The 55,820-nt window shown below is 62.0% G+C and carries 53 protein-coding genes (1 of these 53 cut by a window edge); 21 read left to right on the forward strand and 32 right to left on the reverse strand.

Annotated elements, in window-relative coordinates:
- The first annotated feature begins 95 nt into the window (after window positions 1-95).
- The 3 genes from putP (at window position 96) to QMY55_RS23935 (ending at window position 2,758) form a co-directional block, all read left to right on the forward strand.
- Window positions 96-1,586 (forward strand): sodium/proline symporter PutP, encoded by a 1,491-nt coding sequence (putP, locus tag QMY55_RS23925; protein ID WP_283486569.1) that lies wholly within the window; start codon window positions 96-98, stop codon window positions 1,584-1,586.
- Window positions 1,587-1,795: 209 nt separating this feature from the next.
- Entirely contained in the window at window positions 1,796-2,215 is a 420-nt protein-coding gene (locus tag QMY55_RS23930) for a ribonuclease domain-containing protein (protein ID WP_283486570.1), read from the forward strand.
- Between the two features lie 117 nt (window positions 2,216-2,332).
- Window positions 2,333-2,758, forward strand: a complete 426-nt coding sequence (locus tag QMY55_RS23935) for a barstar family protein (protein WP_283486571.1) — start codon at window positions 2,333-2,335, stop codon at window positions 2,756-2,758.
- 53 nt (window positions 2,759-2,811) lie between these two features.
- On the opposite strand, the gene QMY55_RS23940 is transcribed toward QMY55_RS23935, so the two are convergent.
- Window positions 2,812-3,513, reverse strand: a complete 702-nt coding sequence (locus QMY55_RS23940) for a TerC family protein (RefSeq protein WP_283486572.1) — start codon at window positions 3,511-3,513, stop codon at window positions 2,812-2,814.
- A 279-nt stretch (window positions 3,514-3,792) separates the two neighbouring features.
- Between QMY55_RS23940 and QMY55_RS23945 the strand changes: the two genes are divergently transcribed.
- Genes QMY55_RS23945 through QMY55_RS23955 form a run of 3 tightly spaced genes read left to right on the forward strand, consistent with a single transcriptional unit; the run spans window position 3,793 to window position 7,599 of the window.
- Window positions 3,793-4,482, forward strand: coding sequence for a LuxR C-terminal-related transcriptional regulator (locus QMY55_RS23945; protein WP_283486573.1), 690 nt, complete (start codon window positions 3,793-3,795; stop codon window positions 4,480-4,482).
- Window positions 4,483-4,484: 2 nt separating this feature from the next.
- On the forward strand, window positions 4,485-6,422 hold the full coding sequence (locus tag QMY55_RS23950) for a sensor histidine kinase (protein ID WP_283486574.1): 1,938 nt from the start codon (window positions 4,485-4,487) through the stop codon (window positions 6,420-6,422).
- The gene (locus tag QMY55_RS23955) at window positions 6,406-7,599 is read left to right on the forward strand and encodes a leucine-rich repeat domain-containing protein (protein ID WP_283486575.1); all 1,194 of its coding nucleotides are present in this window, start codon (window positions 6,406-6,408) and stop codon (window positions 7,597-7,599) included. Before QMY55_RS23950 ends, QMY55_RS23955 begins: the two co-directional genes overlap by 17 nt.
- On the opposite strand, the gene mnmA is transcribed toward QMY55_RS23955, so the two are convergent.
- Window positions 7,593-8,723, reverse strand: coding sequence for a tRNA 2-thiouridine(34) synthase MnmA (gene mnmA, locus QMY55_RS23960; RefSeq protein ID WP_283486576.1), 1,131 nt, complete (start codon window positions 8,721-8,723; stop codon window positions 7,593-7,595). The two genes, QMY55_RS23955 and mnmA, sit on opposite strands and share 7 nt — an antisense overlap.
- Before the next feature lie 53 nt (window positions 8,724-8,776).
- Here mnmA and QMY55_RS23965 point away from each other — a divergent pair, with 53 nt between their 5' ends.
- Window positions 8,777-9,715 (forward strand): LysR family transcriptional regulator, encoded by a 939-nt coding sequence (locus QMY55_RS23965; protein WP_283486577.1) that lies wholly within the window; start codon window positions 8,777-8,779, stop codon window positions 9,713-9,715.
- On the opposite strand, the gene QMY55_RS23970 is transcribed toward QMY55_RS23965, so the two are convergent.
- Window positions 9,699-11,756 carry a DUF2075 domain-containing protein gene (locus QMY55_RS23970; protein ID WP_283486578.1) on the reverse strand — a complete coding sequence of 686 codons (2,058 nt, stop codon included), beginning with the start codon at window positions 11,754-11,756 and terminating at the stop codon, window positions 9,699-9,701. The genes QMY55_RS23965 and QMY55_RS23970 overlap by 17 nt on opposite strands.
- 222 nt (window positions 11,757-11,978) lie before the next feature.
- Between QMY55_RS23970 and tcuA the strand changes: the two genes are divergently transcribed.
- The 3 genes from tcuA to QMY55_RS23985 all read left to right on the forward strand — a co-directional run bounded on the left by tcuA (window position 11,979) and on the right by QMY55_RS23985 (window position 15,697).
- Window positions 11,979-13,430, forward strand: coding sequence for an FAD-dependent tricarballylate dehydrogenase TcuA (tcuA, locus tag QMY55_RS23975; RefSeq protein ID WP_283486579.1), 1,452 nt, complete (start codon window positions 11,979-11,981; stop codon window positions 13,428-13,430).
- Window positions 13,431-13,433: 3 nt separating this feature from the next.
- Window positions 13,434-14,642: a tricarballylate utilization 4Fe-4S protein TcuB gene (gene tcuB, locus QMY55_RS23980; protein ID WP_283486580.1), complete on the forward strand. Its 1,209-nt coding sequence runs from the start codon at window positions 13,434-13,436 to the stop codon at window positions 14,640-14,642.
- Between the two features lie 77 nt (window positions 14,643-14,719).
- The gene (locus QMY55_RS23985; protein ID WP_283486581.1) at window positions 14,720-15,697 is read left to right on the forward strand and encodes a Bug family tripartite tricarboxylate transporter substrate binding protein; all 978 of its coding nucleotides are present in this window, start codon (window positions 14,720-14,722) and stop codon (window positions 15,695-15,697) included.
- A gap of 17 nt (window positions 15,698-15,714) precedes the next feature.
- Here the strand turns inward: QMY55_RS23985 and QMY55_RS23990 are convergent, their stop codons facing one another.
- From QMY55_RS23990 to QMY55_RS24005, 4 genes are all read right to left on the reverse strand, one after another.
- Window positions 15,715-16,212: a carboxymuconolactone decarboxylase family protein gene (locus tag QMY55_RS23990; protein WP_283486582.1), complete on the reverse strand. Its 498-nt coding sequence runs from the start codon at window positions 16,210-16,212 to the stop codon at window positions 15,715-15,717.
- A 136-nt stretch (window positions 16,213-16,348) separates the two neighbouring features.
- Window positions 16,349-17,281, reverse strand: a complete 933-nt coding sequence (gene sigJ / locus QMY55_RS23995; RefSeq protein ID WP_283486584.1) for an RNA polymerase sigma factor SigJ — start codon at window positions 17,279-17,281, stop codon at window positions 16,349-16,351.
- Window positions 17,282-17,399: 118 nt separating this feature from the next.
- Window positions 17,400-19,001, reverse strand: coding sequence for a gamma-glutamyltransferase family protein (locus tag QMY55_RS24000; RefSeq protein WP_283486585.1), 1,602 nt, complete (start codon window positions 18,999-19,001; stop codon window positions 17,400-17,402).
- Between the two features lie 2 nt (window positions 19,002-19,003).
- Window positions 19,004-20,023 carry a Bug family tripartite tricarboxylate transporter substrate binding protein gene (locus QMY55_RS24005; protein ID WP_283486586.1) on the reverse strand — a complete coding sequence of 340 codons (1,020 nt, stop codon included), beginning with the start codon at window positions 20,021-20,023 and terminating at the stop codon, window positions 19,004-19,006.
- Window positions 20,024-20,194: 171 nt separating this feature from the next.
- Between QMY55_RS24005 and QMY55_RS24010 the strand changes: the two genes are divergently transcribed.
- Window positions 20,195-21,115 carry a LysR family transcriptional regulator gene (locus QMY55_RS24010; RefSeq protein ID WP_283486587.1) on the forward strand — a complete coding sequence of 307 codons (921 nt, stop codon included), beginning with the start codon at window positions 20,195-20,197 and terminating at the stop codon, window positions 21,113-21,115.
- A 22-nt stretch (window positions 21,116-21,137) separates the two neighbouring features.
- On the opposite strand, the gene QMY55_RS24015 is transcribed toward QMY55_RS24010, so the two are convergent.
- From QMY55_RS24015 to QMY55_RS24025, 3 genes are read right to left on the reverse strand one after another with little or no spacing between them, the layout of a single operon-like run.
- Window positions 21,138-22,034, reverse strand: a complete 897-nt coding sequence (locus QMY55_RS24015; RefSeq protein WP_283486588.1) for a DMT family transporter — start codon at window positions 22,032-22,034, stop codon at window positions 21,138-21,140.
- A 59-nt stretch (window positions 22,035-22,093) separates the two neighbouring features.
- Complete coding sequence (locus QMY55_RS24020; RefSeq protein ID WP_283486589.1) at window positions 22,094-22,651, reverse strand: NUDIX hydrolase; 558 nt, start codon at window positions 22,649-22,651, stop codon at window positions 22,094-22,096.
- A gap of 26 nt (window positions 22,652-22,677) precedes the next feature.
- Complete coding sequence (locus tag QMY55_RS24025) at window positions 22,678-23,190, reverse strand: GNAT family N-acetyltransferase (protein ID WP_283486590.1); 513 nt, start codon at window positions 23,188-23,190, stop codon at window positions 22,678-22,680.
- A gap of 198 nt (window positions 23,191-23,388) precedes the next feature.
- Here QMY55_RS24025 and QMY55_RS24030 point away from each other — a divergent pair, with 198 nt between their 5' ends.
- Together QMY55_RS24030 and QMY55_RS24035 are read left to right on the forward strand one after the other, a co-directional pair.
- Window positions 23,389-23,643 carry a DUF2061 domain-containing protein gene (locus QMY55_RS24030; protein WP_283486591.1) on the forward strand — a complete coding sequence of 85 codons (255 nt, stop codon included), beginning with the start codon at window positions 23,389-23,391 and terminating at the stop codon, window positions 23,641-23,643.
- A 297-nt stretch (window positions 23,644-23,940) separates the two neighbouring features.
- Entirely contained in the window at window positions 23,941-25,308 is a 1,368-nt protein-coding gene (locus QMY55_RS24035) for an aspartate aminotransferase family protein (protein WP_283486592.1), read from the forward strand.
- Window positions 25,309-25,371: 63 nt separating this feature from the next.
- On the opposite strand, the gene rsmA is transcribed toward QMY55_RS24035, so the two are convergent.
- The 3 genes from rsmA to QMY55_RS24050 form a co-directional block, all read right to left on the reverse strand.
- The gene (gene rsmA / locus QMY55_RS24040) at window positions 25,372-26,133 is read right to left on the reverse strand and encodes a 16S rRNA (adenine(1518)-N(6)/adenine(1519)-N(6))-dimethyltransferase RsmA (RefSeq protein WP_283486593.1); all 762 of its coding nucleotides are present in this window, start codon (window positions 26,131-26,133) and stop codon (window positions 25,372-25,374) included.
- 106 nt (window positions 26,134-26,239) lie between these two features.
- Window positions 26,240-27,664 (reverse strand): peptidylprolyl isomerase, encoded by a 1,425-nt coding sequence (locus QMY55_RS24045; protein ID WP_283486594.1) that lies wholly within the window; start codon window positions 27,662-27,664, stop codon window positions 26,240-26,242.
- A gap of 12 nt (window positions 27,665-27,676) precedes the next feature.
- Window positions 27,677-30,196 (reverse strand): LPS-assembly protein LptD, encoded by a 2,520-nt coding sequence (locus QMY55_RS24050; protein WP_407650575.1) that lies wholly within the window; start codon window positions 30,194-30,196, stop codon window positions 27,677-27,679.
- Between the two features lie 161 nt (window positions 30,197-30,357).
- Between QMY55_RS24050 and QMY55_RS24055 the strand changes: the two genes are divergently transcribed.
- From QMY55_RS24055 to QMY55_RS24065, 3 genes are all read left to right on the forward strand, one after another.
- Complete coding sequence (locus tag QMY55_RS24055) at window positions 30,358-31,464, forward strand: aminoglycoside phosphotransferase family protein (RefSeq protein ID WP_283486595.1); 1,107 nt, start codon at window positions 30,358-30,360, stop codon at window positions 31,462-31,464.
- Between the two features lie 150 nt (window positions 31,465-31,614).
- The gene (locus QMY55_RS24060) at window positions 31,615-32,355 is read left to right on the forward strand and encodes a 16S rRNA (uracil(1498)-N(3))-methyltransferase (RefSeq protein ID WP_283486596.1); all 741 of its coding nucleotides are present in this window, start codon (window positions 31,615-31,617) and stop codon (window positions 32,353-32,355) included.
- Between the two features lie 3 nt (window positions 32,356-32,358).
- Window positions 32,359-33,093: an SOS response-associated peptidase gene (locus QMY55_RS24065; RefSeq protein ID WP_283486597.1), complete on the forward strand. Its 735-nt coding sequence runs from the start codon at window positions 32,359-32,361 to the stop codon at window positions 33,091-33,093.
- Window positions 33,094-33,096: 3 nt separating this feature from the next.
- On the opposite strand, the gene QMY55_RS24070 is transcribed toward QMY55_RS24065, so the two are convergent.
- The 6 genes from QMY55_RS24070 to QMY55_RS24095 form a co-directional block, all read right to left on the reverse strand.
- The gene (locus QMY55_RS24070; protein WP_283486598.1) at window positions 33,097-33,978 is read right to left on the reverse strand and encodes an alpha/beta hydrolase; all 882 of its coding nucleotides are present in this window, start codon (window positions 33,976-33,978) and stop codon (window positions 33,097-33,099) included.
- A 230-nt stretch (window positions 33,979-34,208) separates the two neighbouring features.
- On the reverse strand, window positions 34,209-35,714 hold the full coding sequence (locus tag QMY55_RS24075; protein ID WP_283486599.1) for a M20 family metallopeptidase: 1,506 nt from the start codon (window positions 35,712-35,714) through the stop codon (window positions 34,209-34,211).
- Between the two features lie 91 nt (window positions 35,715-35,805).
- Window positions 35,806-36,828, reverse strand: a complete 1,023-nt coding sequence (locus QMY55_RS24080; RefSeq protein WP_283486600.1) for a GGDEF domain-containing protein — start codon at window positions 36,826-36,828, stop codon at window positions 35,806-35,808.
- 286 nt (window positions 36,829-37,114) lie between these two features.
- Window positions 37,115-37,699, reverse strand: coding sequence for a methionine biosynthesis protein MetW (gene metW, locus QMY55_RS24085; protein ID WP_283486601.1), 585 nt, complete (start codon window positions 37,697-37,699; stop codon window positions 37,115-37,117).
- Window positions 37,696-38,850: a homoserine O-succinyltransferase MetX gene (gene metX / locus QMY55_RS24090; protein ID WP_283486602.1), complete on the reverse strand. Its 1,155-nt coding sequence runs from the start codon at window positions 38,848-38,850 to the stop codon at window positions 37,696-37,698. Before metX ends, metW begins: the two co-directional genes overlap by 4 nt.
- Before the next feature lie 207 nt (window positions 38,851-39,057).
- Window positions 39,058-39,627 (reverse strand): TMEM165/GDT1 family protein, encoded by a 570-nt coding sequence (locus QMY55_RS24095; RefSeq protein ID WP_283489052.1) that lies wholly within the window; start codon window positions 39,625-39,627, stop codon window positions 39,058-39,060.
- Between the two features lie 495 nt (window positions 39,628-40,122).
- On the opposite strand from QMY55_RS24095, the gene QMY55_RS24100 reads away from it, so the two are divergent.
- Window positions 40,123-40,482, forward strand: a complete 360-nt coding sequence (locus tag QMY55_RS24100; protein WP_283486603.1) for an RNA recognition motif domain-containing protein — start codon at window positions 40,123-40,125, stop codon at window positions 40,480-40,482.
- Window positions 40,483-40,713: 231 nt separating this feature from the next.
- On the forward strand, window positions 40,714-41,208 hold the full coding sequence (locus QMY55_RS24105) for an RNA recognition motif domain-containing protein (RefSeq protein ID WP_283486604.1): 495 nt from the start codon (window positions 40,714-40,716) through the stop codon (window positions 41,206-41,208).
- A 56-nt stretch (window positions 41,209-41,264) separates the two neighbouring features.
- On the opposite strand, the gene QMY55_RS24110 is transcribed toward QMY55_RS24105, so the two are convergent.
- Genes QMY55_RS24110 through QMY55_RS24125 form a run of 4 tightly spaced genes read right to left on the reverse strand, consistent with a single transcriptional unit; the run spans window position 41,265 to window position 44,249 of the window.
- A complete protein-coding gene (locus QMY55_RS24110; RefSeq protein ID WP_283486605.1) occupies window positions 41,265-42,074 on the reverse strand; it encodes an SDR family oxidoreductase in 810 nt (269 codons plus the stop codon).
- Entirely contained in the window at window positions 42,071-42,691 is a 621-nt protein-coding gene (gene lptC / locus QMY55_RS24115) for an LPS export ABC transporter periplasmic protein LptC (RefSeq protein WP_283486606.1), read from the reverse strand. The genes QMY55_RS24110 and lptC overlap by 4 nt, the downstream gene beginning before the upstream one ends.
- A complete protein-coding gene (locus QMY55_RS24120; RefSeq protein ID WP_283486607.1) occupies window positions 42,688-43,248 on the reverse strand; it encodes a KdsC family phosphatase in 561 nt (186 codons plus the stop codon). Before QMY55_RS24120 ends, lptC begins: the two co-directional genes overlap by 4 nt.
- Window positions 43,248-44,249: a KpsF/GutQ family sugar-phosphate isomerase gene (locus tag QMY55_RS24125; protein ID WP_283486608.1), complete on the reverse strand. Its 1,002-nt coding sequence runs from the start codon at window positions 44,247-44,249 to the stop codon at window positions 43,248-43,250. Before QMY55_RS24125 ends, QMY55_RS24120 begins: the two co-directional genes overlap by 1 nt.
- Before the next feature lie 102 nt (window positions 44,250-44,351).
- Between QMY55_RS24125 and QMY55_RS24130 the strand changes: the two genes are divergently transcribed.
- Window positions 44,352-44,909 (forward strand): adenine phosphoribosyltransferase, encoded by a 558-nt coding sequence (locus QMY55_RS24130; protein ID WP_283486609.1) that lies wholly within the window; start codon window positions 44,352-44,354, stop codon window positions 44,907-44,909.
- A 17-nt stretch (window positions 44,910-44,926) separates the two neighbouring features.
- Here the strand turns inward: QMY55_RS24130 and QMY55_RS24135 are convergent, their stop codons facing one another.
- The 8 genes from QMY55_RS24135 to def form a co-directional block, all read right to left on the reverse strand.
- A complete protein-coding gene (locus QMY55_RS24135; protein WP_283486610.1) occupies window positions 44,927-45,595 on the reverse strand; it encodes a hypothetical protein in 669 nt (222 codons plus the stop codon).
- Between the two features lie 159 nt (window positions 45,596-45,754).
- Window positions 45,755-46,234, reverse strand: a complete 480-nt coding sequence (locus QMY55_RS24140) for a Crp/Fnr family transcriptional regulator (RefSeq protein WP_283486611.1) — start codon at window positions 46,232-46,234, stop codon at window positions 45,755-45,757.
- 240 nt (window positions 46,235-46,474) lie between these two features.
- A complete protein-coding gene (locus QMY55_RS24145; RefSeq protein WP_283486612.1) occupies window positions 46,475-47,668 on the reverse strand; it encodes a phosphoglycerate kinase in 1,194 nt (397 codons plus the stop codon).
- A gap of 221 nt (window positions 47,669-47,889) precedes the next feature.
- Window positions 47,890-48,222, reverse strand: a complete 333-nt coding sequence (locus QMY55_RS24150; protein ID WP_283486613.1) for an AzlD domain-containing protein — start codon at window positions 48,220-48,222, stop codon at window positions 47,890-47,892.
- Window positions 48,219-48,989: an AzlC family ABC transporter permease gene (locus QMY55_RS24155; RefSeq protein WP_283486614.1), complete on the reverse strand. Its 771-nt coding sequence runs from the start codon at window positions 48,987-48,989 to the stop codon at window positions 48,219-48,221. Before QMY55_RS24155 ends, QMY55_RS24150 begins: the two co-directional genes overlap by 4 nt.
- Complete coding sequence (gene fmt / locus QMY55_RS24160) at window positions 48,986-49,945, reverse strand: methionyl-tRNA formyltransferase (RefSeq protein WP_283486615.1); 960 nt, start codon at window positions 49,943-49,945, stop codon at window positions 48,986-48,988. Before fmt ends, QMY55_RS24155 begins: the two co-directional genes overlap by 4 nt.
- Window positions 49,946-49,987: 42 nt before the next feature.
- Complete coding sequence (locus QMY55_RS24165) at window positions 49,988-50,482, reverse strand: hypothetical protein (protein ID WP_283486616.1); 495 nt, start codon at window positions 50,480-50,482, stop codon at window positions 49,988-49,990.
- Window positions 50,483-50,501: 19 nt separating this feature from the next.
- A complete protein-coding gene (gene def / locus QMY55_RS24170; RefSeq protein ID WP_283486617.1) occupies window positions 50,502-51,014 on the reverse strand; it encodes a peptide deformylase in 513 nt (170 codons plus the stop codon).
- A 203-nt stretch (window positions 51,015-51,217) separates the two neighbouring features.
- Here def and QMY55_RS24175 point away from each other — a divergent pair, with 203 nt between their 5' ends.
- On the forward strand, window positions 51,218-52,408 hold the full coding sequence (locus QMY55_RS24175) for a LysM peptidoglycan-binding domain-containing protein (RefSeq protein ID WP_283486618.1): 1,191 nt from the start codon (window positions 51,218-51,220) through the stop codon (window positions 52,406-52,408).
- Window positions 52,409-52,435: 27 nt separating this feature from the next.
- Window positions 52,436-53,623 carry a DNA-processing protein DprA gene (gene dprA / locus QMY55_RS24180; RefSeq protein ID WP_283486619.1) on the forward strand — a complete coding sequence of 396 codons (1,188 nt, stop codon included), beginning with the start codon at window positions 52,436-52,438 and terminating at the stop codon, window positions 53,621-53,623.
- Window positions 53,624-53,746: 123 nt separating this feature from the next.
- Here the strand turns inward: dprA and QMY55_RS24185 are convergent, their stop codons facing one another.
- Window positions 53,747-55,820, reverse strand: partial view of a DUF1631 domain-containing protein gene (locus QMY55_RS24185; protein WP_283486620.1) — the 3' portion only. Its footprint extends 332 nt past the window's final position; the window shows 2,074 of its 2,406 coding nt (coding positions 333-2,406); the start codon falls outside the window, past its right edge; its stop codon occupies window positions 53,747-53,749.

Raw genomic sequence — 55,820 nt, forward strand, 5'->3', positions numbered from 1 at the left:
CAGCAGGCCTCCCAACAGGAGACCGCTGGCGGCTTTGTTTTCGCTCAGCATGAAACCCACATGCTGATAGCGCGCTGCGCCGACCCGGAGCCGACATGACCGCCAATACGCCAACCATAGTCACCTTTGCCATCTATCTGCTGGGCATGTTTCTCATCGGCTGGATGGGCTACAGGGCCACATCCAGCCTGTCCGATTACATTCTGGGCGGCCGCAGTCTTGGCCCGGTCGTGACTGCCCTGTCTGCAGGTGCTTCGGACATGAGCGGCTGGCTGCTCATGGGCCTGCCCGGCGAGGTGTTCAGCAAGGGGCTGTCGGCCTCATGGATTGCGATCGGCCTGTGCCTGGGCGCCTGGTGCAACTGGCGCTTCGTGGCGGCGCGACTGCGCGTCTACACCGAGAAGGTGGGCAATGCGCTGACGCTTCCCGACTACTTCACCAACCGCTTCGAAGACCGCAGCAATCTGCTGCGCATCGTCACGGCGCTGGTGATTCTGGTGTTCTTCACCGTGTACTGCGCCTCGGGCGTGGTCGCGGGCGCCCGCCTGTTCGAGTCCATGTTCGGCATGGACTACCAGACTGCCCTGTGGGTGGGCGCCGTGGCCACCATGGCCTATGTGTTCATCGGCGGTTTTCTGGCCGTGAGCTGGACCGACACCATCCAGGCTTCGCTGATGATTACCGCACTGATTCTGGCGCCGCTGATGGTCATCTACGCCGACGGCGGCATCGGCGCCAGCACCGCCATCATCGAAAGCGCACGCAGCGGCGCCTTCGACATGTTCCAGGGCCAGACCATCGTTGCCATCATCTCCCTGCTGGCCTGGGGCCTGGGCTACTTCGGCCAGCCGCATATTCTGGTGCGCTTCATGGCCGCCGAATCGGTTGCAACCATCCCTAACGCCCGCCGCATCGGCATGAGCTGGATGGCCCTATGCCTGGGCGGCGCCGTGGCCGTGGGCTTTTTCGGCATTGCCTTTTTCGGCAGTCGCCCCGATCTGGCCGCAGGCGTGAATGCCAACTCTGAAAACGTGTTCCTGGAAGTCGCCAAGCTGCTGTTTAACCCCTGGATCAGCGGCGTGCTGCTGGCCGCCGTGCTGGCGGCCGTGATGAGTACCCTGTCCTGCCAGTTGCTGGTGTGCTCCAGCGCACTGACCCAGGATATCTACAAGGCCTTTCTGAACAAGAACGCCTCGCAGAAGCAGCTGGTCTGGTTTGGCCGCGCCATGGTGTTTGCCATTGCCGTCATCGCCATCATCATCGCCCAGGACCCCAAGGCCAAGGTGCTGGGCATGGTCAGCAATGCCTGGGCCGGCTTTGGCGCCGCTTTCGGCCCCCTGGTCCTGCTGTCGCTGCTCTGGGGCCGCATGACCCGCAACGGCGCGCTGGCCGGCATGGTCGTGGGCGCCCTGACCGTGCTGGTCTGGCAATATTTCCAGTGGCTGGCGATCTATGAAATCATTCCCGGCTTTGTGCTCTCCACACTCGCCATCGTCGTGGTGAGCCTGCTGGACAAACAGCCTTCCTCGTCCATGCAGGACATTCATCGGCAGGTGAATGTCGAAATCGCGACACACGGCGAATAAATCGTCAACACCGACCCACAGCCCCATCCGCTTGGAAAGCAGGTGGGGCTTTTTCCTGCCTGGAGCAGACCATGGCGGCCTGTCCGCGCCAGTAAACAGCCACTCTTGAGCGGTACAAACGCAAGGCGTCCTTGCAATTTCGGGGCCTATCCGTCACACTCACGGGTCGAAATTTCAGGGATTCCCTGAGATTCTGAAAGGTTTAGTGAATGCTCAAGGCCACTGCAGCCAAGGTGTACCGGACGGGCTTGACGCTTGTACTGGGTGCCGCTTTCTCGCTGGCATCATCATCGGCTTTGGCGCGCAAAGCGCCCGAAGCCGGTATGGCTGTCCCCGGCTTCGAAACGATTGCTCTGGCCGACCTGCCGCGTGACGGCCGCAGCACCTACGCCCGCATACTGCAAGGTGGCCCGTTCACCAACGACAAGGACGGCTCTGTTTTCGGCAATCGCGAGCGCATCCTGCCCCGGCAGGCCCGTGGCTATTACCGGGAGTACACCGTACGCACTCCCGGAGCCCGCAACCGGGGCGCCAGGCGCATCGTCTGCGGCGGCCTGCAGCCACAAACCCCGGATGCCTGCTTCTATACCGGCGATCACTACAACAGCTTCCAACAGATCGTCGAATAGAGATATGGGCTGTACAGCTTCCTTCATCCGGGCAGCGACGGATCGCGCCAATGACCTACAGCGTCGTCAGCGGCGCATCTGCCAACCCATTTGATGTTTTTAGAAAGAATCACGGAGATGGACACGCCACTTCGTAAGCCCACCGAAACGCCTCTGCGCAACGTTCGCACCAATATCGTGCAGGCCATACGCGCCTACCGTATTCCGGACCTGCAGGCAGCCGCCGAGTCTCTGGGTGCCCATTTCCTCTATGCCAACCTGGCGCATGCCCAGACCAAGGCGGACATCTTCGAGCTGCTGTCCACGCAGTTTCACCTGCCCGCCCATTTCGGCAAGAACTGGGATGCGCTGTATGACTGCCTGACCGACCCCATCAGCAAAGCAGGCCCCCAGCCCGGCTTTGTCGTGGTGCTGGACCAGATCCCCACCACACCCAAGTTCGACAAGGAAATCCGCGAGCAGCTGCTCGATGTGTTCCGCGATACCGCCGAGTTCTGGGCCGAGCGCAAGATCGCCTTCCGCTGCTTCTACTCGTTCCTGTAAGCAAGGCCTGAGCCGCAAAATGCCCGCATCTTGCGGGCGTTTTCATTGGCGGCTCAATGTGCTCGGGCGCCGACCGCCTCACCACTGCCTCGCATCTGCAGCCACTTGCCAACCGTCACCACCAACACCGCACCCACGGCGGCCGCCGCGTAATGCAGCCAGGGCATGGCCTGCACCATGGCCTCCATCACATGATCGCTGGTAATGGTCTCGCCTGCGACCCAGCCAATCAGAGCTGCGCCCAGCGTGACAATGACGGGGAATCGCCCCATGAGCTTGATCATCAGCGTGGAGCCAAAGATCACCAGCGGAATGCTGATCGCCAAGCCCAGAATCAATAGCAGCATATCGCCGCCAGCCGCTGCAGCCACGGCAATGACGTTATCCAGGCTCATAACCAGGTCGGCCAGCAAGATGGTGCGAACCGCAGCCATCATGCCCTGCTTGGCGACATGGCCGGAATCCTCTTCTTCGTCTTCACCCTTGAGCAGGCCCACGCCTATCCACAGCAGCAGCAATCCGCCGATCACCTCGACGAAAGGCAGCTGCATCAACTTGGCAGCCACCACCGTCAGTGCGATGCGCAGCACCACCGCAGCGCCGGAACCGAACATGACGGCTTTCTTCTGCTGCGCGGCAGGCAGCCCCCGGGCGGCCAGTGCGATCACGACCGCGTTGTCTCCCGAGAGAATGATGTTGATCCAGACGATTTTGAGCAGGCCGATCCAGAAGTCGGCACCCAGCAAGGCATCCATGGCAAACAGTCCTGAGCGATCAGTCCGTCACAGTCTGTACGGACAAACGCCCGGCAACAAATGGCCGGGCGTTATAACTGGGCAAAAGTTTAGTCCTTTGCTCGCCGCGCGGGCAGTCCGTGTATTGCTGCTGGCAGCATGGTAATTGGAGCCGCTGCGACCAGGAAACCAGATGCATACCGCCCAAAAAGACTGCAAATTACCAGTTTTCAGTGATGTGCAGGAACGGCAATCCTGTTCACAGTCTTCCCCATAGCATTTGCAGAGCCTTTTCAGAAAATGAACCAGTTTTCCATCCTTCCCACCGAATCGACTCTCCCCAGCCCGCTGCTGGTGGTAGAGGACGAGCCCTTGATCCGGAAAAGGCTGGAAGGCATTCTGCGCGGCCTGGGATATACGGATGACGCTCTCATTTTTACTGCATCCATTTCAGAAACCCGCGCTCGCCTGCAAGAGCACCCCGTCGCGATGGCGCTGGTGGACCTGGGCCTGCCCGACGGCAATGGCATCGACCTGATCGCCGAGCTGCGCCAGGCCGACCCTGGCATGGGCATTCTGGTGATTTCGGCCTGGAGTACCGAAGACGCCATCCTCGCGGCCCTGCGCGCCGGCGCCAACGGCTATGTACTCAAGGAGCGCGACGACCTGGAGGTCACCCTGTCCATTCGCAGCGTGCTGCGCGGTGGCGCCCCCATCGATCCCTTTATCGCCCGCCGCATCATTGCCGAGCTGCAGCCAAGCACCCCGGCGGCCAACAAGGAGCTGCCTGCCGAGAGCGTGCTCAGCGTGCGCGAGGTACAGATTCTCAAGCTGGTGGCCGACGGGCTGACCAACCGCGAAATTGCCGAGTCATTGTTTCTCTCGCGCTATACCGTGGAGTGCCATATCAAGAACATCTACCGCAAGCTCTCCGTGCCATCGCGCACCAAGGCGGTCAGCGAAGCACGCGCACGCGGTCTGCTGTCCTGAGCATGAGCAAACGCCAGTTCAGCCACTGGGGTCTATGGCTCTGCATCTGCTGTGCGCTCTGGCTGTCAGGCACCGCACATGCGCAGAGTGCACCGTCCTGCGAGCCGCGCATCACCGGCAGCTTTGTAGCCAAGGCGCAGACGGAAGGGCCACCACCCATTCGCGAAAACCTGGACTGGCAGCCTGTCACCTTGCGTCACCACTGGCGAGACCTCTGGACCGACTACGATGGCGCGGCCTGGTACCGGATTGACTGGGAACTCCCCTGCGCAGACCAGCCCGTGGCACTGATGCTCAAATCCATCGTCATGGCGGGAGAAGTCTTTGCCAATGAATCCCTGCTGTGGCAGGACGCGCATCTGAGCGAGCCACTGAGCCGCAGCTGGAACAAACCCCGCTACTGGCTGCTGCCGCAGGCCACCCTGCAGCCAGGCCGGAACCAGATATGGATTCGCGTTCACGGCCGCGCTGGCGATAGCGCGGGCATGGGAGCCGTGAAAATTGGCGATCCGCAGCGGCTGCATGAGCAGTTCGAACAGGCCGAATGGAGCAATCGCACCGTCCTGGTCATCAGCGTGACGGTGTCTCTGGTCCTGTCGGTGCTGTTCGGCTTCGCCTGGCTGCAAAACCGCAGCCATGAGGTCTTCGGCTGGTATGCGCTCAATGCCCTGCTCTGGGCCCTGCTGATGGGCAGCGCACTCAGCACCAGCAGTTGGCCCTTCCCCTCGTCTGCGGCAGTAGAGCGAGCCACTGCGCTGATTTTCATGGCCTTTACGCTGAGCTTTTGCCTGTTTGTCTGGCGTTTTGCCGGTCTTCGCCTACCCAGAACCGAATGGGCGCTGTGGTCACTCTCTGCCCTGGTCGCAGCCGGCATCATCTTCACGCCGCAACCATGGCTTCCCCTGGCCAAGCTGTCCGTCCTGCCGTACCTGCCGCTGGTAACGGGCATATGCCTGTGGTTTCCCTGGCACGCCTGGAAGACCCGCAGACTTGACCACGCCGTCTTTGCTGCCTGCGTACCGATCTTTCTGATATTGGGTCTGCATGATTTTCTGCATCTGCATGGCTTTTTCAGCCAAAGCCACATCCTGATGCCCTACTCCATTCCCGTCACCATGCTGGCACTGGCACTGGTACTGGGTCGCCAGCTCACGCTCAATATGCAGCGCATCGAGCAGTTCAATGTGGAGCTGACAGACAGCATCACCCGCGCTTGCGAAGATCTGAGCTCCACGCTGGAGCGGGAACACTCGCTGGCCATGCGCCACAACCTGCTGCAAGAGCGCATGCAGATATCCCACGACCTGCACGACAGCCTGGGCGGCTCTCTGGTGCGCTCGATTGCCTATGTCGAGCAGTCGCGCACACCGCTGCCCAACACCCAGGTGCTATCCATGCTCAAGCTGATGCGGGACGATCTGCGTCAGATGATCGACAACGGGGCCAGCGCCAATCTACAGGTTCCCGAAACCCCTGCGCAATGGATTGCCCCTTTACGCCACCGTTTCAGCATGCTGTTCGAAGAGCTGGACCTCAAGGCCAGCTGGAACCTGCCCGCACACTGGCAGCAATGCCCCAGCGCCATTCAATGCCTGACACTGACGCGCGTTCTGGAAGAAGCGCTGACCAATGTGATCAAGCACAGCCGCGCCAGCCAGGTCAGTATTGCACTGGAGCTGCATCAGCCTCAGGAGCTGAAGCTGGTGATTGCGGACAATGGCCTGGGCTTTGATGTGCACTCCACCCAGATCAACAGCATGGGCGTCGGCATGCGCAGCATGCTGGCACGTATGGAGCGGGTTCACGGCAGCTTGCTGATTCAATCGAAACCCGGCCACACCATGCTGCAAGCCACCATGTCGCTGGATTCGCGTTCACAGATCTCTCTGAACACGGAAAAATCCACGCGGTATGCTGACAGCCATGCCCATATTGATTGACGGAACTTCACACGAAGATGGCGTATTTCCGCTGCAGCTGACCGAGGGTCCACCTCATCGCCTCAAGACCAGCCCCGGCCAAGGCGGCCTGAGCATGGGCCCGCGTTCCAGCACTCCCAAGGCCGATCTTTGGGTCGATGCAGACGCGCGGCTTCACTGGGCATGTTTCGAGCCCTTTGCCACGCCCGCAGGCTCCCCCTGGCCGCGCCAGTTCTATTACAGTGGCAATGATTCAACGTTCTTTGCCTGGTCTCGCCAGCGTCCCATAGAGGGCTTCAAGTGGCAGCCGCGGCTCTCAGGGCCGCTGGAGATCGACGCCAGTCAATCCCGGATCAGAGAGCTGTCTCTTTATCTGCAGGGCAACCAAGGGCATATCAGCCTCAAGCTCCCCTCCCGCGAAATGCGGCTGCATCTGCACGGCGACCTGAGCCAGATCAGCGTGACAGCAGGCCTGCCCGAGAGTCTGAGCTTGAGCCCCGCCACCAGCAAGCGCGGCACGGACGCGGCACTGCAACTGCCCGACATGGGTGGACTGACGCAGGTCAGCAGCCTGGAGCTGTGCAACAACGCGGGCCATCAACCCATTTCGCTGCAGCACCTGTCGCTGTTTCCCCGGTTAGAGTCTTTGTCGCTCTGGGGAAACTTCTGCAACCTGGAGCAGCTTGCCCAGTGCACTGAGCTGAAATCGCTGTCGCTGCGCTTTATGCCGAATCTGCAGAGCCTGCCGCCGCTGCAAAGCTGGCCCGGCCTTGATAGTTTCATCGCCTACAACGTGGAAGAGGCCACCGGCAAGCGCCTGCGCCAGCAGCTCAAGGAGCGCGCAAAAACACGCGCCTGGGACAAATACGCCAGCGTCAGCCAGCTGCGCAAACCTGAATGGTGGAGCAAGCACTACGGAAGGCCTTTTTCCAGCTGGCCGCCGGCACGCGCCAAACTGGCCCATGCCGCTTTCGATTTGGCAGAGCAGCAAATCCATGCCGCGCAGACACTGAACGACATTCAGGCCGCTCTGACCACCTTCTGCACACGCTTCAATACCGTCAAAGGCATCGAAACCAGCGAGCGTGAGGACCTCGGAGAATCCATATGGCAACTGGCGCAGTTGCCCACAGCCCTGTCACTGGGCGCAAGTGATGCGCTGGCCCAGCAATGGTTTGATGCCTGCCGCGACTATTGAGCCGCGTCAGGATCCACCTGCGCGATGATGCCGCCGCCCAGGCAGACCTCGCCGTCATAGAGCACGGCGGACTGACCGGGCGTGACGGCCCATTGCGCCTCGGGGAAGTCCAGGCGGAAGCCCGCATCCGTGGCCTGGGAGATCAACGCCGGAGAATCGGGCTGACGGTAGCGGGTCTTGGAGCCATACTCCTTTCCCTCGGCCGGTGCATGGCCGGCCACCCAGCTGACCTGATCGGCCAGCAAGGCATGTGACAGCAGCCAAGGGTGGTCATGGCCCTGAACCACGCGCAACTGGTTCTTGTCCAGGTCCTTGCGCGCCACAAACCAGGGCGCATGGTCGCCCGCGCCACGGGCGGCGCCCTTTTCCTTCACGCCGCCAATGCCCAGCCCCGAGCGCTGGCCCAGCGTGTAGAAGCTCAGGCCCACATGCTTGCCCAGCTTGCGGCCCCGGTCATCCAGCATCAGGCCTGGCTCCTTGCTGATATAGCGATTCAGAAAATCGCGGAAAGGCCGCTCGCCAATGAAGCAGATGCCGGTCGAATCCTTCTTCTTGGCATTGGGCAGGCCGATCTCCTCGGCAATGCGGCGCACCTCGGTCTTGTGCAGCTCGCCCACGGGGAACATGGCCTTGGATAGCTGGGCCTGGTTCAGACGGTGCAGAAAATAGCTCTGGTCCTTGCTGTTATCCAGCCCCTTGAGCAGCTCGAACAGCTGGGTGGAGGGGTTCTGGCGCACGCGCGCATAGTGGCCGGTAGCGATCTTTTCTGCGCCCAGGCGCATGGCGTGGTCGAGGAAGGCCTTGAACTTGATCTCGGCATTGCACAGCACGTCGGGGTTGGGTGTGCGGCCCGCCTGATATTCGCGCAGGAACTCGGCGAACACGCGGTCCTTGTAGTCGGCGGCAAAGTTCACATGCTCGATCTCGATGCCGATCACGTCGGCCACGGCCGCCGCATCGACAAAGTCGATATTCGACGAGCAGTATTCGCTGTCGTCGTCATCTTCCCAGTTCTTCATGAAGATGCCGACGACCTCATGGCCCTGCTGTTTGAGAAGATAGGCGGTGACGGCGGAATCCACACCGCCCGACAAACCCACCACGACACGCTGCTTATTGCTCATAGGTATGCGATTATCCCAGCGCCCGTCAACTGCTGCGGGCGTGAGGACTTGCCATGGAACTGCGCCAGCTGCGCTACTTTGTACGAATTGTTGAACTGGGCTCCATGAGCCGGGCGGCGCTGGATCTGGACATGGTGCAGTCGGCGCTGAGCCAGCAGATCAGCCGCCTGGAGTCGGAACTCTCGACCCGGCTGCTGCAGCGCACACCACGCGGCGTCATCCCCACCGAGGCCGGCCAGGCCTTTTTCCACCAGGCCCAGCTCACCCTGCGCCATGCAGAACAGGCCATCCATGCAGCCCAGCAGGCGCGGCTGTCCGGTGCGGTCAGCATGGGGCTCTCACCGACCATCGCCAATGTGCTGGGCCTGCCGCTGATGCGCGCCATGCGCGAGCGCTACCCCGATGTGCGCCTGCATATGGTATCAGCCCTCTCGGGGCATCTGACCAGTCTTCTCAACGCCAGACAGCTGGATCTGGCTATCCTTTTCGATACTCAGAGCGCCCGGCGATGGAGCGTGATGCCGCTGCTCGAAGAGCAGCTGTTTCTGATTCAGTCGCGCCAGCAACCGGTGGCGCCGCAGATCCAGCATGAAGTGCCCATCAGCCTGGAGCAGCTGCAGCAGGTGCCTCTGATCCTGCCCTCGGGCAGCCACGGCCTGCGCAGCTCCATCATGGCCTCGTTCACCAGCGCCGGTTTCCAGTCGCAGATGGCCATGGAAATCGACTCGCTGTCCCTGCTGATGGAAGCGGTCGCGGCCGGCATGGGCGCCACGGTCCAGCCCTGGTCGGCCGTGGGCATGTACCGTGATGCGGCCGAACGCTTCCAGTGGTCGCAAATCGCCGATGACTCGGTGCGGCGCAAGGCCGCGCTGTGCGCGCTGTCGGAGGACGAACTTTCCCCGGCAGCGCTGGCCTCGCGCGTGGTACTTATGGATTGCGTCAAGCAATTGGTGCAGTCGGGCAACTGGGTGGGGGCTACGCTGGAGACATAACCGGTACCTCCGGGATACCCAAATGTGCAAGGTATTTCCAAGTTGGGTCATAAAACTCAGGGCTACGCGTGGGATCTTGGGTATCACCTTCAGGCACCACGATCACCATGCCTTGTCGTGCTCGTGTTAACAACACCCGGTAAGCATTTAAGCGATAGCGCTGGTCAACCAGTTGCCGTATTTCTTGCCACTTCGTACCACTGAAATTGCGATAACGCCAGGACCCCAAAGCCTTATCAAGCTGGGCAATAAGGTCACCATCCCAGACCACCATCGTCCAATCAAGCTCAAGGCCCTGCACATCAAACTCGCTGCCGGCATCCTCCAGGTAATAAGACGATCTGATATCCGAGGCATCGTTCAAAAACCAAGCGCAAGGGTCAATTTTGACGCCCATATTCAAGCCCAGCGGCTTGAGACGCTTTGCCCCTGATGAGGCCAACGCGCCATAGCGCTCACTGCCACGAGCTTTCGCTTTCACCCATTGCTTCGCGACAACCAAAGAGCGTGTTCGCACGATAGGGTAGTTTTTCAAAACTTGCTCCAACTGAGTTCTCGCTTCTGCCAACTCACCAGACATCACGGCAGCAATCGCCTGGGATAAGCGCTCAGAGCGAAAAGATCGTAGCGAGACACCCAAGTGCAATGCTGGCAGGCGCACAACTTGACTGTCTTTCAGCTCCGCAAGCTGGAGGCTAGGTAGGTAACCTCCCTCCTCCAGTTGCGCTGGCAGGTATATGTCCCAATGAGCAAATCGATCTCGTAGGGCGCGCAGCCATTCCTCCAATCCTGCTTCGCCGGTATTGATCTCTTGCCCACCGCCAATCAAGCAAACAATGGCAGCCCAGCCATCGTGTCTATCCATGACATCGATCAAAAACTCAGGCTCTGATTGATCAAAGTCCAGTTGATCGCGCTTGGTTCGCATGAACTTGCTGGCTTGCTCCCGGCTCCATGCTCGCTGAGCTTCGTCAAACACCACAACCCGCTCGATTGGCGCAGCGGTCGTTTTTAAGTTGTCGTCTCGAAAGTGATGAATGTTCTGAATAAATGCTTTGGCTTTGCGCTCTGCATCCGTCTTTTTGACTGGCTGAGCCCCTTTTTTGCTCTGCGTAACCTCGTCACGAGCCAACGCTTCACGCAACACGTCGACCAACGGTCCGTTGCCCGATAAAAAGACTGCGTGCTCCTGGTCTCTCTCATCATGCTTTCTGCGTTCACACACCAAATTCAGGCCTGCCAAGGTTTTGCCCGCTCCAGGCACGCCAGACACAAAGCAGATGACTTTGCGATTTAACGACCTAGCCTTGTCAATAGCGACAGTTAACGCCTCTGTTGTCGCACCCAAGTTTTCGGCACCCGCTTCGGAATGCGTGATTTCTGCCACCCCATGGCCTTTGTAGAGCGCCTGAGAAGCTTCCACGATGGTTGGGGTTGGGCGATACCCAGCCTTAAGCCATGCCTGGTAGTCCAACGTTTGCTCCGGCGAAGAGCTCGCAAACTGGGCCAACACCGTGCGCAAAGTGGATGCATTGACCTTCATGACTGGGAAAACGCCTGCAATGGGTTGCATATCGGCTTGCTCCACAACCTCTCGCGCAGCCGTCGCAATCAAGATGGGGGCAATCAACGCGTCGTGGCTGCCCGCGTGGAAATTCTTTAGATCCAAGGCGTAGTCCATCACCTGCGTTTGAGCTGCCGCGTCGTAAGACTTCGAGCCCACCTTGAACTCGAGGACCAGCACTTTTTGCCCCAATAGCAATAAGTTATCCACACGCCTGCCAATACGGGGAATCACAAACTCAAAACAAAGAACCCCCTCCATTGAGGGATTCAGAGCACCTCTAAGGATCTCCACCTGTTTTTCCCAAGCACTAATTTGCTCTGCCGCCACGTCCCCATCTGACGCTCTAGAAAGTACTCCAATAATGGCGCAGGGTTCCGCAGCAAAAAACGCTTGGATAGTGGCGGCGTATGCGGCTCGGTTCGCAATGATGTTGATGTTCATCGATGGAAATAGATAGGAAATCTCACCAAGCATAGAGCCTGCTATCGGGCAGAGAAATCAACGTCAAAAAACATCACTAATAGTGATACCCCTATCCCTGTGGCCCACTGCACGAGTGAGGCGGTGCTCACTACATTCAGGTTCAACACTTACCTTACTGGGTTTAGCAACTGAAATTTGCAGCGATAGAGACTCAGGCAAGGCGATATTCCCCCACGTTGAACCGCCACCGGCATGCGCTTGTGGCAGCCCATCATGAAAACTGAAGCCTTTGACACCGATGTACTCGTCATCGGTGGTGGCAATGCCGCCCTGTGCGCTGCGCTGATGGCGCGCGAAGCCGGCAGCCGCGTGCTGCTGCTTGAATCCGCTCCGCGCGCCTGGCGCGGCGGCAACTCCGGCCACACCCGCAATCTGCGCTGCATGCACGACGCTCCCCAGGACGTTCTGGTCGAGGCCTATCCCGAAGAAGAGTACTGGCAGGACTTGCTCAAGGTCACGGGCGGCATCACCAACGAGCATCTGGCGCGCATGGTGATCCGGGCCTCCTCGACCTGCCGCAACTGGATGCGCAGGCATGGCGTGCACTTCCAGCCGCCGCTGTCGGGCGCGCTGCATGTGGCGCGCACCAATGCCTTCTTCATGGGCGGCGGCAAGGCGCTGGTGAATGCCTATTTCCGCAGCGCCGAAAAGCTGGGCGTGGAAATCCGCTACGAATCGCCCGTGGACAAGCTCGAAATCGAGAACGGCCGGTTCCAGGCTGCCTGGGTCAAGACCACGGACGGGAGCCAGCGCATCACGGCCAAGAGCTGCGTGCTGGCGGCGGGCGGCTTCGAATCCAACCGCGAATGGCTGCGCGAGGCCTGGGGCCAGAACGAGCGCGGCGAATGGCCGGCCGACAACTTCATCATCCGCGGCACGGCCTTCAACCAGGGCGTGCTGCTCAAGCACATGCTGGAAGTGCAGCAGGCCGACGGCCTGGGCGATCCCACGCAGGCGCACATGGTGGCCATCGATGCCCGCGCTCCGCTGTACGACGGCGGAATCTGCACGCGTATCGACTGCGTCTCGCTGGGCGTGGTGGTGAACCGCGATGCCCAGCGCTTTTATGACGAGGGCGAGGACTTCTGGCCCAAGCGCTATGCAATCTGGGGCCGCCTGGTGGCCCAGCAGCCCGGCCAGATCGCCTACTCCATCATCGATAGCAAGGCCATAGGCCGCTTCATGCCGCCGGTGTTCCCCGGCGTGAAGGCCGACTCCCTGCCCGAGCTCGCGCAGAAGCTGGGCCTGGACGTGGACACCTTCATGGCCACGCTCGACGCCTACAACCGCAGCTGCAAGGTCGGCCACTTCGACCATACCGCGCTGGACGACTGCCACACCGAAGGCCTGGCTCCGGCCAAGACGCACTGGGCGCGCCCGCTCGATACCGGCCCTTACTACGGCTATGCGTTGCGCCCCGGCGTGACCTTCACCTACCTGGGCCTGGAGACCGACGACACGGCCGCCGTGCGCTTTGCCGACCAGCCCAGCCAGAACCTGTTCGTGGCCGGCGAAATGATGGCCGGCAATGTGCTGGGCAAGGGCTACACGGCCGGTGTGGGCATGTCGATCGGCACGGCCTTTGGCCGCATTGCTGGGCGCAATGCCGCCCTGGCGGCTGCTGGCAAACCCGCTATCCATGGCGCCGTAAAGGACGAGGTCTAAATCATGAGCATCCAATCCCTGCAAGAACTGGGCAAGGAAGCCCAGACCCTGGCCACCGGCAAGGTGATTCTCATCCTCCCGGCACCCACGCAAACCGCTGCCGAGGACGAAGTGGCGCGCGTGATGCAGATCTGCAATGCCTGCCGCTATTGCGAAGGTTTCTGCGCCGTGTTCCCGGCCATGACGCGCCGTCTGGAGTTCGGCAAGGCCGATGTGCATTACCTGGCCAATCTCTGCCACAACTGCGGCGCCTGCCTGCACGCCTGCCAGTACGCACCGCCGCACGAATTCGGCATCAACATCCCCAAGTCCATGGCCGAGGTGCGCGGCCAGACCTATGCCGACTATGCCTGGCCGCCCGTCATGGGCAGGCTCTACCAGAGGAACGGCCTGACGCTATCGCTGTCCCTGGTGGCCGGACTGTTCCTGTTCCTGGCGCTGGCCGTGGCGGCACAAGGAGGCCTGGGCCAGCTGTGGAACCACAATCTGGGCAACAACTTCTACCACCTGTTCCCGCACAATCTGCTGGTAGGCATCTTTGCGCCCGTGTTCCTGTTCGTGGTGTTTGCGCTGTTCATGGGCGTGCGCCGCTTCTGGAAGGACGTGAGGCCCGCCACCAGCAACGTGGATGTCAGCGGCCCGGCGGCGGCTGAAGCCACGCACGACGTGCTGCGCCTCAAGTACCTGGATGGCGGCCACGGTGACGGCTGCCACAACGAGGACGACGAATACACGCTCAAGCGCCGCCGTTTCCACCATTTCACCTTCTACGGTTTCATGCTGTGCTTTGCGGCCACAGGGCTGGCCACGGTCTATCACTACGTCTTTAACCTACATGCACCTTACGAGCTGCCCAGCCTGCCCAAGGTCCTCGGCGCCCTGGGCGGTGTGAGCCTGATGACAGGCACGGCCGGCCTCTGGGTGCTGAACCGCGCGCGTCACCCGCTGCACGGCGATGCCAGGCAAAAGCCCATGGACCTGGGCTTCATCGCCCTGTTGTTCCTGGTCGCGGCCAGCGGTCTGGCGCTGTGGCTGGGTCGTGGCACTCCGGCTCTTGCCTTGCTGCTGTGCCTGCATCTGGGCGCCGTGATCGCGCTGTTTGCCACCTTGCCTTACGGCAAGTTCGCCCACGGCATCTTCCGCACTGCGGCGCTGCTGCGCCACAACGCCGAAAAGCGCGAGCCCAGCCCCATTGGCCTGGGCGCCGATTGACCCGATACCAAAAAGATAGCTGCCAGTGCTTGCCAGACAAGCGCCCAAGCTCAATTCCCACATCAAGGAGACCCACCATGCAAAAACGCACTCTGCTCCAGGCCGCCGTGCTGGCAGCCACCTCGCTGGCTCTTGCCGCTCCCGCGCAGGCACAGGGCTTTCCGCCCAACAAACCCGTGACCCTCGTCGTGGGCTTTGCGGCCGGCGGCGCCGCTGATGCAGCCGCGCGCCTGATTGCCAAGAAGCTGGGCGAGAACATCGGCCAAACCGTGGTGGTGGACAACAAGGGCGGCGCGGGCGGCAATATCGCCCATCAGTTCGTGTCCAAAGCACCGGCCGATGGCTCGGTGCTGCTGTTCGGCTCGGTCGGCCCGCTAACCATCGCGCCCCACATCATGAAGGTGGGCTACAACCCCTTCACCGATCTGGCGCCGATCTCGGGCGGCGTGAACTTCCCCAACGTGCTGGTGGTGCACAAGGGCGCGGGCGTGAAGACCCTGGCCGAATTCGTGGCCAAGGCCAAGAAGGAGCCCGGCAGTGTGGACTATGCCTCCACCGGCGCAGGCTCGGCCTCGCACCTGGCCGGCGAACTGTTCAACCAACGCGCGGGCGTGGAGATGGTGCACGTGCCCTACAAGGGCGGTGCGCCAGCGCTGCAGGACCTGCTGGGCGAGCGCGTCACCTCCTATTTCGCGCCCCCCCCGACGGCCCTGCCGCATATCGAAACCGGCAAGCTGATTCCGCTGGCCACCACAGGCCTGACCCGTCCCGCCTACATGCCCAATATTCCTACAGTGGCCGAGGCCGGCTATCCGGGCTTCGAAGCGTTGAACTGGTATGCCTTCGTCGCACCAGGCAAGACCCCCACGCCCGTGCTGGATCGCTGGAATACGGAGATCGTCAAGGTGCTCAAGGACCCCGGCGTGGCCGAAGCCCTCAAGCAGCACGGCCTGACCCCCCAGCCCACCACGCGCCCCGAATTTGCCGCCTTCATGAAGAAGGAATACGAGCAATGGGGCAAGGTGGTCAAGGAACGCAATATCACCCAGAACTAAGGGCGGTGTGCCGGTATTCAGAGAGTGATCGGCTTCTTTTCCACAGGCGCGGCAAAGCCCACGCACAGACGGTTCCAGACATTGATGCAACCGATGGCGTAGCTGAGCTCCACCATCTCGCGCTCGCTGAAGTAGGGGCGCAGGGCCTCGAAGTCCTGCGGCCCGGGGTGGGCCTGGCTCAGCTGCGTGCAGCGCTCGGCCCAGTTCAAGGCGGCGCGCTCGCGCATCTCGAAGAAGTCCACCTCGCGCCAGGTCACCACGCTGTTGATGCGCTGCAGGTCCTCGCCACGCGACAGCAGCTCGCGCACATGCATGTCCACGCAAAAGGCGCAGCCATTGATCTGCGAGACGCGCAGATAGACCAGCTCCAGCAGTTGCACGCCCAGGCTGGAACGGGCCAGCAGCGCGTTGATGCTGCCCTGGGCCTTGTAGAGCTCGGGCGCGAGGGAGTGGAAGTCCAGGCGCGGCGTTGGGATGGCAATCGGATTAGCGGTGGGGTTGGCGATATCGGTCATGCAAACACTCCTTGGGTAATGCGAGCCCGCCCCAATGGCGCGCTCTTATCTCTCTAGACGAGTGGCCCATCGCTTTTGTGACAAGAAACGAAAAAATAGTCTGAAAACCGTGCGGCGACACCGCCCATGGCTTGCCTCAGACCGCTGAACCGTCTGGCAGCGCCAGGTCGGCCAGCTTGTCGGGATTGCGCAGCGTATAGACGCAACACACCAGCCCGTTCTCGACCAGCAAGGTCTGTACTGACTCCACTTGCCCGCCGATACAACGCACCAGGCCGGGCAGGCCGTTCACGCGCACCAGATGCATGGTCTGCGCCTGCCCTTCGCGCCGCACGCGCCGGGCCGTGGCGAAGTACAGCAGCGCCAGGCGTCGACCGCTCTCCAGCACCTTGCCGAAGGACGGCACCTTGCCACCCCCGTCACTGATCAGCACGGCATCGGGGGCGAACAGCGCCTGGATCTGCGCCAGATTCCCGCCCTGCACGGCCTGGGCAAAGCGGCGCAACAGCTCGGCATGGGCTTCGGCCGGCGCATCGAAGCGCGGCCGCCCGGCCTTCACATGGGCCCGCGCGCGATGCACCAGCTGACGGCAGGCCGCCTCGCTGCGACCCAGGGCCTGGGCCATCTCGTCATAGTCGGCATCGAACACTTCGCGCAGCAAAAAGGCCGCGCGCTCCTCGGGCGTGAGTTGCTCCAGCACGAACAGCAACGCGGTGGAGACGTCGTGGGCACGCTCCAGCAAGTCCTCGGATGAAGGTGCCGCCTCGGTCCAGGGCTGAATCAGGGGCTCGGGCAGCCAGAAGCCCGCGTAATGCTCACGCTCCACACGCAGGCGCCGCAGCCGGTCGATGGCCAGCCGCGTGGCCGTGGCCACCAGCCAGGCCTCGGGCTGGGCCACGGCGGCGTGATCGCTGTCCTGCCAGCGCAGCCAGACGTCCTGCACCAGATCTTCGGCCTCGGCCCGCTGGCCCAGCATGCGATAGGCGAGCCCGAACAGGCGTGGGCGATGGCGCTGGAATTCCTGCAGTCCCGCATCGGCGGACGGCGCAGCATGGGAAGGGGTGTTCACGGGAGGTCTCCTGCAAAAAGGCTGGGGGCCGGCCACCCAGTGTGACAGGCCCCAGCCTTAGACGCAGAAGCAGCGTACTTTGTGACAGCGGGGAAGCGGCGCAGCCACCCAGGAGGGATCAATAGGCCACGGCGCAGCCGTCCTTGCGCGGATCGGAGCCCGCGATGTAATGGTCGCCGTCGCGCAGCACCAGCTGGGCGCCGCCAAAGGCGAACACGCCGTGGCCGGCCTCGACGGTGACTTCGTGGCCACGCGCGCGCAGCTGCTCGACGACGGCGGCGTCGAAGGCCGGCTCCACCGCCACGCCCTTGCCGCCGGTCACGCGCCAGCGCGGCGCATCGGCCGCGGCCTGCGGGTTCTGGCCGTAGCGCAGCACGCGCAGCGCCATCTGCAGGTGGCCCTGGCTCTGCATGGGGCCGCCCATCACGCCGAAGGCCATCTGGGGCGTGCCGTCGGCATTCATCGCAAAGGCCGGGATGATGGTGTGCGAGGGGCGCTTGCGCGGGCCGACCTCGTTGGCGTGGCCGGCCTCGGTGGTGAAGCCCTTGCCGCGGTTCTGCAGGCTGATGCCGGTGCCCGGCACGACCACGCCCGAGCCGAAGCCCATGTAGTTGGACTGGATGAACGAGACCATCATGCCGCTGGCATCGGCCGCCGCCAGGTAGACCGTGCCGCCGGGCCGGGGCGCGCCGTAGCGAGGGTCGCTGACCTTCTCGCGGTCAATCAGCCGGGCGCGTTCGCGCAGGTAGCCGCGGTCCAGCAGCTGCGCGGGGGTGACGCGCATATGGTCCAGATCGGCGTTGTACTGGTGCAGGTCGGCAAAGGCCAGCTTCATGGCCTCGATCTGCAGGTGCACGCTGTCCACGCCGTCCAGCAACTGCTGGCCCACGCCCAGCTCGTCCAGCATGCCCAGCGCCATCAGCGCGGCAATGCCCTGGCCGTTGGGCGGGATCTCGTGGATCACCGAGTCGCCGAACTTCTGCGATACCGTGCCCACCCAGTCTGCCTGGTGCGCAGCGAGGTCTTCCTCGGTCATCACGCCGCCGCAGGCGCGCGAATGCGCAGCCATCTTTTTGGCCAGCGCGCCGCGGTAGAACGACTCGCCCATGGTGGCGGCAATCTCCTCCAGCGTGCGCGCATGGGCTTCGCTCTTGAACACTTCACCGGCCTTGGGTGCGCGGCCGCCGGGCAGAAAGCACTCGGCAAAGCCGGGCTGGTCGCCGAGCTTCTGGCCACCCAGCTCCCACAGCGTGGCGATGGTGGGCGAGACCGCGAAACCGTGGCGCGCATAGTCGATGGCGGGCTGCGCCACCTGCGCGAAAGGCAGCTTGCCGAAGCGCCTGGACAGCGCCACCCAGGCCGACACGGCGCCGGGCACGGTCACGCCGTTCCAGCCTTTTTCCGGGATGCCGCCGAGCTGGGCGAAGTACTCGGGCGTCCAGCCCGCGGGCGAACGGCCCGAGGCGTTGAGGCCGTGCAGCTCCTTGCCGTCCCAGACGATGGCGAAGCCGTCGCTGCCGATGCCGCAGCCCGTGGGCTCGACCACCGTGAGCGTCATCGCCGCAGCCAGCGCTGCGTCCACCGCGTTGCCGCCGGCCAGCAGCATGCGCAGGCCGGCCTGCGCGGCCAGCGGCTGCGAGGTGCTGACCATGTTGCGCCCCAGCACCGGCGAGCGGTGCGAGGCATAGGGAAGCGTCCAGTCCTTGATGGCGTTTGTCATGCCTACTCCAGAGTGATGTGGTTGTCCTTGATGACCTTGGCCCAGCGCGCGCTGTCGGCCTTCACCATCGCCGCGAACTCCTTCGGCGTCTGCGCCTTGGCCGGCTCCACGCCCTGCTTGGCCAGGTTGGCGATCACGTCCGGATTCTGGACGGCCTGGTTGAAGGCCTGGTTGATCCGCTCCACCAGCTCGGGCTTCATGCCGGCCGGGCCGTAGACGCCGAACCAGGTGACCGACGAGTAGCCCGGCAGGCCCGATTCGGCCAGCGTCGGCAGGTTGGGCGCGAGCGCGCTGCGCTGCTCGCCGGTGACGGCCAGCGCGCGCAGCCGGCCGCTGGCCACATGGGGCATGCCGGTGGGGATCGAGTCGAACAGCAGGTGCACCTGGCCCGCGGCCAGGTCGGTGATGGACTGGGCCGTGCCCTTGTAGGGCACGTGGGTGAGCCGGATGCCCGCCTGCGCGGCAAAGGCGGCGGTGTTCAGGTGCACGATGGTGCCGTTGCCGCTGCTGGCGTAGTTGAGCTGGCCGGGGTTGGCCTTGGCGTAGGCGATCAGCTCCTGCACGGTGCGCACCGGCAGCGAAGGCGTGACCAGCAGCATGCTGGCCGCATCGGCCGTGTGGGCGATGGGGGTGAAGTCCTTGTCCACCTTGTAGCTCAGCTTGGGCATCAGGTGCGGCGAGATGGCGTGCGTGCTGCTGGTGGTGAACAGCAGCGTGTAGCCGTCGGGCGCGGCCTTGGAGGCCTCGCCGGCGCCTATGGTGCCGCCGGCGCCGGGCCGGTTGTCGATGATCAGCTGCTGGCCCAGCTCCTGCGACACGCGCTGCGCGATCACGCGCGCCACCAGGTCGGTCGCGCCGCTGGGCGGGAAGGGCACGATCACCCGCACCGGGCGGCTGGGCCAGGGGGCTTCGCCCTGGGCCTGGGCCGGTAGTGACACCTGGGCCAGCAGGCCACCGGCCAGGACCGCGGCGGCCTGAATCCACTGGCGACGCGAAGATGAAATAGCAGACCGTGCCGGCATGGCAACACTCCTGGTGAGATGGCGGGTTGGCGAATCGGATGGCCGCAGCCGGGCGGCACTGGAACAGGCCATCTTAGAAAACGGACGCGTTTGCCGCCATCGGCAAATTTGCAAGCCATCCTTGCCGCAACGGCAAACCGAGCACAATGGGAACCTCTTCCATTCGCTGCCATGCCCGATCCGCTCCACCTGCTGCTGCAAGACACCGCATTGCGCTACTTCCATGAAGTCGCGCAATGCGGCTCGCTGACCGAAGCCTCGGCCCGGCTGCATGTGGCGGCCTCGGCCATCAGCCGCCAGATCGCGGCGCTGGAGGCGCGGCTGGGCACGCCGCTGTTCGAGCGCCACCCGCGCGGCATGGTGCTCAATGCCGCCGGAGAGATCTTGGCCGACCACGCGCGCCGCGCAGGCCTGGATGCCGAGCGTGCCCTGGGCGAAATCCAGGCCCTGCAGGGCCTGCGCAGCGGCAAGGTGCGCATTGCCAGCTCCGACGCCTTTGCCAGCGAATTCCTGCCGCGCCTGTGCGCGGCCTTCCAGCGCGAGCATGCCGGCATCGTCTTCGAGGTCAACGTGCTGCCCACACCCGAGGTTTCCGGTGCCGTGCGCACCGGCACGGCCGACATAGGCCTGTGTTTCAGCCGGGTGCCAGAGCCCGGCATTGCCGTCGCCTGCCGCGTGGCGGCGCCCGTGCTGGCCCTGGTGGCGCCCGGCCATGCGCTGGCCCAGGAACGCAGCGTGGCACTGGCCAGGCTGGCGCGCTATCCGCTGGCCCTGCCGCCGCCGAGCACGGCGGTGCGCCAGTTGCTGGACGCTGCCTGCAGCCGACAGGGGTTGATGCTGGTGCCGGCGCTGGAGAGCAATCACGGCAAGACGCTGCTGAACTTCGCGGCCCAGGGCACGGCGGTGGCCGTGGCCAGCGAGATCGCCGCACGCAACATGGTGGCCACGGGAGCCCTCGCGGCCGTGCCGCTCAGCGACCGCGGCATGGACCTGCGCGACATCGAGGTGCAGACCCTGGCCGGCCGCACGCTGCCGCATGCGGCGCAGTCCTTTCTGGAGCTTTTGCAGCTGCGCCTGCCCGCCGCCTGGTGAAGCGAAGGCCGCTCGCGCCGGCTCAATCCGCCTTGGGGCGCAGCACCAGCCATAGCGACAGCGCAATCAGCCCGCCCCCCATGGCATGTGCGACTGTCAAGGACTCATCGAGCAGGGCCCAGCCCCAGAGCACGGCGAACACGGGCACGATGAAGGTCACGGTCAGCGCCTTCTGCGGCCCCTCGTCGGCAATCAGCCTGAAGTACAGCACATAGGCCAGAGCCGTGCTCAGCAGGCCCAGCACCGCCACATTGCCCCATGCCAGCAGCGGCGCGGCCTGCAGCCTGGCCAGCATGCCGGGCTCCAGCGCCATGTCGAGGAGCAGCGCCGGTGTCAGCACCATCAGCGCACCCAGCTGGCTGATGAAAACGGCAGCGCGCGTGTCCACGGACGCATTGGCACCCGCAAGCCTGAGCGTCAGATAGCTGGAAAACGCATAGCAGACCGTGGCCACAAAACAGGCCGCCATGCCGCCCAGCACAGCTGCGCTGAGATCCAGCGGCCCGGCCTGGGCCAGCACCGCCACGCCGCCAATCCCCAGCAGTACCGCAGCCACGCGCGCGGGCGTGATCGCCTCGGCAAACACCAGCGCCCCCACCACAGTGGCCACCAGCGGCGTGGTGGCATTGAAGATGGCGCTATAGCCCGATGGCAGCACCTGGGCCGCCAGCGCGTACATAAGAAAGGGAATGCCGGAATTGATGACGCCCAGTGCCAGCAAAGGCCAGAGATAACGCCCCAGCCGCGGCCGATAGCCCATGATGGCCAGCGTGGCCCCCAGGCCCAGCGTGGAAAACAGCCCCCGCCCCACGGCCGTGGGCACGGCCCCCAGGTGCGGCACGGCGACGCGCATGAAAAGGAAACTGCCGCCCCAGAGGGCGGCAAGTGCAAGCAGTCGGATCAGGCTGGCCAGGGACATGCCGTGCATTGTGCACAGCCCGGGCCGTGCATGCCTGTCACGGCTGCTTCAAACAGGGCTTAGTGAATCTGGGCCAGCACATCATCCAGCGTGGCACCCGCATCCTGCGGTACTGCTGGTGTCGGCAGAGGCGGCCGATAGATGCTGGAATCCGCATGAACCAGGCCCAGATCATGGCGCTGACCGGCTAGATAGTCGCCCACGGACTCCAGCACGATAGGACTGCGGTGCAGATGGGCCGTGGCCTTGAGTTCATCCAGCGTGAGCCAGACGCTGCGCACAATGCCTTCGTCAAGATGGCTTTGCGCATGGTGCATGCCCAGTTCGCCCGTAAAGGCAAAGCGCAGATAGGTGATGTCGGCTCCGGTGCGGGTACGCACAAAGCGGTTCATATAGATGCCGACCAGTGCCGTGGGAGTAAAGCTGTAGGCCGTCTCTTCCATGACTTCACGCACACAGGCATCGATAGGCGTCTCGGCAGGGTCCAGATGACCTGCGGGCGTATTCAGACGCAGTCCATCCGCCGTTTGTTCTTCCACCAGCAAAAAGCGGCCATCGCGCTCGATGATGGCCGAGACTGTCACATTGGGTTTCCAGCGATTGGGCATGGGCGGCATTATCCTTGCCCTGCCCGGCAGGCATGTCAGATTAATCCCTCCATATAGACGGCATCTTCGCCATAACTGGCCAAGTGTTGCTGCTGCGCAGCATTTTCAAGATTCACCCTCGCATAGCCTTGGCCTTCCCAATAGGCCTGTGACCCCTGCACCGACACCAGGGCAGTGCGCGCAATGCCTCGTGCCCTGGCTTGCTCGCGTGCGGCCTGCACCATACGTCCGGCCAGACCCTGCCCGGCAGCTTCGGGGGACACCGCCATATCGTGCAGATAGAGCACGCTGGCATCTGCGTAGTCCGCAAAGTCGCCGCCAAACGGCGTGACTGCACCGGGCCGCGACCAATAGGCGGCCAGATAGGCCAGTATCAGCGGCCCGCGCACGGCGGCCCAGGAACAGTGCCCCGCCATGGCCAGACGCCGGGCATACACATCGCGTGACTCCAGAAAGTCCTGGCCGTAGCACTGCGCCTGTATGCGCAGCACGGCTTCCACATCGGCTGCCGCCAGCGGGCGCAGCTGGATCTGCATCAACTCCGTCATCAGAAACTCATCAATTCACAGCTGCCAGCGCTTATCTACAAAGGGCTTGCAAGCAATTTTTCTTAAAAATCAGCCCTACCAGCTTAGCAAGAGCACAAAAGCACAGCCGACACGCCATCTATCGCAACAGTAATAATTCTCAATTATATCTTTGCATTCGATATTCATACCATTGAGCCAACGCATCTGGAGAACCCCATGACCCGTCTGATTCAAGCCCTGAGCCACAATCGTCTGACCCTGGCCAAGACGGCCAGCTACTACTGTATTCACATCACGGTCGCTGCCTGCGTGGCCTATGCCGTCACGGGCAATCTGATCGCTTCGCTGACACTGAGCCTGCTGGAGCCCACGGTTCAGGCCTTTGCCTTCTTCTTCCACGAGAAGGCCTGGGAACGCCGCCTGAAAAAGCAGCAACCGTCGCAGCAACCAGCCGAGGCTCTGGCCGTATGAACCTGCGAATCCCTACCGGCTTTCCGCAATGGCTGATGCAATCACTGGCAGCCATCGGCGACTGTGCAGGCCATCTGGAGTGATGGAAGAAAAGCTGTGCATAAGTATTCAAATTGCATTGAACAAATGAACACTTCTGCATCTACTTTCTCTTTGACGATTGAGAATTGAATAACTTCACCTCCATATCTGTGCATAACTCAAACCGCCTGTCATCGAAATGACAAACCATGGGTTTGCGGCTATTTCGTCTCAACGGGCGCTGTCCAACAATGGACGGGAATTCAAGGAGTTCCCATGCAGATCGCAGACACCGAGGCCCGGAGCCTCGCCAGCCCGCAAGATGCCCAATGGCTGAGCGCCCACTGGATGCCTTTCACGGGCAACCGCAACTTCAAGGCCCAGCCGCGCATCATCACGGCCGCCAAAGGCGCTTACTACACCGACGCAGACGGGCGGCAGATCTTCGACGGCCTCTCCGGCCTGTGGTGCAGCGGTCTTGGCCATGGTCGCAGCGAAATCGCCGAGGCCATCGGCAAGGCCGCGCAGCAACTGGACTATTCACCGGCGTTTCAGTTCGGGCACCCGGCCTCCTTCGAGCTGGCCAATCGCATCGTGGGCCTGATGCCCGAGGGACTGGAGCATGTGTTCTTTACCGGTTCAGGCTCTGAAGCTGCAGACACCTCACTCAAGATGGCTCGTGCCTATTGGCGTGCCAAGGGTCTGGGCAGCAAGACAAGGCTGATAGGGCGCGAGAAGGGCTATCACGGCGTGAACTTCGGCGGCATCTCGGTGGGCGGCATGGGCGGCAACCGCAAGACGTTTGGCCAAGGCATAGAAGCCGACCATCTGCCCCACACTCAGCCACCCATGGGCTCTTTCTGCAAGGGCCAGCCGCAAACCATAGCCCACAGCGACGGCCGGGCACTGGCCGACCGGCTGCTGGACATCATCGCCCTGCATGACGCCAGCAATATCGCCGCCGTGATCGTGGAGCCCATGTCGGGCTCGGGCGGCGTGGTGATTCCTCCCGATGGCTATCTGCAGCGGCTGCGCGAAATCTGTACCCAGCACGACATTCTGCTGATCTTTGACGAGGTCATCACCGGCTTTGGCCGCCTGGGCGCCATGACGGCCGCCGAGGCCTTTGGCGTGACGCCCGACATCATGAACATTGCCAAGCAGGTCACCAACGGCGCCCAGCCGCTGGGCGCCTGCGTGGTCACGCCCGAGATCTACAAGCAGTTCATGGATGCGGGCGGCCCGCAATACATGCTGGAATTTGCCCACGGCTATACCTACTCGGCCCACCCAGTGGCCTGCGCTGCGGGCATTGCGGCCCTGGATTTGCTGACACAGGAGGACGGGCCATGCCGCGTGCGGGCGCTGGCACCGTTTTTCGAGCAGGCCGTGCACAGCCTGAAAGGAGCGAAGCATGTGCTCGATATCCGCAATATCGGGCTGGCGGCAGGCCTTTCCATCGCGCCCGCACCCGGCGAGCCTGCCAAGCGCCCCTACGAGATCGCCATGAAATGCTGGGACCTGGGCTTTTATGTGCGCTACGGCGGCGACACAATCCAGCTGGCCCCACCGTTCATCAGCGAACAGGCCGAGATCGAGCGCCTGGTCAATGCCCTGGGCGATGCACTGCAAGCGACCGCCTGACTTCTAAAATCAATAGCTGCAAACGCTTTACCAACAACCTTTTGCAGCTATTTTCATATAGATTCAGGAAAACTGTGCGGCCAATGCTTCGTACTCGGCCACCGGGACTTCCTCGGCGCGGCGCTGCAGATCAAACTCGCCCGAGAAGCCTTTTTCCTCCAGCCATTTGCCCAGGGTGTTGCGCAAGATCTTGCGGCGCTGGCTGAAGGCCACCTGCACCAGCTCTTCGAGCAACTTGGGGTTGAGCTCCGCAGGCTTTTCGCGCGGAATCATGCGCACCACGGCGCTGTCGACCTTGGGCGGCGGGTTGAAGCTGCCCGGCGGCACGAACAGCACATCCTCCATGGCATAGCGCCACTGCAGCATCACCGACAGGCGGCCATAGGCCGAGTTGCCAGCATCGGCCACCATCCGGTCGATCACCTCTTTCTGCAACATGAAGTGCTGGTCCTGCACCACATCGACCTGCTCAAGCAGATGGAACAGGATGGGGCTGGAGATGTTGTAGGGCAGATTGCCGACCACACGCAGCTTGGGCACGCCCAGGCGCGCGGCCAGCGCCCGGAAGTCCACCTTGAGCACGTCGGACTCGACCACGTCCAGGTCGTCACGCAGACGCAGGCGTGCGGCCAGATCACGGTCCAGTTCGATCACCGTGAGCTTGCCCAGGCGCTCGACCAGAGGCTGGGACAGGGCCATCAGGCCTGGGCCGATTTCGACCATGGGCTCGCCAGCCTTGGGGTCGATAGCCTCAACAATGTTGTCGATGATGGCGCCATCGGTCAGAAAGTTCTGGCCAAAGCGCTTGCGGGGAATATGTTTCATGAATGCGAAAGCGGTGCCTGGGCACCGCTTGAAATGAGAGAGGGTGACTTGAGTGCCCGATGCGCAATGATGACATTACCGGGCACATCAAGCAGATTGCACGGACTTATTGCGGTGGCTCGCGGTACTCGACAAATGCCTTGCCGCGCAGTTCCTTGAGCCAGGTTTCGTAGTCCTGCTCTGCCTTGCGCTCACGCACCACGTTGCGCACCATTTCGCGCTGTTCGCGCTCGGTCAGCTTTTCCTGGCGGCGCTCGATCAGCTGAATCAGGTGCACGCCAAAGCGCGAAACCACGGGGTTGCTGATCTGGCCGGGCTGGAGGCCGTCTAGCACGCGCTCGAACTCGGGCACGAACTGGCCGGGCGAGGACCAGCCCAGATCGCCGCCATTGCGAGCGCTACCGTCCTTGGAGAACTCCTGGGCCAGTTGCTGGAAGGTGGCCTGACCCGCTTCCACACGGCGCTTGTAATCCTCCAGGCGCTTGGCTGCCTGGGCTTCCGTCAGATTCTTGTCCACCAGCAGCAGAATGTGACGCGCATGGTTTTGCGTGATGTAGACAGGGGCGCCGGACTGGGACTTGCCCAGCACCTTGAGCACGTGAAAGCCCGCATCGGAGCGGAAGGGGCCAACGATGCTGCCCGTGGCGGCCGAGCCAACCTGCTTGGCAAACAGCTCGGGGTACTCGCTCATGGGGCGCATGCCCATGGAGCCACCGCCTTGTCCATTGGGTACGTCCGAGAACTCACGCACGGAGGCGATGAAGTCGGGGTTCTTGCGCGCGGCTTCCGCCGCCTGCTTGGCCTTGGCCTCGCGCTCGGCCACGACGGCTGGGCTGGCGTTTTCGGGCACAAGGATCAGGATATGGCCCAGGTCCACCATGGCCGATGCAGCAGCGGCTTCGCCAGGGCGCTTTTGTTCCTTGAGGAAACGGTCGATGTCAGCCTCGCTCACCTTGACCTTGCCGTCCACCTCGCGCTCACGCACGCGCTGCATGGTCATCTGGTTGCGGATCTCCGCGCGGAACTGCGCTTCGGACAGGCCCTCGGCCTTCAGACGCGACAGCAGCCCCGGCAGGTCCGTGCTGTTCTGGCGCGCCACATTGTCCATTGCCTGATTGACCGTCAGGTCATCCACCTTGAGGCCCGTATCCGAAGCCTCCTGCAGTTGCACGCGCTCGACGATCAGACGCTCCAGCACCTGGCGTGCCAGCTCGGACTGTGGCGGCAATTGACCGCCTTGCTCGCTCACATTTTGAGTCACGCGCGCCATGCGGGCACGCACCTCGTTATTGGTGATGGGTTCGGAATTGACCACGGCAACGATGTAGTCCGCCGAACGAGGTCCAGCGGCCGGCAACTGCCGTCCCGAGGCCTGCACGGTTGCATCCAGCGCACGGGAGATGGAAGCGTCAGTGCCCTTGGACTTGCCAGTACCAGGACTCTTGAGGCCCTGCGCCTGTGCAACCGCGGCCAGCATGAACAAGGCCGCAGCCATGCCGCAAACGCTCGATGATTTGGGGGAGAAACGCATGAAAAACCTTGATCAATCGTAATTGGTGAAGCGGCTGGGCGGAGATACCGCCTCACGCAGATATTGGTAGCGCGGCACGTTGCGCTTGAGGCTGGCCGTGGGGTCTGCACCAAAGCTCAGGCGCGAGAAGCCCACGAACTCCATCTGGAACAGCAGTTGCAGATTGGACTGAGTCACCGAGCTTTGCAGACGCTGCAGCACCACGCGGCCAATCCAGCAGCAGCCGTCATATTCAAGGCCGACCACGGTATCCACCATCTGTCGGTCCTTGATCGAATAGTTGAGACGGCCGACCGCATACCAGCGACCGCCGCCCTGGCCTCGGCCTGCGCCCAGGTCCTTGCCCTTGTCACCCCAGAGATCGTTGATGGGCCACTGCCAGCCCACATCCACCAGTTCGCTGGAAGGCTTCTTGGTCACCGTATCCAGCTGCGTGCGATAGCCGATGTTGAAGGTGCGATAGTTGCCCGGACTGTAGCGGGCCGTGGCCGTGGTCCGCACCGTTCGCCCCAGATCCTTGTTGTACTGAGTTGTGCCTTCCAGAGACCATTTATCGGTCCAGTTGATGGCCGCACCCAGCAGGATGTCGGACAACTTGCTGGTCGCGGCCACTTCACCGGGCAGCAGCACGCGCTGGTCAGAAAGGCGCACGCGCTGGGCAATGGCCAGCTTGAGCTTTTCCGCCCCGCTTTCCGGATCGATAAAGCGCGATGTGGCACCCAGCGTCACCAGGTGATTGTCGGCAATACGGTCCTGGCCGACATAGTCGTTCTCGGAAAAAATACTCGAGAAATTGAAGTCGCTGCGACCGGTGTCATACAGCGGCAGCATGCTCTGATCGCGATAGGGCGTATAGGTGTAGAAGGCACGCGGCTCGAAAGTCTGCAGCAGCTTCTTGCCAAACCAGGAGGTATCACGTTCGAAAACGAGGCCGCTGTCCAGACTGAAGGTCGGCAGCGTGCGATTGGCGCTCTTGCTGCCATTGCTCATCATGCTGTCCGTGTCATACCTCGACGTATGCAACATGAGCTTGGGTGTGATGAAGGCTCCAGGCGACAGAAAGGGACGGCTCAGCTGAGCCTGCACATAGCTGCGCTGGCCATTGTTCACCGCCTGGCCTGTCAACGGCCGGATCAGCTCAAAGCGCGTGGTATCCGCGACCAGACTGAAGTCCAACCCATGCGGCAGCTCCTGCGGCGTGTAGCGGTACTGGAGCTGGGGCACCATGCTGTAGGGTGGTGCGATCAGCGCATCAGGATCCTGCAGCGTCTGGTAGCGCGTCATATTGAGGCTCAACGCACCATCGCCCTTGGCCCAGCTCAGGCTGGCCGTGCTGGGCAGCAGACGCTGGCGCATCGCAACCGGAGCCAGTCTGAAATCCCGCCAGTAATCATCATCGCTGACACGATTCAGATTCAGGTTCAGACCCAGCCCGCCAACAGGCGAATCAATCACGGCCCTGTGCTGCCAGGAATAGCCCCAGCGATCCCGGCTACGCAGATTGTCGCCAGGCATGTAGCTGGCGTATGTCTCACCTGAGTAGCTGGGTTCCATATAGCGGAACAGGCCGGTCAGATTGACGCCACGCTTGGTCATCACCGTCGGAGTGACCGTCAGATCGCGATTGGGTGCAATATTCCAGTAATAGGGCTGGGAATATTCGATGCCGCCGAGCTTGTCCATGCCGATCATGGGAGGCAGCAGGCCGGATTTGCGCTTGTCCGATAGCGGAAAGCTCATGCGCGGCACGGGCAAGACAGTGACACCCTTGAATTGCAGCTTGGCATTGTGTGCCACGCCCACTTCCTCGGCCATGTCCAGCTCGATGGTCTCGGCCTTGAGCATCCAGCTGGGCTGCCAGCTGGCCTCATCATCACGCTGGCAAGTGGTGTAGGTGGCGTTGTGGACTACCGAATGGTCCTTGTCGATGAAATCCACACGCGAGGAGTCACCATAGGCACCATTGGCCAGGAAACGGTAATCGGCGTTGTCGAACTGCCCCTTGAAGGCATCCACCTGCAAATCCAGTGCGGTTCCCTTGTAGATATTGCCCGCCTGGTTGATATAGACCGAACCCACCGCGTTGACCTTGTCGTCAGGCAGGGCGTAATCGAGCTTGTCGGCACGGATCATGGTATCGCCACGGCGCAGCTCCGCCTCGCCATGCACCGAAGCGTTGATGTCAGGCTGACCGGCCAGGCTGTCGCCCTTGATATAGATGGGCTGCTGATCGCGTACTTCCTGCGGATAGGTCTCTTGCAGCAAAGAGCTGGACTTGAGCTTGAGCGCGGGCAGCCCATCGGCCATCAGCGCCGCCTCCTGCCCGGCAGTTGCCTCGGGAACAGCGGACTCCTGCGCCTGGACATGCAGACCTGCGCCGGCCCAGGCCAGAGCCACCGCCCAGGCCAGAGGGCGAATCGCCGGACGCACGCTCACTGCCCGCGAAGCGGGTAAAGAGCTGGCGGCCAGGGAGTCTTGCAGAGAATTAGGGGATTGCACGGTGGTCAATAGCGCGCGTGCGCAGGCATACATCAACGAATCACGACTTACGCAAATCAGGCTTAAGCCAGTGCCTTGCCTTCAGGAAACCGCCTTGGCACACCCTTGTTTGTGTAAGTCCTACGAATAAGACCGAGAGCCTAGCATCACTGTCCGGTGATGCGCCGGCATCGGTTTGTAAAATCCGATTATCCATGACCGCTTCAAACCTCTCCAATGTCGGCGTTGTCTGGGCAGATGCTGCCCGCCACGCCGCTTTCGACGCCTGGCTGGCTCCCCTGGCTGCCCGCTTTCAGCTGCGCCCTGAAACCCTGCGCCCTGCCTCGGCCGATGCAAGCTTTCGCCGCTATCTGCGGCTGGACTGCAGCCATGGCGCTAGCCTTATCGTCATGGATGCCCCACCTGACAAGGAAGACTGCGCACCTTTTGTCAAAGTCCAGGCCCTGATGGCACAGGCCGGCCTGTGCGTGCCGCAGATTCTCGACTGGGATGCGCAGCACGGCTTTATTTTGCTCAACGACCTCGGCAGCAAAACCGTGATCGAGGCTCTCAACCCCGAAAAGCCCCAGGACGCCGAGGCCTGGTACCGCTCCGCGGTCGAGGTTCTGCTGGATTGGCAGCTGGCCTCCCAAAGTGGCAATGTCGGCAAGCTCCCCCTTTACGACGAAGCTCTGCTGCGCCGCGAGCTGCAGCTCTTTCCCGACTGGTATATCGCCAAGCACCGCCAGTTCGCGCTGGATGACAAGCAGCAAGCCACTCTGGCCAAGACCTTTGACCAGATCGTGGCCCACAACCTGCAGGCTCCCTGCGTCTATGTCCATCGCGACTTCATGATGCGCAATCTGATGCAACCTGTCTCTCCAGACGCTCCTCTGGGCGTGCTGGACTTCCAGGACGCCGTCTACGGTCCCATCACCTATGACATCGCCAGCCTGCTGCGTGATGCCTTCATCAGCTGGGAAGAGGACTTTGTCATCGACATCACCATCCGCTACTGGGAAAAAGCCCGCAAGGCCGGCCTGGTCGGCGCGGGCAGCGCCAGCGGCTGGGGCGACGACTTCGGCGAGTTCTACCGTGGGGTCGAATGGATGGGGCTGCAGCGCCATCTCAAGGTTGCTGGTATCTTCGCCCGCCTGACACTGCGTGACGGCAAGCCCAAGTACCTGGCCGATGCACCGCGCTTTATCCACTACATCCGCTCCACTTGCAGCCGTTACCGCGAACTGGGCCCCTTCCTGCGCTTGATCGATCAGATTGAGGGCATTCAGGCACAGGTCGGTTACGCCTACGGAAGAATGTGAGAAACACCCCCTGAGCCGCTTTGCGGCTTCCCCCTCTCTCGCTTTGCTTCGCAATGCGGGAGGGGGGCAACACCTTCGCGGCGGGGCGGCCCTTGCTCGGTGTTTCTGGCTTGAGCCACGCCCCATTAAGACTATTGCTATCTATTCCAAATGCCGCGCTATCACTGTCCTATTCCTCTGCACATCGGCTCCGAACTGGATCTGCCCGCAGGCGCCGCCCGCCATGTGCAGGTGCTGCGTCACCAGCCCGGTGACGTCATCACCTTGTTCGAGGGCCAGACAGGCAACGGCTTTGCTGGCGGTGAATTCGATGCCGTCATCACCCATATGGGCCGCAGCGACGTCGGCGTGCGTATACAGGCGCACCGCGCCGTGGAGCGCGAGGCAGAGCGTGCCGTGCACCTGGTGGTCGGCATGCCCGCCAACGAGCGCATGGACTGGCTGGTGGAAAAAGCCACCGAGCTGGGCGTGGCCAGCATCCAGCCCGTCATGGCCGCGCGCAGCGTGCTCAAGCTCAAGGGCGACCGCGCCGACAAGAAGATCGAGCGCTGGCAGTCCATTGCCGTCTCGGCCTGCGAGCAATGCGGCCGCAACCAGGTGCCGGTGATTCACGCCCCTCGGCCGCTGGCCGACTGGCTGCGCAGCCAGGATGCGCCGGACGCCGAGTCAGCTCGCTTTGTACTTTCACTGCGCGAAGGCAGCCAGCCGCTACGTACTGTCACCAGCGATGCGAAAGCCGTCTGGGTACTGCATGGCCCCGAAGGCGGCCTGACAGCACAGGAAGAAGACTGGGCGCTGGAACGCGGCTGGAAGCCCGCCAGCCTGGGCAACCGAGTGCTGCGCGCCGAGACCGCATCGGTCGCGGCCCTTTCCCTGCTGGCCCTGGAGTAAATCATGAGCAGTTGTCACCTCTCTCTGGCCAAGCCCGAGTTCTATGCGCAAAACTTTCGCGTCGAAGCCCCCGAGCCTGCACCCGAAAAAATCCTGACCCCGCGCCGCATGGGCTGCATCATCGTCAATGCAGCAGCAGAATCCTCTGCAGCGCTTTTGGGGCATACGTTTACAGCTCCTGAAGAAGGAGCACCTCTACCGCCTGTGGAGCGTACCTTGGTGTCTGCCAGCTTTGGGCTGGTGCCGCACTGGGTCAAGTCTGCCTCGGACGGCCGCCTGCGCGCGCTCAAGCTGGTCAATGCCAAGATCGACAACCTGACCACGGGCACGGCATTTCGCGATGCCTGGCTGGCCGGCCAGCGCTGCATCGTGCCGCTGCAAGCCTTTCAGGTCGATGATCTGCGCCCCGGCAAGCCTGTACCCACACGCATCACCCGCGTGGATAACCAACCCATGGGCGCAGCCGGCGTCTGGGCACGCTGGGTGGGCGAGGACGGCGAAATCATCGTCAGCTACGCCCTCATCACCATCAACGCCAATGCCCATGCGCTGATGAACCGCTACGGCCATGCCGGCAATGACAAGGCCATGCCCGCCATCCTCAACGAAGGCGCTTACGACGCCTGGCTCAACGCCAAGGTCAACAAGGCCAAGGAGTTTCTGCGCCCCTACCCGGCCGAAAAGCTGCGTGCCAACCCGGTCGAGAAAGGCCGCAAGCAGCCGCCGCCACTGCTCTAAGGCTCAAGCCACCGGAAACCGCTGGTCCAGCCACTGCTGCAACCGCGCAAACACGGGGGCGGCCAGTTCGGGGCGTTCGTTGAAGATCTCGTGATAGGCCGACTCGAAGCACTGGGCCTGCACCACACTGGCCGGCGCCTGCTGCGCGAATGCCGCACTGCCTGCGGGGTCTACCAGCTTGTCCTGCCCGGCCCATAGCAGCAAGGTCGGAACACACCAGTTGCGGGCCTTGGCCAGCACATGCGCGCCGCCTTCAGCCATATAGCGTGCCAGCCTTGCGCTGATGCGCTTGTGCTGCAATGCATCGGTGTCATAGGCCTGCACCACCTGCGGATCATGCGATAGATGCCGCGACTTCAGCCCGCTGGCCACGCGCAGATTGGGTAGCAACTTGGGCAGGCCTGTCATCAAGGCCTTTTGTACCGCAGTCAGATGCAGCGCCAGCGCGGGCGAGGACAGTACCAGAGCATCCACATGGCGCAAACCGGATGCCACAAAATCTGCAGCCACAAGACCGCCCATGCTATGACCCAATAGCACGATGGCCTGATTTTTCGGCATCTCCGCCCGCAAGCCGTCCAGCACCACGGCCAGATCGTCAAGCAGCCGCATATCGCTGCTCAGACCGCCTTGCGGTCCGCCCGAGAGACCATGCCCATACTGGTCATAGCCGCGCACGGCAAAACCCCAGTCATTGAGCCTGCGCGCCAGCGCCGCGTAACGGCCACTATGTTCGCCCAGGCCATGCACCACCAGTACCTGCGCACGAGCCTTGACGCCTGACGCCAGCGGCCAGTCACGCAAAGCCAAATGCGTGCCATCCGAAGCTGGGCCATGACTGATCTGTGCTCCCGCATCCCCGTGGTGATAGTTTGCTGTGTCCATTTGCTCCCCCTGCATGCCATGCATGGTTTCGAGAATGACGCTCCCCGCGCTATTCGTCAACCAGACGGGAGGCTTTGGTCTTGACAACCCCGCTCATCGGCCTGCACGCGGACACGGTCCCGGCCATGGGCTATCTGAAAATCACTTTGCAAACCTGTTCGATATCAAAAAAATAGCTGCAAGCGCATATTCAGAAAGCGCTTGCAGCCGTTTTCATGCTGAATTCAGCATCAGGCCTGCGCCAACTCCTGCTCCGAGGCTTGTTGATGGCGCGCCATGGCAGCAATCACTTCAGCCACCGAGGCAGTGAGCTTCTTGGCATAGGGAACATGCAGAAACTCGTTGGGGCCGTGAGCATTGCTCTTGGGGCCGAGTACGCCGCAAACCATCATCTGCGCCTTGGGAAAGCCCTGGCTCAGCATATTCATCAGCGGAATCGTGCCGCCCTGCCCGATATAGCCGCAGTCCGCGCCAAAGTGGGCCCGGCTGGCCGCATTGAGCGCCTTCTCGAACCAGCCATCCATGCCCGGCGCATTCCAGCCGCTGGAGCTGGACATGCCTTCCCAGGTCACCTTGGCATCGTAGGGCGCATTGTCTTCCAGCAGGGCCTTCATCTCCTGCACGCAGGCTGCGGCATCGACCAGCGGCGGCAAACGCAGGCTGAGCTTGAAGGCCGTGTAGGGGCGCAGCACATTGCCGGCGTTCTGCAGGCTGGGCATGCCGTCCACACCGGTCACGCTCAGCGTGGGTTCCCAGGTGCGGCGTACCAGCGCCTCGACGGGGTCGGTGGTGGTGGGCAGGGACACACGGGCCGAGCCACCGCAGTCATAGTGCGCCCAGGGAAAGCGTGCATAGGCGTTTTCGCCCAGAATCTCCGCCGTGGCACGCATCTGTGCCATGCGGTCGGCAGGCACATCGCAGTGAAAGCTTTCGGGCAGCACGCGCCCGTTCTTGCTGTCCTCCAGACGGTCCAGCACCTGACGCATGATACGAAACGACGAGGGTACGACGCCCGAGGCGTCGCCCGAGTGCACGCCCTCGGTCAGGATCTGCACCTTGAGTGTGCCGCTGGCCATGCCGCGCAGGCTGGTCGTCAGCCACAGTTGGTCGTAGTTGCCAGCCCCGCTGTCGAGACAGATCACCAGCCCCACATCGCCCAGGCGCGGGCGCAGCAGTTCCACATAGGGCAGCAGGTCAGCCGAGCCGCTTTCCTCGCAGGTTTCGATAATGGCTACGATGCGCGGGTGAGGCACGTTCTGGCGCTTGAGTTCCTGAATCGCCGCCACGCTGGCATAGACGGCATAGCCGTCGTCGGCACCGCCACGGCCATAGAGCTTGCCGTCCTCGTACTTGGGCGTCCACGGGCCCAGATCACTGCGCCAGCCTTCGAATTCGGGCTGCTTGTCCAGGTGGCCGTACATCAGCACCGTGGGGCTGGTTGAAGCTTTCTCGGCCGTGCCTTCGACTTCAAAGAAGATGACGGGCGTGCGGCCCGGCTGCTGAATCACTTCCAGTTTCAGCCCGGCCACTTTCTGCGCCTCCACCCATGTGGCCGCGTTGCGCAGCACAGTGGCAATATGGCCCTGCTGCTCCCAGTCGGGTGCAAACATGGGCGACTTGGCGGGAATGCGGATGTAGTCGGTGAGTTGGTGCAGGATGTCTTCATCCCAGGCACGGCCCACACGCTCCAGAGCAAGTACGGAGTCAAGCGCGGTGGCAGGCAGACGGGCGGTCATGGCAAGGCCTTGTGAGGTGGAAATCAATGGATGATGCACCCAAGGATACGCCAGGGCTCAAAGCTCTGGCACAGCCATGGTTGAAGCCTGTTCAGGCATAGGCGCGGCGCGGCAGATCCGCGCACTCGACGCGGTTGCGCCCGGCCGCCTTGGCCCGGTACAGCGCCTGATCTGCCGCCTGGATCAGATAGTCCCAGTTGCTGGCATTTTCCAGGTAGGCACCACACACACCGATGCTCACCGTGACGGCGATGGAGCGCCCCTCATGCATGCAGGGTGTCTGCTCCATGACTTCACGCAGTGTCTCGGCCAGCGCGGCCCCGCCGCTGAGTGTGGTGTTGGGCAGCAGCAGCATGAACTCCTCGCCGCCGTAACGGCCCACCAGATCCTGGGCCCGTATCCTCTCGCGCAACACGGCCACCACATGGCGCAGTACCTGGTCACCCGCATGGTGGCCGTAGCTATCGTTGACCACCTTGAAGTGGTCGATGTCGAGCATCATCAGAGCGTAAGGCTCGCCAGCCCGCACGGCACGCGCCACATCACGATCCAGCGTCTGGGTCAGGGCGCGGCGATTGGCAGCCCCGGTCAGTTCGTCATGCACGGCGAAGTAACGGTTGTCGGCCTCGGCTCTGTCCTTGGCCATGAGGATGAAGCCCAGCGACGTCAGGATGACGACGACAAACGCCGCCATGAAGACAAAGGACTGCATGGGACTTCCATGCATCAGGCCGTCGAGCGGAATGGCATCCAGGGCGGCCAGCATGCCACGCACGGCAAGCAGCGCGAACTGCAGCCCCAGGCCCACGGAAAACAGCCAGGCCCCGCGCAACTGCGCCGGCGGTTGCGGTCGCCACAGCACCCATAGCACCATGCCAAGCTGTACAGGAGCCAGCACACCCGCCACGATGATGCGCGCACGGTAGTCATCAATGAAGAGCGCGAACAGCAGGGTCATCGCCGCCACCGGCACCAGCATGCGGGCCCAGGGCATGGCCTGCCCCCTGAACTGAGATACGGCCCCCAGCGCCATGGCAAAGGTGCCGGCCAGCAGCATGTTCGACACCACGATGCTGGCCCAGTCTGGAACCATGCCGCGCAGCGTGTACAGCACATAGGTCGCCGCGTGCAGCACCAGACCCAGGGCCCACAGACCCGTGCCCTTGCTGCGCTGCGGCCGTGCTGCTGCCGTGCTGCTGCCAACGATACCGCCATGGCAAGCGATGCCGCGGCAGTCATCAGCAGCATGGTGGGCACGTCAAGAACAAGCAGCATGAAGCGAAAGCAGATGAGAAATCAGCCGATGTAACCGTGAGTTACAACACCAGATGCAACGCAGTATGCCAGAGCCTCAGGCGCAGTCTCCCTCGGGAAACCGCGTCATCCCGCAGCCAGAAGGCCTAGGCGTGCTCGAAGTGAAACACCGCCGTGGTCGCCAACAGATTGGGCAAGCTGCGCACCACCTCTCCACCCTGCAGCCCGAAGGAGTCCAGAATGCGCAGCCGGTTCTTGGTGGCCAGCACCTCGAAGTCCTTGTATGTGCCTACGCGGATGTTCGGCGTGTCGTACCACTGATAGGGCAGGCGGCGCGTGACCGGCATGCGCCCGCGCAGCACCGACAGACGGTTTTGCCAGTGCGCGAAGTTGGGAAAGGCAACCACGCCCTGCTTGCCGATACGGGCCGTCTCTTGCAGCATCACCTCGGCATTGCGCAGATGCTGCAAGGTGTCGATCTGCAGCACGACATCAAAGCTGTTGTCGCCGAAGATGGCCAGGCCGTCCTCCAGATTGAGCTGCAGCACGTTGACGCCGCGGCGTGTACAGGCCAGCACATTGGCGTCGTCCAGCTCCACGCCATAGCCGGTACAGCCGCGTTCGCGCACCAGATGCTCCAGCAGCGCGCCGTCGCCACAACCAAGATCAAGCACGCGTGCGCCCTGAGGCACCAGTTGGGCAATGGCTTTCATGGTGGTCAACTCGGTCATGCGGCGTCTCCTGCGCGTTGGGCGGTGTTCAATTCTTTGGCAATGCCTTCAAAATAGGAGCGCATCACGCCCATGTAGCGCGGGTCATCGAGCAAAAACGCATCATGACCATGGGGCGCATCGATCTCGGCATAGCTGACGTCGCGGTTGTTTTCCAGCAGCGATTTGACGATCTCGCGGCTACGCGCCGGGGCGAAGCGCCAGTCCGTGGTGAAGCTCACCAGCAGATACTTGGCCTTGGCTGCAGCCAAGGCCTGGGTCAGATCACCGCCATGGCTGCGTGCCGGATCGAAGTAGTCCAGCGCACGCGTGATCAGCAGATAGGTGTTGGCATCGAAGTAACCGCTGAACTTCTCGCCCTGGTAACGCAGATAGCTCTCGATCTGGAACTCCACCTCCTGCGTGCTGTACTTGAGGTCCAGCCCCTCGCGCAACGTTCTGCCGAACTTCTGGTTCATCACATCGTCGCTCAGATAGGTGATATGGCCGATCATGCGCGCGATGCGCAGGCCGCGTGCGGGCACCACGCCATGCTCGTAGAAGTGGCCGCCATTGAAATCCGGGTCGGTCACGATGGCTCGGCGCGCCACCTCGTTGAAGGCAATGTTCTCGGCGTTCAGATTGGGGGCACTGGCCACCACCACGGCATGGCCCATGCGCTCGGGATAACGCAGCGACCAAGACAGGGCCTGCATGCCGCCCAGGCTGCCGCCCAACACGGCAGCCAGCTTCTCGATGCCCAGACGGTCGAGCAGGCGTGCCTGCGCATCCACCCAGTCTTCTACTGTCACCACCGGGAAATCGGCACCGAATGGCTTGCCCGTGGCCGGGTTGGTATGCATGGGGCCGGTAGAACCAAAGCAGGAGCCCAGGTTGTTGATGCCGATGACAAAGAACTTGTTGGTATCGACGGGCTTGCCCGGGCCGATCATATTGTTCCACCAGCCTTCGCTCTTGGGCTGGCCTTCATAGACACCGGCGACGTGATGCGAGGCATTGAGCGCATGACAGACCACGATGGCATTGCTCTTGTCGGCGTTGAGCTCGCCATAGGTCTCGAAGGCGAGGTCGTAATCGGCGATGGAGCCACCACCCTGCAAGGGCAGCGCTTCATCAAAATGCATGGATTGCGGTGTGGCGATGAAGGACATATGAAAAAACCCGGCATCGCTAAAAACGAGGCCGGGTTCTCTGGTTTCGTCTTTAGCAGGATTTATAGAGCGCCCGCAAGCAGAAGCAAATCGGCGCGTTGAAGGTTCAGTGTACTGCATTCACTGCGCCTGTCTCCGAAGCAATACTGTCAAAGCAGTCGCACCCTTTTCAGGCAAGCGCAGAGCACCGCTCTTTCTTCTGTGACCTCAAACCTTGGCAAGCAATGCCGCAATACCCAGTACCAGGAAAATCACGGCGCAAATGCGGTGAATGGTCTTGATGGGCAGCTTCTTGGTGATCTTGTCACCGAACCACACCACCGGGGCATTGGCCAGCATCATGCCCAGCGTTGTGCCGGCCACCACCCAGTAATAGGACAGCGGGTACTTGGCAGCCAGGCCGACCGTGGCAAGCTGCGTCTTGTCACCCATCTCGGCCAGGAAGAACAGCACCAGCGTCGTGCCAAACACCCCCCAGCGGCCCGGAGCCTTGTTTGCCTCATCGTCATCGAGCTTGTCGGGGATCAGCATCCAGCCAGCCATCAAGATGAAGGAGATGCCCAGAATCCAGCGCAGCACGTCGGGGCCGAGCACCGTGGTGATCCAGTTTCCGACCGCACCGGCAAGCGCATGGTTGACGATGGTGGCCGCGAAAATGCCCGCCACGATGGGCAAGGGCTTGCGGTATTTCGCGGCTAGAACCAGCGAAAGCAGCTGTGTCTTGTCCCCCATCTCGGCCAGGGCAACGATGGAGGTGGAAATGAGGAAGGCTTCCATGATGTGGGTAAGGCCGGAGTTGCCTGAGAACGCATTGACCACACACCGACTCCGGCCTACTTGTCCATAGGTTTGCTCGGTACGTAATCAATGGTCTCGGTCAGTCACAAGCGGTAATGCACCACTTGCCGCATACGCCATAGGTCTCTAAAGACCCAAGTCTGTTGACGCATGCATCCGGCAGATGGATGCCGAACGACCTACTCCCCAAAGAGTAGATGGCGATTCTAGCATTTAGACCTTGTAAGACAAAAGGAGATTTAGATATTCCAAATTTTGTATTTCAGGGTAACTCCCATCCGGAGAATGTTGTTACGAGCATGAAATTTGACGTATTCGTAATACAGGCGACTGTCTTGTGACTCATAATGCTTGAGTCTTCGTTTAGAGCGCAATCTCTGGATGGGGGCAAGTGCGTTAGCGTCTCTAATGTTGTCATCCAAGGCTGACTCCCTAGGGCTCCATCGCGTTTTCAAGTTTTTTCAGGAGTCCACCATGGGCAACAAGCTTTACGTCGGCAATCTGCCGTACTCTTTCCGTGACCAAGATCTGGAGCAAGCCTTCAGCGAATTCGGTTCTGTGAACAGCGCCAAAGTGATGATGGAGCGCGACACTGGCCGTTCCAAGGGCTTCGGCTTCGTCGAAATGGGCAGCGATGCAGAAGCACAGGCCGCCATCCAAGGCCTGCACGGCCAAAACCACGGCGGTCGTGACCTGGTCGTGAACGAAGCACGCCCCATGGAACCCCGTCCTCCCCGTTCCGGCGGCTTTGGCGGCGGTTTCGGCGGCGGCCGTGAAGGTGGCTTCGGCGGTGGCCGTGGCGACGGTGGCTATGGCCGCCGCAACAGCTATTAATTGGTTATTACCAATAGCTAACAAAAGGATCTTCGGATCCTTTTTTTGTTGCCAAACGTTAGCAACTCCGGTTTTGGAGCATTTATTTCTTGTATTGTTCTGATTCATAATCCCGAATTCGGGAATCCCCCGTTCACAAGCGACTAGGTATTTTGGGTTGTGTGCGAGTCCGCTGCGGACATCCTGAAGTCGATCGCCATATTGAAAGCATTGAGGAGCTAGGAGTTATTAATGGGCAATAAGCTGTATGTCGGCAACCTTCCTTATGGTGTGCGCGACAACGACCTGGAGCAAGCGTTCAGCCAATACGGAGCCGTTACCAGTGCTCGCGTCATGATGGAACGTGATACCGGGCGCTCCAAGGGCTTCGGTTTTGTGGAAATGGGCAGCGAAACAGAAGCACAAGCCGCGATTCAAGGCATGAACGGTCAGCCCCTGGGTGGCCGCAGCCTGGTGGTCAACGAGGCTCGCCCCATGGAACCCCGCCCTCCTCGCTCTGGCGGCTTTGGAGGCGGTTACCGCAATGAAGGCGGTGGCGGCTATGGTGGTGGCAACCGCGAAGGTGGTTACGGTGGTGGCGGCGGCTATGGTCGCGGCGGTGATCGTGATGGCGGCGGTGGATATGGCCGTGGCGATGGCGGCTTCCGTAGCCCCTATGGCTCCGGTCCCCGTCATGGCGGTGGTGGCCGTGGCGGCTACGGCGGCGGCAATAACAACGGCGAATAAGCGCTGCAAAAACCAAAGGCACCTTGTGGTGCCTTTGGTTTTATTGCAGTGGTTATTCAGTGCTCACTCAGGTGTCTGGGCTTTCTTGTCCGTCCCTCGACTGCCTTATCCCAGATAAATGCGGGCAGCAAATGCATGACTCGCCCTATCAGCGCCATCTGCCACGGAATAATCGCGTAGCGCGCCTTGTGCTCGATCATTCGATATGCGTGCCGGGCAAATTCCTGAGGACTGAGCAGAAATGGCATGGAATAGGGATTATTCCGTGTCAGCGGGGTATCTACATAACCCGGTAATAAAGTCACGACAGCCACTCTGGATGCTTTCAACTCCGTCCTGAGACTTTCGCAATAGGCAATGACTGCCGCCTTGCTGGCGCAATAAGCGCCATGCCCAGGAAGCCCCCTAATACCGGCAATGCTGGCAACCCCCACCAGACTTCCCGATCCACGCGCCACCATAGGGGCAATAAAAGGCTGAAAGCTGGCTGCCACGCCCATGGTATTGGTAGCCAGTACCTGTTGCATGGCTGCCAGGTCTTCACGCTGCGAGGTATCGACTCCCCAGCTGATGCCCGCATTTGCAATCACGATGTCAGGCAGGCCCTGCTGATCCAGGCAGGCCTGCCCTGCGGCGCAAGCGCTGTCAATATCGGAAATATCCGCCTGATAGACGGCATAGCGCTGCGTATCCAGCTGCTTAGACTGCGCCCATTGCTCCATGGCCTGCGCGCCCCGCGCGACCAAGGCCAGACTCCAGCCCTGGTCGTAGTAGTGCCGCGCCAATGCCTGCCCAATTCCACTGGATGCACCCGTGATATATACGAGTGGCGCTCTTGAAGAAATAGCAGTTTGCTTTGGGCTCATGGTGCCTTGCTGGGCTGGATCACGCCTTTGACTCGCCCCTGCATTTGCATAATCTGGTCCAGATGGGTGTACTGCATGCTGTCACCCGTAAAACGGTCTGCGCCTCTTGTTATGACCACCGGCTTGTGAGTGCTGATGCGCTCATCGTTGGGCCAGATCTGCAGAAATTCGCTCTCGATCTGCATGGGCGGTACCTCCTTCTGACCCGCGCTGGCGGGTACCGGCTCACGATGAATGACGGCGTCGCCAAACATCTGCACCTCCGAGCCATCGGCGTTGCTCAGTGCACGCAAAGATTGCCCAACCGTGCGCCGCCCATCGGGAGTGATGCTCAGCATGCGCGGATCCTTGATCTCCAGCGTATCGGTATCCGGGAAATGCTCACCTGTGCCTCCCGCCAACCGAGTCTTGAGGCGGCCGGAGGCTTCGAAGCTCTTGATGACAAAGTCCTTGAGGAAATAGTCTGGCTCATGCCGCGCCACTTTTTCCGATGAGGAAACTACGGGCTTGGGTGCATTGCGCACCAACCACCAGGTTCCCAGCGCCAGCAAGCCCATGATCAGCACGGGCAGATACAGCGAAGCCTTGTCGCTCAAACGGCGCCATTGAAGACTCATGCTCCGTATCCTGCTAGCAGCGCTGCATAGGCACCATTGGCCGCCAGCAGCAAATCACAAAATTGACGTACAGCACCCTCGCCACCGCTTTTGGCGCTCACCCAGTCCGCTGCGTGCAGCACTTCCTCGTGGGCATTGACGGGGGCTCCGGCCAGACAGCTACGGCGCAGCATGGGCAGATCTGGCCAATCATCCCCCATGGCCGCGGCCTGGTCCCATTTCAAACCCAGCTCCGCCAAAATGGACTCGGCAGCAGGAACCTTGTCCTCGGTACCAAAACGCGCGTGCTCTATACCCAGTTGTTTGAGACGCAAGCGCAGTGGCGCAGAGTCCCTTCCGGTCACCACCGCAGGCGTGATACCTGCCTTTTGCAGCATCTTGAGGCCATGGCCGTCCAGCGTATGAAAGCGCTTGAGCGACTCTCCTTCAGCCGAGAAATACAGGCCTCCATCGGTAAGCACGCCATCCACATCAAGGAACAGCACGCGCACACCCTGAGCCTTCAGCAGAAGCTGCGGGTCCCATTGCTGGCAAGGAGTCAAAGCAGGTCTATTCATCAGATCACCTTGGCACGCATCAGGTCGCGAATATGCACCACCCCTTTCAGGTGCTGCTGCTCATCCGTCACAAGGATCGCCGTGACACCACGCTCTTCCATCATGCGCGCCGCAGCAACAGCCAACATATCACCCTTGATCGTCAAGGGCCTGGCATGCATCACATCCTTGGCGGCGGACTGGCGAAGATCAAGTCCCGCCTCTACACAGCGACGCAAATCACCATCGGTGAAGATGCCGACCAGTTGTTGATGCTCGTCCACCACGGCAGAGCAGCCCAAGCCTTTGGCACTCATCTCGCGCATCAGGGCCACACAGCTCACATCCTGCGCAACCTGAGGAATATCGGCGCCGCTGCGCATGACATCACGCACATGGGTCAGCAGACGGCGGCCCAAAGAGCCGCCAGGGTGGGAGCGGGCAAAATCTTCGGCACCAAAACCACGCGCATCCAGCAGCGCGACTGCCAGGGCATCGCCCATGGCCAGCTGCGCCGTAGTGCTGGCGGTGGGCGCCAGATTCAACGGACAAGCCTCCTTGGCCACATGGGTGTCCAGCACCCAGTCTGCATGCTTGGCCAAGGTCGATTGCAGGCCGCCTGTCACAGCCACCAGCGGCACGCCCATGCGCTTGATGGGAGGCAGCACACCGGTCAACTCATCGGTTTCACCGCTGTTGGACAGGGCCAGCACCAGATCATCGGAGGTCAGCATACCCAGATCACCATGGCTGGCTTCGGCCGGGTGCACAAAAAACGCTGGTGTACCCGTTGACGCCAGCGTGGCCGCCACCTTGCGCCCCACATGACCGCTTTTGCCCATGCCCATGACCACCACACGGCCGGGCAGTTGCAGAATGCGCTGCACCACGGCAGTGAAGTCGCCATTGAGGCGCTCGGACATGGCGTAGAGGGCCTGAGCCTCGATATCCAGGGCTTCACGGGCCAGATGCAGGGCGCGTGGCGCGTCGATCAAAGGCAAAGAGGCAGCGTCAGAATTCATGCAGCGATTTTAGCCAGCCGGAGCCGCAACATCCCTTCCACACATATCGAGGGGGCAGGCTAATACACTGGCAGCCTCATCAGAGCGACCCAGGCAACGCACATGCATACCTCCACCAGCGTCAACGACTATCTGCGCGACCATATCCGTACCGTGCCCAATTGGCCCGCACCGGGCGTGCAGTTCCGCGACATCACGCCGCTGCTGCAGGATCCCAAGGTCTTTCGCGTCATGACAGACGCTTTTGTTCATCGCTATATGGGCCGCGATCTGCGCCCTGACGTGGTGGCAGGCCTGGATGCGCGTGGCTTCATCCTGGGAGCCGTGATTGCGCACGAGCTCAATGTCGGATTCGTCCCCATCCGCAAAAAAGGCAAGCTGCCCTTCACCACCATAGAAGAAACCTATGAGCTGGAATACGGCAGCGCCACGGTGGAGCTGCACACCGACGCCGTCAAGCCCGGCGACCGCGTGCTATTGATTGACGACTTGATCGCCACTGGCGGCACCATGATGGCGGGTAAAAAGCTGCTGGAAAAGCTGGGGGCCACCGTCGTGGAAGGCGCGGCCATCGTGGATCTGCCCGAACTGGGCGGCTCCAGGCATCTCAAGGATAGCGGCCTGCCCCTGTTCACACTGGTGGACTTTGCCGGCCACTGATTGCGCCAAAAGACGCCTTAGCGCAGCTCTCCGTACTGGGTGGCTCCCAGCGATCCCAGGCCGGACACGGCGTATTCACCGCCCTCTTCCGAGCCTGAGCCCGGACCCAACAAGGGGCCTCGGCCTGCACGCAAGGGAGCAGGCCTGCTGTTGGCCGAAGCGGCCACTGCCTGCCTGAATGCATCCATTTCCAGCGCATCAATCGGCTCGAAACCGCTGCCGCCAGGAGCCGCCGCCACCGGCCGACCGTGCGCCGACACTGGAGCCCATTCCGTCGGCGCAGCACGCGCGGCCGCTGGTGCGGGCGCTGCGTGAATCTGACCATTCACGCGCCAGTACACCGCATGTACCACCACGCCCAAGCGCGCGCGAGCCAGTTCGGCAATCAGTGTTTCGATATTTCTTTGCTGGCCTGCATCTGCTGCATAGGCCGGGGCCAGATCGACCATCACAACAAAGCGCTGACCGCTGCTGTCCAGTGACAGCACCTTGAACTTGTAGCCTGCTGACAAAATGCCCACGCGCACCATGGCCTCGCGCACCATGCCATGCAACTGCTCACGACGCAGCGAACGCTCGCTGCGAGAAGGGCGAGCCGCACCGGCCTCTGCGTCGCGCTGACTGGCTGACGCGTCCGGACCGCTGTCTTGGCGAGGCGAGCGAGAAAACCATTGAAACAGGGACATGAACAGACTCTATTCTTCAATATTTACAAGATGACACATTTTGCTCCCAGAGCTGTGCCTCACGCGGATTTTTTCTTAAAAATCAATGTTTGTCAGACATGCATCAAGCGCGGATACGTGCAATGACGTTAAAAAATAGAAACGCCCTCAGGCCTTGAATCAGGTACTGGCCACGCGTCGGCGGCTATCGGCGGAGCGGCGCGCCAACACCTGGCCCGCCATGGTGACCAGGGCCAGCCCCAGCGCTGGCTGGCGATTGGCCAATTCGGAGTAGCGCATGGCCGTCAGGCACCAGAGGCGGCTGGGAGCAGCCGCCTGAACCGTGGCGCGGCGTGGTCTGTGTGCAAAAAAGGCCCCTTCCCCCACCAGAGACCCCGGCCCAACCAGTGCCAGCCGGATACGCTCCTTGGAGTCCTGGTAATGGACGCTGAGCGAGCCGGACTCGACCATATACAGATTGCGGTCCAGCGTGCCCTCGGCAAACAGCACCTCGCTGCCACTCAGATTCACCGGCACCAGATAGGGTGCCAGCATCTCCCACTGGCTGGCCGTAAGCAAGTTTTGCGCGTTATCGGGGGCAACGGATGAAGTCATCGCCTGGATCAGCGCCGACAGATCCTGAGGTGTTGAAGCAGACATAGGCAGCACAAGAGCGGGCACGGCCCGGAGTGGAATGAACAGACAGCCAGACTCCGCATGGGATTCATCGCTGCACTGCGCATGCTAAGCGACTCCTGCCCTCTCGCCAATGATTTCCAGGCGCTCACCCCAAAAAAGCACTACTTGGACCACGCTGCATGAAAAAAGGATCGCCAAGCGATCCTTTTTTCATAGCTTCAAGCGCTTGCTTCATAAAGGAAAGCGCTGAATTGGATGCAATCAACCGTTGGCACGCTTTTCGAGGATCTCGAACGCTGGCAGCTTCTTGCCTTCCAGCACCTCCAGGAAGGCGCCGCCGCCGGTGGAGATATAGCCTACCTTGTCCTCGATGCCGTACTTGGCAATCGCGGCCAGAGTGTCGCCACCGCCTGCAATGCTGAAGGCAGGAGATTCGGCAATCGCCTGGGCGATGACCTTGGTGCCGTTGGCAAACTGGTCGAACTCAAACACCCCCACAGGGCCGTTCCAGACGATGGTTCCGGCCTTCTTCAGCTGCTCGGCCAACACGGCGGCAGTTTCAGGGCCGATGTCCAGAATCATGTCGTCGTCGGCCACCTCTGTGGCTTTCTTGACGGTGGCCACCGCGTCCGCAGCAAAGTTCTTGGCCACCACCACATCGGTAGGCACGGGCACATTGGCACCACGGGCAGCCATGGCGTCGATCACGGCCTTGGCATCGGCCACCAGATCGGGTTCGGCCAGCGACTTGCCGATCTTCAGGCCCGCAGCCAGCATGAAGGTGTTGGCAATGCCACCACCCACGATCAGTTGGTCCACCTTGTCGGCCAGGCTCTTGAGGATGGTCAGCTTGGTCGATACCTTGGAGCCGGCCACGATGGCGGCCAGAGGGCGGGCGGGCGCAGCCAGGGCCTTGTTCAGCGCGTCGATTTCGGCCGACAGCAGCGGGCCGGCGCAGGCGACGGGTGCGTATTCGGCAATGCCGTAGGTCGTACCTTCGGCGCGGTGGGCGGTGCCGAATGCATCGTTCACAAAGATGTCGCAGAGCTTGGCCAGCTTCTGGGCCAGCTCGGGCTTGTTCTTCTTCTCGCCCACGTTGACGCGGCAGTTTTCCAGCAGCACGACCTGGCCGGGCGCAACCTGCACGCCGTCCACCCAGTTGGCGACCAGGGGCACCTCACGGCCCAGCAGCTCGGCCAGACGCTTTGCCACGGGAGCCAGCGAGTCCTCGGGCTTGAATTCGCCTTCGGTGGGGCGACCCAGGTGGCTGGTCACCATCACGGCCGCACCAGCCTTCAGTGCCATTTCGATGGCCGGCACGGAAGCACGCACGCGTGTGTCTTCGGTGATCTCGCCGGCGTCGCTCAGCGGAACGTTGAGGTCGGCACGGATGAAAACGCGCTGGCCCTGGGCCTTGCCCTGAGCGCACAGGTCGGAGAAGCGAATGATGTTCATGCAGCAAAAAGCGACTTGTAAAAGTCGCCGGTACAAAGGTTGGAAAAGCGAAAAATCCAGGCCATTTTAGGGTGCAAGCCCATGACGAGCTGTGCTTTTGTGTGCTTACTCGACTCAAAAACAGGAGCATCATCCGCGCTCCGTAACTTGGTTTCAGCCTGTTTTCTTTCAACCCAAAAGAAAACAGGAGCACAAAGCTCCTGTTATCACTGGCGATGGGACTACCAGCCCAGACCGATATGCAATGGAAGGTAGACAAACATGCCCAATGCAATGAGACCGAGAATGCTGCGCTTGTAAAAAAAATACACCACCGCAACGGCCAATGCAGGCAGCCGTGCATCGACCAAAGTGCCGATCAGGTGGCCGTTGCTCATCACGATCTCGGGCGCAATCACTGCCGCCAAAGCGGCCAGCGGCGCATACTTGAGGCCGCGCTTGAGCCAGGTCGGCAGCGGGATTTCCCGCTCCGGAATCATGAAGAACGCCCGCGTGATCAAGGTGATCACCGCCAGCCCTGCGCAGGCAATGATGATTTCCAGACTGCTCATCATCGCGACTCTCCCTCACCGCCAATTTTGGGCAATGGCTTGGCTTGCTTTTGCAGCTGCTCGGCCATCAGGCCCGCCGCCACGGCAGCGGCGATCGCCACCAGGATATTGAGCTTGAGCGGTAGCGCGAATGCCGCCACGGCCGCCGTGCAGGCGACGACGGATGCCACCCAGGTGGCACGGTCGTTGAGCATGGACAGCAGCACTCCCACCAGAGCCAGCACGCCCGCGAAGCCCAGCCCCCAGGACAGAGGGATCTGATCGGCCAGAAAGATGCCCAGCGTGGACGGAATCTGCCAGGCCAGCCAGTTGGTCAGAGCCGCCCCCCAGAAATAGGGAAGCTGCTCAGGTTGCGGCCGGGCTTCGGGGTAGCGGCGCATGAAGTTCACAAAAATCACATCGCCGCTGAAATAGGCCACCGCCAGACGGTGTCGCAGACTCAGGTGCGAGAAATAGCTGCGCCACATGCTGGACAGAATCACAAAGCGCAGATTGACGCAGATGGCCGTGAACCAGATTACCCACAGCGGCGCTCCCACCGCAATCAAGGGAAGCACCGCCAGTTGGGCACTGCCTGCATAGGCGGTGAATCCCATGAGCAGCGCCAGCGGCACGGACAGACCGCTTTTGACCATGGCCACGCCGGTGACAAGGCCCCAAGCCGCAATGCCCAGCGCCGTGCCCCCCATCTCTTTGGAGCCTATCCAGAAAAAAGGGTCGCGGACTATCGATCTTGCACGCTGGCTCAGCGTCAAAGCGACGCCAGTCATACCTTGTCCGTGCCCAGCACAGATCCCACAGGCAGCTCGAAGCCACGCAGGAAATCCCCCGCAGCCAAACGCTTGCCACCTGCACGCTGCAGCAGCGTCATGTTCAGCACACCACTGCCACAGGCCACGCGCACGCCCTGTGCATTGGCAGACAGCACAGTGCCTGCTGCTCCGGTGCCTTGCTCGGCCGCGGCTTCCCAGACCTTGATGGCTTCGGCGCCCAGATGGGTCGCACCGCCGGGGAAAGGATTGAAGGCACGCAGGCGTCGAGCAATGACCTCGGCGCTTTCGCTCCAATCAATATTGCTTTCGGCTTTCTCGATTTTGTGAGCATAAGTCACACCATCGGCGGGCTGTGGCGTGCGATTGAGACCCCCACAAGCGGCCATCTCCAGCGCCTCCACAATCAGGCGGCCACCCAGCACGGCCAGCTTGTCCTGCAGGCTGGCCGTGGTGTCATCGGCTGCAATCGGCAGACGCTCGATCACGCTCATATCACCGGTGTCCAGCCCCGCATCCATCTGCATGATGGTGACGCCGGTTTCTGCGTCGCCGGCCTCGATGGCGCGGTGGATAGGAGCGGCGCCGCGCCAGCGTGGCAGCAGCGATGCATGAATGTTCAGACAGCCCAGACGGGGAGTGTCCAGCACCCATTGCGGCAGGATCAGGCCGTAAGCGGCCACCACCATCACATCGGCCTGGGCAGCATCAATCGCGGCTTTGGCGGCTGCGGCTTCTTCGGGATATTTGCCGTCCAGGCGAAGGCTCATGGGCTGGGCCACGGCAATGCCATGCTCGAGCGCGCATTGCTTGACTGGGGAGGCCTGCAGCTTCATGCCGCGTCCGGCAGGACGATCGGGCTGGGTCAGAACCAGCGGAACTTCAAAGCCTGCAGTCAGCAGACGCTCCAGGGCCACGCGCGCAAATTCGGGCGTGCCAGCAAAAATGACTTTCATGGGACTCACAAAATAAAAAGGCAGCCATCGGCTGCCAGATGTTCAGCGACGCGGCTCCCTGATGTACAGGCTCTCATCGGTGAACATGACTTTCTGCACCACGCCCTGCGGGTCTATGTGTACATGGGCGCGCCGAGCAAAGGTATTGTCCATAAACCGGTAGGTCCAGATGTCGCCTTTGAAGCTGTAGACCCCCTCGACTTTCGCGGGCGGGCCAAACATGCGATAGACATCGTCGCGGGTGTCAACACCATTCCTCAATGCAAAGAAATGGGCGGTATCCAGCACCTGCTCCACACGGGTCAGCCTGTGCTGGGCATCAAAGTCCATGTGGTAGACCTGCTGACCTGCCGGCTGCTGACTGTAGACCAGGCGCGTGCCACCATCTGCCAGAGGCACCACCACCGTGGGCTTGCCCATGCCTTTTTCCACTTCGGCCTGGGGCATGCCTGGCTTTTGCCACTGGGGCACCATGCACCCCGTCAAAACCAGAGCCACCAGGCTGGCGGCAATGCTCACTGACAGGAATCGACGCATGGTGTGCTCCTTCGGTGGTTCAACCCTTGGCTGCGGCCTTCTGGGCCTTGACCATCTTGGTCTTGATCCGGTTGCGCTTCAGAGGCGACAGATATTCGACAAACACCTTGCCCATCAGATGATCCATCTCGTGCTGCATGCAGATGGCCAGCAGGCCTTCACCGGCTATCTCACGGCTGTTGCCGTTTTCGTCCAGGGCCTTGACCTTGACCGAGGTGGAGCGCTCCACACCATCATAGATGCCGGGCACGGACAGGCAGCCTTCGTCGCCGAACTGCTTTTCCTCGCTGGCCCAGGTGATCTCGGGGTTGATGAGAACCAGGGGCTCGTTGCGCTCTTCCGATACGTCGATCACGACCACGCGCTCATGCACATCGACCTGAGTGGCGGCCAGACCGATGCCCTGGGCGTCATACATGGTTTCAAGCATGTTTTTCACCAGCGCCTGGATGCGCTCATCCACCTGCGCCACGGGCTGGGCGACCTTGTGAAGACGGGGATCGGGGTAGCAGAGAATGGGAAGAATAGCCATGGTTACTCGATAAATCTGTCGTTATTGTCCCCACTTTTGCCCCCAAACGCTTTGCCTGGCACCAATAAACGTTGATCTATCAAGGCCTTGCATCGAGAATTTGCGCAATTTGTAAGACTTGTACGGCAGCTTATGCCAAGATCAGGTGCAGAGCAGCGACGAGAGGGACGCTGCAACAAACAAATCCCGCCAGAAGGAATTTCATGACCGCATTTGCCACAGCACGTGCCTGGAGTCTCGGGGCCACGCTGGTCGCCGCTCTGACCTCGGTCTATGCGCAAAGTTACCCCATCACCCCCACCCAGCGCTCCACCGCGCAGCAGGTAGCCCACCAGGGCATCCCTGAAAACCAGCTTTCACCCAGCGCACCCGCTCAGTACACCGTCAAGCGAGGCGACACACTGTGGGGCATTTCGGGCATGTACCTGCGCCAGCCCTGGCGCTGGCCCGAGCTGTGGGGCATGAACCTCTCCAGCATCGCCAACCCGCATCTGATCTACCCCGGCCAGGTGCTGTATCTGGTGCGCAGCAACGGTTATGCCCGCCTGTCGACCACCGCGCCAGGCGGCGAGCCCGGCGTGGTCCGCCTGTCGCCCCATACCCGCGAGTCTTCGCTTTCCGAGCTGGCACTGCCCACGCTGCCTCCGCACCTGATCGAGCCCTTCCTGGCCGAGCCGCTGGTCGTCGATGCCGACACGCTCAGTCAGGCGCCACGCATCATTGCCACCACGGACAAACGCGTACTCATGGCCAATGGTGACCGCGCCTATGTGCGCAGCTCCGGCGGCCCGCTGCTGGAGACAGGCTCCGGCAAGCCATCGAGCTACCGGCTCTTTCGCGATGCCGTGCCGCTGAAGAACCCGGTCACCGGTGAAATCCTGGGCTACGAAGCCAAGTACCTGGGCAGCGCCGTCGTCGCTCAAGGGGAGACTCAGGTTCTGGGCAGTGACGGCAAGCCGCTGCAGGCATCGCCCGCCACGATAGACATCGTCAAATCCAAGAACGAGATCCGCGCAGGCGACCGCCTGCTGCCCTCGCCCCCGCCGCAGTACCTGAGCTATGTGCCCCATGCTCCGCGCAACCCGGTCGATGCTTCCGTGGTCTCCATCTACGGCGACGCCGCCGTGCTCTATGCCGCGCAGAACCAGGTCATTGCCATCAGCAAAGGCGCTCAGGACGGCATGGAAATCGGTACCGTGCTGGAGTTGATCAGCAAGGGGGCCAGCATCGTGGACAAGACCAGCCCCAAACGCGATACGGTGCAGCTGCCCGATGAGTTCAACGGCTACGCCATGGTCTTCAAGACCTTCGATCGCGTCTCCTACGTGCTCATCACCACGGCAGCGCGTGGCGTGCAGGTGGGCGACCGCCTGCAGGCGCCCCAGCTGCGCTAGCCACAACCGTCCCCCAGGAATTGCATCATGGTGACCTCTTCTGCGCAGGACTTTCACCATGATGCAGATGCCTCCGCTTGGCTGCGCCTGCTGCTCACGCCAGGGCTAGGGCGCAGTGCGGCAAGGCGCCTGCTGGCCAAAGCAGGCAGCGCAGAACAGATCTGGCAGTTGCCGCCCACCATCTGGCGCGAATGTGTCACCGAAGCCCAGTCTCAGACGCTGGCCAGGTGGCCCGAGCAGTGGCCGACTCACCTGGAACGTCTGCAGCGCTGGCTGAATGAGTCTGCTGCGGGCTGCTTTCACGCCATGGTGCCGCTGGGCCATGCGCAATATCCACAAGCCCTGCTGCAGACCGAAGACCCCCCTTTACTGCTGTTTGTACAGGGGCCGCTCGCACTGCAGCAGTCCGGTCAGCCCTGGTTTCCCTATCCGCAATCCTTGGCCATGGTGGGCAGCCGCAACCCTTCGGCGCAAGGCCTGGTCAACGCGCGCGAAATGGCACAGGCTCTGGCCGAGCAAGGGCTGTGCATAGTCTCAGGTCTTGCTCTGGGCATTGACGCCGCTGCGCATGAAGGCGCGCTCAAGGCTGTGCGCAAAGGCTCGCCCTCACTTGCGGCACTAACCATTGCCGTGGTCGGCACCGGCCTGGATCAGGTCTACCCGCGTGCCCACCAGGCATTGGCGGCACAGATCACCCAGCACGGTCTGATCGTCAGCGAATATCCGCTGGGCAGCGAGCCACGGCCCGGGCATTTTCCGCAGCGCAACCGCATCATCTCGGGCCTGTCCCAGGGCACTCTGGTGGTGGAGGCTGCGCTGAAATCAGGCTCGCTCATCACCGCACGCCTGGCCAGCGAGCAAGGCCGCGAGGTCTTTGCCATCCCCGGCTCCATCCATGCCCCCCAGGCCAAGGGCTGCCATGCGCTGCTGCGCCAGGGCGCAAAGCTGGTGGAAACTGCAGCCGATGTACTGGAAGAGCTTCAAGACATCAATCGGCCTGAAGCACCTACCCATCAAGTGCAAGCAGCTATGAATACAGAAGCAGAACATCCTCTGCTGCAGGCACTCGGTCATGACCCATTGACATTGGATAGCTTGACCGAACGCACCGGATGGGATGCCGCCCATCTGCAAGCACAGCTGATGGAACTGGAGCTGGACGGCCAGGTGGCCCGCCTTCCCGGCGGCATTTATCAGCGCATCACACGCGGCTGACAACACCAAAAACGAGCGCTGCCTAAAAGGGCAGAGACGCCGAGCAAGAGTCGCCTCGCGGCGATGGCGTCGTCCTCCTCCACAAAGCAGAGAGGGGGAAGGCGCAAAGCGCCTCAGGGGGAGTCAGCTCAAGCGCTCTGGGTTTGCCTGAATCTTCTGCAGCGCATCGCGTGTGGCGCGCACCGTCAGCGCCTCCTCGTCGTGCACGGCCAGCAGGCCCGACTGCAGATAGACAGCCATGCGCTGCAGCTGCAGCAGGTGGCAGTGGCCATCAAGCGAAGCAAACAGGTGCAACTGCTTGCGGCGGCTGCGCCAGACGTACTGCACCTGGGTACGCACGCCGTTATGGTCCAGCGTGAACCAGCGCCCCACCTCCAGCGCCTGCGCCCATTCCTGCATGGCGGGCTCTGCCGTGGCATCGGTATTGGGCACCACATTCAGGCCCGCCGTATCCACGCCCAGCATCATCTCTATGCTTTCGGCAGACAGCGGCATATCGTCCAGCGTACCGTCGTCGCTGATGTAGTTTTCAAGTTCTGACAGGCGCTTGGCCATGCCTTCGATGCGGGCCGGTGCGATGGCGGCGGTCTTGGAGACAAAGGCCTCGGCCAAGGTGTCCGTCAGCTTCTTGATCCGAGCCGATTGCTCATCGCCGGTTACACTGACCAGCTCCAGGCCCTGACGCAAGGTCTGCAGCAGCGCAGGCAGACCCTGGATGACGCGGGCGCGCTCCTGGCGCGAGGGCTTGGCACTGGCCGACCAGACCAGTTCGCTGGCCGCCTGCTTGAAGCGCATGGCCTGTGCATTCTTGGCGCCATAGCGCACCGTGGCCATGGCCAGCACATCGGCCCAGGACTTGAACAGAAAGTCCCGTACCTCTTCGCACACCGGCATGTCGGCCAGCATATTGCGCAGTTCGATGGTGTACTGAATGGCCAGCGTTTCCTTTTGCTCGACCTGCTGAGCCACGCTGGTGATCTTGGCTGCGGACTGGTTCTGGGCCAGGTGCTTGGTGAGGAAGTCCTCGAACTCGCGCAGCACCAGGGCGAAAACCTTCTGCCCCGTCTCGGGATATTGCTCGATCACCTGAACCACGCGGCGGATTTCCACCTCCAGCGCGTTGCCGTTGATGCTGCTGGCATCGAAGCCCATGACGCAGGAGCCCATGCGGTCTATCAGCTTGCGTGCGGGGTGGTTGAGATCGCTGAAGAACTGCGGCTCGGCCAGTGCCACCCGCAGCACCGGCACCTGCAGCCGTGCAAACCAGACGCGGATCGACGGAGGTAAACGGTCCTCCGACAGAATGCTCTGAAACATCAGCGCCACCACTTCAATGGTGGCTTTTTCGCCCTTGGTTTCGGCCTTCTGCTTCCAGTCGGCCGAGCGCTCGCGCAGCAAATTGGCCAGCTGATCCAGCGCCGCCGGGCTGTAATCCATCACGGGCAGCGCCATGGGCGTGCCGGCCGCCAGCGGATATGGGGTCTGCAGCTGGGTTGCGGCCAGATGCTGCTCTTGCAGCGCCTGAGCCAGCGCGGCGGAAGCGGGCGGCATGGGCCCCGCCGCAACGCCTGGTATCAAGCCTGGCAAGCCAATGGCGGGTTGGCTCAGCAACTGGCGCAGCTGGTTCATGGCGTCCAGTGCACGATGCCGTGCACGCGCCAGCATGCCAACGCCAATATGTGCAGCAGATTGGGCTCCCATCCCTGCACCCGCAGGCGCCATGGGTGGTTGAGCGCCAGTCGTCATGCCAGCTTGAGCGTGATAGCCGCTGTATCCACTGGCAAGCCCATGGCTGCCATAGCCGCCATACCCACTCTGCGCCGCCCCCGGCTCCAGCTGCATGGCCGCCGAACCTGCCGAGCCCTCGGTGCGACGCACACGCAGCGGAACATCCTGAGCCTTGCTGACACCCTTGGCGTCCAGCAACTTGTGCAAGATGTCGTACTCCGCCGTCATCAGGGACGACAGCGCGTTTTGCAAAGGCTCCAGCACACGCAGCAGATGGCTGCGCTGCATCTCCGAGGCCAGCCATTGCTCAACCAGATGCAGGCAGATGGTTTCCGCCCGGAACAGGTCTTTTGGGGGCAGCTCCTGAGCTTCGAGGGCCTGGATACGCAAGCGCATGGATTCAAAGCCGGGCTGCACGGTCTCACCCATGGCCAGCGCCATGCGGGAAGCCAGAATCTTGTTCTCCACC

This window comes from Comamonas resistens (assembly GCF_030064165.1).
In the GTDB taxonomy this organism is placed as follows: domain Bacteria; phylum Pseudomonadota; class Gammaproteobacteria; order Burkholderiales; family Burkholderiaceae_C; genus Comamonas; species Comamonas resistens.

Excerpts from the sequence above, each read along its gene's own strand:
- putP (WP_283486569.1), top strand. The coding sequence starts at position 96 with ATGACCGCCAATACGCCAACCATAGTCACCTTTGCCATCTATCTGCTG.
- QMY55_RS23930 (WP_283486570.1), top strand. The coding sequence starts at position 1,796 with ATGCTCAAGGCCACTGCAGCCAAGGTGTACCGGACGGGCTTGACGCTT.
- QMY55_RS23935 (WP_283486571.1), top strand. The coding sequence starts at position 2,333 with ATGGACACGCCACTTCGTAAGCCCACCGAAACGCCTCTGCGCAACGTT.
- QMY55_RS23940 (WP_283486572.1), bottom strand. The coding sequence starts at position 3,513 with ATGGATGCCTTGCTGGGTGCCGACTTCTGGATCGGCCTGCTCAAAATC.
- QMY55_RS23945 (WP_283486573.1), top strand. The coding sequence starts at position 3,793 with ATGAACCAGTTTTCCATCCTTCCCACCGAATCGACTCTCCCCAGCCCG.
- QMY55_RS23950 (WP_283486574.1), top strand. The coding sequence starts at position 4,485 with ATGAGCAAACGCCAGTTCAGCCACTGGGGTCTATGGCTCTGCATCTGC.
- QMY55_RS23955 (WP_283486575.1), top strand. The coding sequence starts at position 6,406 with ATGCCCATATTGATTGACGGAACTTCACACGAAGATGGCGTATTTCCG.
- mnmA (WP_283486576.1), bottom strand. The coding sequence starts at position 8,723 with ATGAGCAATAAGCAGCGTGTCGTGGTGGGTTTGTCGGGCGGTGTGGAT.
- QMY55_RS23965 (WP_283486577.1), top strand. The coding sequence starts at position 8,777 with ATGGAACTGCGCCAGCTGCGCTACTTTGTACGAATTGTTGAACTGGGC.
- QMY55_RS23970 (WP_283486578.1), bottom strand. The coding sequence starts at position 11,756 with ATGCTTGGTGAGATTTCCTATCTATTTCCATCGATGAACATCAACATC.
- tcuA (WP_283486579.1), top strand. The coding sequence starts at position 11,979 with ATGAAAACTGAAGCCTTTGACACCGATGTACTCGTCATCGGTGGTGGC.
- tcuB (WP_283486580.1), top strand. The coding sequence starts at position 13,434 with ATGAGCATCCAATCCCTGCAAGAACTGGGCAAGGAAGCCCAGACCCTG.
- QMY55_RS23985 (WP_283486581.1), top strand. The coding sequence starts at position 14,720 with ATGCAAAAACGCACTCTGCTCCAGGCCGCCGTGCTGGCAGCCACCTCG.
- QMY55_RS23990 (WP_283486582.1), bottom strand. The coding sequence starts at position 16,212 with ATGACCGATATCGCCAACCCCACCGCTAATCCGATTGCCATCCCAACG.
- QMY55_RS24000 (WP_283486585.1), bottom strand. The coding sequence starts at position 19,001 with ATGACAAACGCCATCAAGGACTGGACGCTTCCCTATGCCTCGCACCGC.
- QMY55_RS24005 (WP_283486586.1), bottom strand. The coding sequence starts at position 20,023 with ATGCCGGCACGGTCTGCTATTTCATCTTCGCGTCGCCAGTGGATTCAG.
- QMY55_RS24010 (WP_283486587.1), top strand. The coding sequence starts at position 20,195 with ATGCCCGATCCGCTCCACCTGCTGCTGCAAGACACCGCATTGCGCTAC.
- QMY55_RS24015 (WP_283486588.1), bottom strand. The coding sequence starts at position 22,034 with ATGTCCCTGGCCAGCCTGATCCGACTGCTTGCACTTGCCGCCCTCTGG.
- QMY55_RS24020 (WP_283486589.1), bottom strand. The coding sequence starts at position 22,651 with ATGCCGCCCATGCCCAATCGCTGGAAACCCAATGTGACAGTCTCGGCC.
- QMY55_RS24025 (WP_283486590.1), bottom strand. The coding sequence starts at position 23,190 with ATGACGGAGTTGATGCAGATCCAGCTGCGCCCGCTGGCGGCAGCCGAT.
- QMY55_RS24030 (WP_283486591.1), top strand. The coding sequence starts at position 23,389 with ATGACCCGTCTGATTCAAGCCCTGAGCCACAATCGTCTGACCCTGGCC.
- QMY55_RS24035 (WP_283486592.1), top strand. The coding sequence starts at position 23,941 with ATGCAGATCGCAGACACCGAGGCCCGGAGCCTCGCCAGCCCGCAAGAT.
- rsmA (WP_283486593.1), bottom strand. The coding sequence starts at position 26,133 with ATGAAACATATTCCCCGCAAGCGCTTTGGCCAGAACTTTCTGACCGAT.
- QMY55_RS24045 (WP_283486594.1), bottom strand. The coding sequence starts at position 27,664 with ATGCGTTTCTCCCCCAAATCATCGAGCGTTTGCGGCATGGCTGCGGCC.
- QMY55_RS24050 (WP_407650575.1), bottom strand. The coding sequence starts at position 30,196 with ATGTATGCCTGCGCACGCGCGCTATTGACCACCGTGCAATCCCCTAAT.
- QMY55_RS24055 (WP_283486595.1), top strand. The coding sequence starts at position 30,358 with ATGACCGCTTCAAACCTCTCCAATGTCGGCGTTGTCTGGGCAGATGCT.
- QMY55_RS24060 (WP_283486596.1), top strand. The coding sequence starts at position 31,615 with ATGCCGCGCTATCACTGTCCTATTCCTCTGCACATCGGCTCCGAACTG.
- QMY55_RS24065 (WP_283486597.1), top strand. The coding sequence starts at position 32,359 with ATGAGCAGTTGTCACCTCTCTCTGGCCAAGCCCGAGTTCTATGCGCAA.
- QMY55_RS24070 (WP_283486598.1), bottom strand. The coding sequence starts at position 33,978 with ATGGACACAGCAAACTATCACCACGGGGATGCGGGAGCACAGATCAGT.
- QMY55_RS24075 (WP_283486599.1), bottom strand. The coding sequence starts at position 35,714 with ATGACCGCCCGTCTGCCTGCCACCGCGCTTGACTCCGTACTTGCTCTG.
- metW (WP_283486601.1), bottom strand. The coding sequence starts at position 37,699 with ATGACCGAGTTGACCACCATGAAAGCCATTGCCCAACTGGTGCCTCAG.
- metX (WP_283486602.1), bottom strand. The coding sequence starts at position 38,850 with ATGTCCTTCATCGCCACACCGCAATCCATGCATTTTGATGAAGCGCTG.
- QMY55_RS24095 (WP_283489052.1), bottom strand. The coding sequence starts at position 39,627 with ATGGAAGCCTTCCTCATTTCCACCTCCATCGTTGCCCTGGCCGAGATG.
- QMY55_RS24100 (WP_283486603.1), top strand. The coding sequence starts at position 40,123 with ATGGGCAACAAGCTTTACGTCGGCAATCTGCCGTACTCTTTCCGTGAC.
- QMY55_RS24105 (WP_283486604.1), top strand. The coding sequence starts at position 40,714 with ATGGGCAATAAGCTGTATGTCGGCAACCTTCCTTATGGTGTGCGCGAC.
- QMY55_RS24110 (WP_283486605.1), bottom strand. The coding sequence starts at position 42,074 with ATGAGCCCAAAGCAAACTGCTATTTCTTCAAGAGCGCCACTCGTATAT.
- lptC (WP_283486606.1), bottom strand. The coding sequence starts at position 42,691 with ATGAGTCTTCAATGGCGCCGTTTGAGCGACAAGGCTTCGCTGTATCTG.
- QMY55_RS24120 (WP_283486607.1), bottom strand. The coding sequence starts at position 43,248 with ATGAATAGACCTGCTTTGACTCCTTGCCAGCAATGGGACCCGCAGCTT.
- QMY55_RS24125 (WP_283486608.1), bottom strand. The coding sequence starts at position 44,249 with ATGAATTCTGACGCTGCCTCTTTGCCTTTGATCGACGCGCCACGCGCC.
- QMY55_RS24130 (WP_283486609.1), top strand. The coding sequence starts at position 44,352 with ATGCATACCTCCACCAGCGTCAACGACTATCTGCGCGACCATATCCGT.
- QMY55_RS24135 (WP_283486610.1), bottom strand. The coding sequence starts at position 45,595 with ATGTCCCTGTTTCAATGGTTTTCTCGCTCGCCTCGCCAAGACAGCGGT.
- QMY55_RS24140 (WP_283486611.1), bottom strand. The coding sequence starts at position 46,234 with ATGTCTGCTTCAACACCTCAGGATCTGTCGGCGCTGATCCAGGCGATG.
- QMY55_RS24145 (WP_283486612.1), bottom strand. The coding sequence starts at position 47,668 with ATGAACATCATTCGCTTCTCCGACCTGTGCGCTCAGGGCAAGGCCCAG.
- QMY55_RS24150 (WP_283486613.1), bottom strand. The coding sequence starts at position 48,222 with ATGATGAGCAGTCTGGAAATCATCATTGCCTGCGCAGGGCTGGCGGTG.
- QMY55_RS24155 (WP_283486614.1), bottom strand. The coding sequence starts at position 48,989 with ATGACTGGCGTCGCTTTGACGCTGAGCCAGCGTGCAAGATCGATAGTC.
- fmt (WP_283486615.1), bottom strand. The coding sequence starts at position 49,945 with ATGAAAGTCATTTTTGCTGGCACGCCCGAATTTGCGCGCGTGGCCCTG.
- QMY55_RS24165 (WP_283486616.1), bottom strand. The coding sequence starts at position 50,482 with ATGCGTCGATTCCTGTCAGTGAGCATTGCCGCCAGCCTGGTGGCTCTG.
- def (WP_283486617.1), bottom strand. The coding sequence starts at position 51,014 with ATGGCTATTCTTCCCATTCTCTGCTACCCCGATCCCCGTCTTCACAAG.
- QMY55_RS24175 (WP_283486618.1), top strand. The coding sequence starts at position 51,218 with ATGACCGCATTTGCCACAGCACGTGCCTGGAGTCTCGGGGCCACGCTG.
- dprA (WP_283486619.1), top strand. The coding sequence starts at position 52,436 with ATGGTGACCTCTTCTGCGCAGGACTTTCACCATGATGCAGATGCCTCC.